This window comes from Gordonia namibiensis NBRC 108229 (assembly GCF_000298235.1).
GTDB lineage: Bacteria > Actinomycetota > Actinomycetes > Mycobacteriales > Mycobacteriaceae > Gordonia > Gordonia namibiensis.
The window spans coordinates 1-55759 of sequence record NZ_BAHE01000060.1; the positions used below are offsets into that span (position 1 = coordinate 1).

General features: G+C 67.7%; 51 protein-coding genes, 1 tRNA gene and 1 riboswitch. Of the genes, 18 read left to right on the forward strand and 34 right to left on the reverse strand.

What is annotated here, in order from left to right; genetic code table 11:
• Positions 1 to 39: 39 nt before the first annotated feature.
• From GONAM_RS21415 to GONAM_RS21425, 3 genes are read right to left on the reverse strand one after another with little or no spacing between them, the layout of a single operon-like run.
• Complete coding sequence (locus GONAM_RS21415; protein WP_006868846.1) at positions 40 to 2751, reverse strand: serine/threonine-protein kinase; 2712 nt, start codon at positions 2749 to 2751, stop codon at positions 40 to 42.
• Positions 2751 to 3767 (reverse strand): glutamate ABC transporter substrate-binding protein, encoded by a 1017-nt coding sequence (locus GONAM_RS21420; protein ID WP_006868847.1) that lies wholly within the window; start codon positions 3765 to 3767, stop codon positions 2751 to 2753. Before GONAM_RS21420 ends, GONAM_RS21415 begins: the two co-directional genes overlap by 1 nt.
• Positions 3764 to 5209, reverse strand: coding sequence for a GlnX family signal transduction membrane protein (locus GONAM_RS21425; protein ID WP_006868848.1), 1446 nt, complete (start codon positions 5207 to 5209; stop codon positions 3764 to 3766). The genes GONAM_RS21420 and GONAM_RS21425 overlap by 4 nt, the downstream gene beginning before the upstream one ends.
• Before the next feature lie 273 nt (positions 5210 to 5482).
• Here GONAM_RS21425 and GONAM_RS21430 point away from each other — a divergent pair, with 273 nt between their 5' ends.
• Complete coding sequence (locus GONAM_RS21430) at positions 5483 to 5965, forward strand: NUDIX hydrolase (protein WP_040537177.1); 483 nt, start codon at positions 5483 to 5485, stop codon at positions 5963 to 5965.
• Here the strand turns inward: GONAM_RS21430 and GONAM_RS21435 are convergent.
• Positions 5962 to 6330, reverse strand: coding sequence for a hypothetical protein (locus GONAM_RS21435; RefSeq protein ID WP_006868850.1), 369 nt, complete (start codon positions 6328 to 6330; stop codon positions 5962 to 5964). The two genes, GONAM_RS21430 and GONAM_RS21435, sit on opposite strands and share 4 nt — an antisense overlap.
• Positions 6331 to 6803: 473 nt before the next feature.
• Positions 6804 to 7490 (reverse strand): thiamine phosphate synthase, encoded by a 687-nt coding sequence (thiE, locus tag GONAM_RS21440; RefSeq protein WP_006868851.1) that lies wholly within the window; start codon positions 7488 to 7490, stop codon positions 6804 to 6806.
• Positions 7491 to 7537: 47 nt separating this feature from the next.
• A riboswitch (TPP riboswitch) is annotated at positions 7538 to 7648 on the forward strand.
• On the opposite strand from thiE, the gene thiO reads away from it, so the two are divergent.
• The 5 genes from thiO to GONAM_RS21465 all read left to right on the forward strand — a co-directional run bounded on the left by thiO (position 7642) and on the right by GONAM_RS21465 (position 11602).
• Positions 7642 to 8706 carry a glycine oxidase ThiO gene (gene thiO, locus GONAM_RS21445; protein WP_006868852.1) on the forward strand — a complete coding sequence of 355 codons (1065 nt, stop codon included), beginning with the start codon at positions 7642 to 7644 and terminating at the stop codon, positions 8704 to 8706. (Overlaps the previous riboswitch by 7 nt.)
• On the forward strand, positions 8703 to 8903 hold the full coding sequence (gene thiS / locus GONAM_RS21450) for a sulfur carrier protein ThiS (protein WP_006868853.1): 201 nt from the start codon (positions 8703 to 8705) through the stop codon (positions 8901 to 8903). Before thiO ends, thiS begins: the two co-directional genes overlap by 4 nt.
• Positions 8896 to 9717 carry a thiazole synthase gene (locus tag GONAM_RS21455; protein WP_006868854.1) on the forward strand — a complete coding sequence of 274 codons (822 nt, stop codon included), beginning with the start codon at positions 8896 to 8898 and terminating at the stop codon, positions 9715 to 9717. Before thiS ends, GONAM_RS21455 begins: the two co-directional genes overlap by 8 nt.
• Positions 9718 to 9860: 143 nt before the next feature.
• Positions 9861 to 10847, forward strand: a complete 987-nt coding sequence (locus GONAM_RS21460; protein WP_006868855.1) for an ABC transporter ATP-binding protein — start codon at positions 9861 to 9863, stop codon at positions 10845 to 10847.
• On the forward strand, positions 10844 to 11602 hold the full coding sequence (locus GONAM_RS21465) for an ABC transporter permease (protein WP_006868856.1): 759 nt from the start codon (positions 10844 to 10846) through the stop codon (positions 11600 to 11602). The genes GONAM_RS21460 and GONAM_RS21465 overlap by 4 nt, the downstream gene beginning before the upstream one ends.
• 36 nt (positions 11603 to 11638) lie before the next feature.
• Here the strand turns inward: GONAM_RS21465 and GONAM_RS21470 are convergent, their stop codons facing one another.
• The 4 genes from GONAM_RS21470 to GONAM_RS21485 all read right to left on the reverse strand — a co-directional run bounded on the left by GONAM_RS21470 (position 11639) and on the right by GONAM_RS21485 (position 14895).
• Positions 11639 to 12307 carry a phosphoribosyltransferase gene (locus tag GONAM_RS21470; protein ID WP_006868857.1) on the reverse strand — a complete coding sequence of 223 codons (669 nt, stop codon included), beginning with the start codon at positions 12305 to 12307 and terminating at the stop codon, positions 11639 to 11641.
• 10 nt (positions 12308 to 12317) lie between these two features.
• Positions 12318 to 12779 carry a nuclear transport factor 2 family protein gene (locus tag GONAM_RS21475; RefSeq protein WP_006868858.1) on the reverse strand — a complete coding sequence of 154 codons (462 nt, stop codon included), beginning with the start codon at positions 12777 to 12779 and terminating at the stop codon, positions 12318 to 12320.
• Positions 12776 to 13642, reverse strand: a complete 867-nt coding sequence (locus GONAM_RS21480; RefSeq protein ID WP_006868859.1) for an SCO6745 family protein — start codon at positions 13640 to 13642, stop codon at positions 12776 to 12778. The genes GONAM_RS21475 and GONAM_RS21480 overlap by 4 nt, the downstream gene beginning before the upstream one ends.
• Before the next feature lie 62 nt (positions 13643 to 13704).
• Entirely contained in the window at positions 13705 to 14895 is a 1191-nt protein-coding gene (locus GONAM_RS21485; protein ID WP_006868860.1) for a DMT family transporter, read from the reverse strand.
• A gap of 231 nt (positions 14896 to 15126) precedes the next feature.
• Here GONAM_RS21485 and GONAM_RS21490 point away from each other — a divergent pair, with 231 nt between their 5' ends.
• From GONAM_RS21490 to GONAM_RS21505, 4 genes are all read left to right on the forward strand, one after another.
• Positions 15127 to 16311, forward strand: coding sequence for an ATP-grasp domain-containing protein (locus GONAM_RS21490; RefSeq protein WP_040537172.1), 1185 nt, complete (start codon positions 15127 to 15129; stop codon positions 16309 to 16311).
• 155 nt (positions 16312 to 16466) lie between these two features.
• Positions 16467 to 16655: a hypothetical protein gene (locus GONAM_RS21495; protein WP_006868862.1), complete on the forward strand. Its 189-nt coding sequence runs from the start codon at positions 16467 to 16469 to the stop codon at positions 16653 to 16655.
• A gap of 111 nt (positions 16656 to 16766) precedes the next feature.
• A complete protein-coding gene (locus GONAM_RS21500; RefSeq protein ID WP_006868863.1) occupies positions 16767 to 18347 on the forward strand; it encodes an MFS transporter in 1581 nt (526 codons plus the stop codon).
• Between the two features lie 63 nt (positions 18348 to 18410).
• The gene (locus GONAM_RS21505) at positions 18411 to 19673 is read left to right on the forward strand and encodes an oxygenase MpaB family protein (protein WP_006868864.1); all 1263 of its coding nucleotides are present in this window, start codon (positions 18411 to 18413) and stop codon (positions 19671 to 19673) included.
• On the opposite strand, the gene GONAM_RS21510 is transcribed toward GONAM_RS21505, so the two are convergent.
• From GONAM_RS21510 to GONAM_RS21570, 13 genes are all read right to left on the reverse strand, one after another.
• A complete protein-coding gene (locus GONAM_RS21510) occupies positions 19625 to 20272 on the reverse strand; it encodes a hypothetical protein (protein WP_006868865.1) in 648 nt (215 codons plus the stop codon). The genes GONAM_RS21505 and GONAM_RS21510 overlap by 49 nt on opposite strands.
• Before the next feature lie 194 nt (positions 20273 to 20466).
• The gene (locus tag GONAM_RS21515) at positions 20467 to 21162 is read right to left on the reverse strand and encodes a TetR/AcrR family transcriptional regulator (RefSeq protein WP_040537173.1); all 696 of its coding nucleotides are present in this window, start codon (positions 21160 to 21162) and stop codon (positions 20467 to 20469) included.
• Positions 21163 to 21206: 44 nt separating this feature from the next.
• Complete coding sequence (locus tag GONAM_RS21520) at positions 21207 to 21953, reverse strand: ABC transporter ATP-binding protein (RefSeq protein ID WP_006868867.1); 747 nt, start codon at positions 21951 to 21953, stop codon at positions 21207 to 21209.
• Positions 21950 to 22819, reverse strand: coding sequence for an ABC transporter ATP-binding protein (locus GONAM_RS21525; protein ID WP_006868868.1), 870 nt, complete (start codon positions 22817 to 22819; stop codon positions 21950 to 21952). The genes GONAM_RS21520 and GONAM_RS21525 overlap by 4 nt, the downstream gene beginning before the upstream one ends.
• Positions 22812 to 24821, reverse strand: coding sequence for an ABC transporter permease (locus GONAM_RS21530; protein WP_006868869.1), 2010 nt, complete (start codon positions 24819 to 24821; stop codon positions 22812 to 22814). The genes GONAM_RS21525 and GONAM_RS21530 overlap by 8 nt, the downstream gene beginning before the upstream one ends.
• 112 nt (positions 24822 to 24933) lie before the next feature.
• The gene (locus GONAM_RS21535) at positions 24934 to 26202 is read right to left on the reverse strand and encodes an ABC transporter substrate-binding protein (RefSeq protein WP_006868870.1); all 1269 of its coding nucleotides are present in this window, start codon (positions 26200 to 26202) and stop codon (positions 24934 to 24936) included.
• Between the two features lie 342 nt (positions 26203 to 26544).
• Positions 26545 to 27726, reverse strand: coding sequence for a phosphatase PAP2 family protein (locus GONAM_RS21540; RefSeq protein ID WP_006868871.1), 1182 nt, complete (start codon positions 27724 to 27726; stop codon positions 26545 to 26547).
• A gap of 187 nt (positions 27727 to 27913) precedes the next feature.
• A complete protein-coding gene (locus GONAM_RS21545; RefSeq protein ID WP_006868872.1) occupies positions 27914 to 28681 on the reverse strand; it encodes an enoyl-CoA hydratase/isomerase family protein in 768 nt (255 codons plus the stop codon).
• The gene (locus GONAM_RS21550; RefSeq protein ID WP_006868873.1) at positions 28678 to 29898 is read right to left on the reverse strand and encodes an LLM class flavin-dependent oxidoreductase; all 1221 of its coding nucleotides are present in this window, start codon (positions 29896 to 29898) and stop codon (positions 28678 to 28680) included. Before GONAM_RS21550 ends, GONAM_RS21545 begins: the two co-directional genes overlap by 4 nt.
• Positions 29895 to 31271 carry an MFS transporter gene (locus GONAM_RS21555; protein WP_006868874.1) on the reverse strand — a complete coding sequence of 459 codons (1377 nt, stop codon included), beginning with the start codon at positions 31269 to 31271 and terminating at the stop codon, positions 29895 to 29897. The genes GONAM_RS21550 and GONAM_RS21555 overlap by 4 nt, the downstream gene beginning before the upstream one ends.
• Positions 31268 to 32215 carry a dihydrodipicolinate synthase family protein gene (locus tag GONAM_RS21560; RefSeq protein ID WP_006868875.1) on the reverse strand — a complete coding sequence of 316 codons (948 nt, stop codon included), beginning with the start codon at positions 32213 to 32215 and terminating at the stop codon, positions 31268 to 31270. Before GONAM_RS21560 ends, GONAM_RS21555 begins: the two co-directional genes overlap by 4 nt.
• On the reverse strand, positions 32215 to 32670 hold the full coding sequence (locus GONAM_RS21565) for a GlcG/HbpS family heme-binding protein (RefSeq protein ID WP_006868876.1): 456 nt from the start codon (positions 32668 to 32670) through the stop codon (positions 32215 to 32217). Before GONAM_RS21565 ends, GONAM_RS21560 begins: the two co-directional genes overlap by 1 nt.
• Before the next feature lie 65 nt (positions 32671 to 32735).
• Positions 32736 to 34076: an LLM class flavin-dependent oxidoreductase gene (locus GONAM_RS21570; RefSeq protein WP_006868877.1), complete on the reverse strand. Its 1341-nt coding sequence runs from the start codon at positions 34074 to 34076 to the stop codon at positions 32736 to 32738.
• A 282-nt stretch (positions 34077 to 34358) separates the two neighbouring features.
• Here GONAM_RS21570 and GONAM_RS21575 point away from each other — a divergent pair, with 282 nt between their 5' ends.
• Complete coding sequence (locus GONAM_RS21575; RefSeq protein WP_006868878.1) at positions 34359 to 35075, forward strand: GntR family transcriptional regulator; 717 nt, start codon at positions 34359 to 34361, stop codon at positions 35073 to 35075.
• Between the two features lie 24 nt (positions 35076 to 35099).
• On the opposite strand, the gene GONAM_RS21580 is transcribed toward GONAM_RS21575, so the two are convergent.
• From GONAM_RS21580 to GONAM_RS21600, 5 genes are all read right to left on the reverse strand, one after another.
• A complete protein-coding gene (locus GONAM_RS21580; RefSeq protein ID WP_006868879.1) occupies positions 35100 to 36383 on the reverse strand; it encodes a hypothetical protein in 1284 nt (427 codons plus the stop codon).
• A gap of 236 nt (positions 36384 to 36619) precedes the next feature.
• Positions 36620 to 37255, reverse strand: a complete 636-nt coding sequence (locus GONAM_RS21585) for a TetR family transcriptional regulator (protein WP_006868880.1) — start codon at positions 37253 to 37255, stop codon at positions 36620 to 36622.
• Between the two features lie 2 nt (positions 37256 to 37257).
• A complete protein-coding gene (locus tag GONAM_RS21590; RefSeq protein WP_006868881.1) occupies positions 37258 to 39474 on the reverse strand; it encodes an MMPL family transporter in 2217 nt (738 codons plus the stop codon).
• Between the two features lie 289 nt (positions 39475 to 39763).
• Positions 39764 to 41644 (reverse strand): Vgb family protein, encoded by a 1881-nt coding sequence (locus tag GONAM_RS21595; protein ID WP_006868882.1) that lies wholly within the window; start codon positions 41642 to 41644, stop codon positions 39764 to 39766.
• Between the two features lie 284 nt (positions 41645 to 41928).
• Positions 41929 to 42315 (reverse strand): DUF5997 family protein, encoded by a 387-nt coding sequence (locus GONAM_RS21600; RefSeq protein ID WP_006868883.1) that lies wholly within the window; start codon positions 42313 to 42315, stop codon positions 41929 to 41931.
• Between the two features lie 41 nt (positions 42316 to 42356).
• Here GONAM_RS21600 and GONAM_RS21605 point away from each other — a divergent pair, with 41 nt between their 5' ends.
• Complete coding sequence (locus GONAM_RS21605) at positions 42357 to 43226, forward strand: LysR family transcriptional regulator substrate-binding protein (protein WP_040537174.1); 870 nt, start codon at positions 42357 to 42359, stop codon at positions 43224 to 43226.
• 38 nt (positions 43227 to 43264) lie between these two features.
• Here the strand turns inward: GONAM_RS21605 and GONAM_RS21610 are convergent, their stop codons facing one another.
• On the reverse strand, positions 43265 to 43948 hold the full coding sequence (locus tag GONAM_RS21610; RefSeq protein WP_006868885.1) for an SGNH/GDSL hydrolase family protein: 684 nt from the start codon (positions 43946 to 43948) through the stop codon (positions 43265 to 43267).
• Positions 43949 to 44040: 92 nt separating this feature from the next.
• Between GONAM_RS21610 and GONAM_RS21615 the strand changes: the two genes are divergently transcribed.
• Positions 44041 to 44667, forward strand: coding sequence for a TetR/AcrR family transcriptional regulator (locus GONAM_RS21615; RefSeq protein WP_006868886.1), 627 nt, complete (start codon positions 44041 to 44043; stop codon positions 44665 to 44667).
• Between the two features lie 64 nt (positions 44668 to 44731).
• On the opposite strand, the gene GONAM_RS21620 is transcribed toward GONAM_RS21615, so the two are convergent.
• From GONAM_RS21620 to GONAM_RS21630, 5 genes are all read right to left on the reverse strand, one after another.
• Positions 44732 to 45490: an NADPH-dependent F420 reductase gene (locus GONAM_RS21620; RefSeq protein ID WP_280985378.1), complete on the reverse strand. Its 759-nt coding sequence runs from the start codon at positions 45488 to 45490 to the stop codon at positions 44732 to 44734.
• A 31-nt stretch (positions 45491 to 45521) separates the two neighbouring features.
• A complete protein-coding gene (locus tag GONAM_RS22720; protein WP_157159194.1) occupies positions 45522 to 45668 on the reverse strand; it encodes a hypothetical protein in 147 nt (48 codons plus the stop codon).
• Between the two features lie 90 nt (positions 45669 to 45758).
• Complete coding sequence (locus GONAM_RS21625; RefSeq protein WP_006868888.1) at positions 45759 to 47225, reverse strand: sodium:solute symporter family protein; 1467 nt, start codon at positions 47223 to 47225, stop codon at positions 45759 to 45761.
• A complete protein-coding gene (locus tag GONAM_RS23060; RefSeq protein WP_255220633.1) occupies positions 47222 to 47353 on the reverse strand; it encodes a hypothetical protein in 132 nt (43 codons plus the stop codon). The genes GONAM_RS21625 and GONAM_RS23060 overlap by 4 nt, the downstream gene beginning before the upstream one ends.
• A 429-nt stretch (positions 47354 to 47782) precedes the next feature.
• Positions 47783 to 47856 (reverse strand) — tRNA-Gly (locus tag GONAM_RS21630).
• Positions 47857 to 48012: 156 nt separating this feature from the next.
• Between GONAM_RS21630 and GONAM_RS21635 the strand changes: the two genes are divergently transcribed.
• The 4 genes from GONAM_RS21635 (at position 48013) to GONAM_RS23065 (ending at position 53494) form a co-directional block, all read left to right on the forward strand.
• Positions 48013 to 49533: an HNH endonuclease signature motif containing protein gene (locus GONAM_RS21635; protein ID WP_006868889.1), complete on the forward strand. Its 1521-nt coding sequence runs from the start codon at positions 48013 to 48015 to the stop codon at positions 49531 to 49533.
• A gap of 9 nt (positions 49534 to 49542) precedes the next feature.
• The gene (gene dcd / locus GONAM_RS21640; protein ID WP_006868890.1) at positions 49543 to 50115 is read left to right on the forward strand and encodes a dCTP deaminase; all 573 of its coding nucleotides are present in this window, start codon (positions 49543 to 49545) and stop codon (positions 50113 to 50115) included.
• A 143-nt stretch (positions 50116 to 50258) separates the two neighbouring features.
• On the forward strand, positions 50259 to 51695 hold the full coding sequence (locus tag GONAM_RS21645; RefSeq protein WP_006868891.1) for a UDP-glucose dehydrogenase family protein: 1437 nt from the start codon (positions 50259 to 50261) through the stop codon (positions 51693 to 51695).
• 80 nt (positions 51696 to 51775) lie between these two features.
• Entirely contained in the window at positions 51776 to 53494 is a 1719-nt protein-coding gene (locus GONAM_RS23065) for a hypothetical protein (protein WP_006868892.1), read from the forward strand.
• Positions 53495 to 53521: 27 nt separating this feature from the next.
• Here the strand turns inward: GONAM_RS23065 and GONAM_RS21655 are convergent, their stop codons facing one another.
• On the reverse strand, positions 53522 to 54112 hold the full coding sequence (locus GONAM_RS21655) for a TetR/AcrR family transcriptional regulator (RefSeq protein WP_006868893.1): 591 nt from the start codon (positions 54110 to 54112) through the stop codon (positions 53522 to 53524).
• 106 nt (positions 54113 to 54218) lie between these two features.
• On the opposite strand from GONAM_RS21655, the gene GONAM_RS21660 reads away from it, so the two are divergent.
• Positions 54219 to 55759 (forward strand): DHA2 family efflux MFS transporter permease subunit (locus GONAM_RS21660; RefSeq protein WP_006868894.1); only part of this gene is annotated, 1541 nt, incomplete at its 3' end.

Sequence of the window (55759 nt, forward strand, 5' to 3'; positions counted from 1 at the left end):
AGCGACGACCGAGCGCAGCGAGGACGCCGCGTATCGAGGTCAGAACAGCGTGTTCGGCCGGACGTAGTTCGCGAGATCGACCAGCATGAACCGGTGTTCGCGGTTGTTTCGGGTCTGACGGGCGAGCTGGCGCAGGGATCTCTCGGTGCCGGTGCGGATCCCGTACTCGGTGAAAGGGAAGCCCAGGAGGGTCGAGGGTTCCTTGTCCGAATCCTCTTCCTCGGGGTTGTCGTGAATCCAGCCGAGCGCGGTACCGAGCACGATCAGCAGCATGCGCGACTTACGGGGTTCGGTGTCGGGGATCTGCTCGAGTCGTCGTGCGGCCTCGACGATCTGGTTGCGGGTGACCTGCGAGGTGGGCCGGCCGTGCACCAGCGCGATGATCGCCGTCGCCCGGGCGGTGTTGAAATGCCTACTGGTGGCGGGCACTTCGTCGAGCGGGCGGATCGCGCCGTCGTAGTCGCCGGCGGCCACGGCGAGACGGGCCAGCCCGAAGGCGGCGGTCACGATGCTGTGATCGGTGAGCCACAGGTCGTGATAGTGGTGTTGTGCGACGTCGTAGAGCCGGGAGATCTTCTCGGCCGACTTCCCCGACCCGTTCTCGTCGGCGAGCCACCGCCCGATCAGTTCGGCGGTACCGGCGACCGCGAGTTTGGGAGCGACCTCGCCCGGCATCGCACCCAGCACCTCGTCGAAGCGTTCGTAAGCCAGCTCGGGTTCGTCGTTCATCAGAGCGCAGATGCCCATGTACCACTCCACCCGCCACGAATCACCGTGGTGCTCACGGACATCGCGGAGCAATGCGAGAGCGGTGTCGACGTCGTCGAGCTGCAGGTGGGCGCGCGCCTCGGCCAGGTCGATCTCCAGCGACGGGTGGGCGTTCTTCACCGGTCGGCCGCCGAACAGCGATGCGAACCCTTCGGCGCGTGCGGTGTTGATCGAGTCGAGGGTCTGCCGCGGGTCGGACAGGGCGGCCGACGTCAGCAGGCTCGCGGCCGGGTCCAACGGATTCACCAGGGGCAGTGGGAGTGCGGTGGCGATGTCGACCGGATCGTAGAAGGCGGCCTGGTCGGGGTCGAAGAAACCGTCGACCGGGGCGAGCATCAGATCGGTGCCGAACGTCGAGCGCTGCGGAGTGAAGACCGTGGACAGCGAAGGTCGGGGGACACCGGTGTGCACGGCGACCGTCTCGCGCAGCACGTTGAGCACCTGGGTGCTCATCTCCTCCGCCGAGGCGAACCGGTCGGCCGGATCGGGGGCCGTGGCACGTTGCAACAGAAGGTAGAACGACGGGTTGTCGCGGAAGACGGCGGTCTCATCGGGGGCCGGGAGACCGTCGACGTAGCGCCCGTTCCGCATCTCCATCGGCACGGTCAACACCGCGAGGGTGCGTCCGACGCTGTAGATGTCGGTGGCGACCTGCGGGCCGGTCTTGACGATCTCCGGGGCTTGGAAACCCGGTGTGCCGTAGAGGTGTCCGTAGCCGTTGATCGGAGAGACCGCCCCGAGGTCGATCAGCTTGACCTCGTCGCTGCCGACCATGATGTTCTCGGGTTTGACGTCGTTGTAGACCAGGCCCACCGAGTGGAGATAGCCGACTGCCAGCAACACCTCGAGGATGTAGGCGAGACCCTGTTCGACCGACAGCAGCGACTTCTCCGGGTCGCCCGAGGTGATCTGCTTGAGCGTCTGACCGCCGATGTACTCCATGACGATGTAGCCGAAACGCTCGCCGTCATCGCTGATGTGCTCGACGAAGTTGTAGATCTTGACGATGCCGGGATGGTTCACCGACGCCAGGAACTGCCGCTCGGCCACTGCGACGCGCTGGGCCTCCGAATCGGAGGAGTTCAGAAGACCTTTCAGAACGACGGGCCGGTCACTCACGTTGCGGTCGATGGCCAGGTAGATCCACCCGAGTCCGCCGTGGGCGATGGCGCCGGCGATCTCGTACTGGTCGGCGACCAGCGTCCCCTGGGCGAGGCCCGGCACGAACGAGTACCGCGCACCGCAGTTGGCGCAGTCGCCGGTGGGCGGGCCCTCGCCCTCACCCTCGAGTCGTCCGACGGGTTTGCCGCAGCGCCAGCAGAATCGCTTGCTCTCGGCGATCACCGGGTCGTCGATGACCGCGTCCTCCGGCTCGATGTCGGTGATCTTCGGCATCTCGACGAGGCCGCTGCCGAGGCGGCGCTCGTGGACCGGCGGGCGTCGTCGTGGGACGAGTCGCCGTCCGAGCGGGCCCGAATCCGGTTCCGGCGTGGCGCGGGTGCGGACGACCCGGTCGGTCCGGCCGTCGAAGCGGTCCGGCGGCGCGATGCCGACGGTGAACGCCGGTGCGGCCGCCTGCGTTCCGACATCGGAGTCGGCCACCGCGCGCGGCCTGGTGGTGTCGTCGTCGGCGGTGTCGTCGGCTCCGGCCATCAGGGCGTCGAGATCCGCCTTCTGCGTGCCGACCTCGACGACCTGGTCGGTGGTGCCCTCGTCGGAGGAACGGACATCGGTCGTGTGATCGTCGGTCGCGTTCTCGGCCGGGTTCTGCGAGCTCTGGGCCTCGGCGTCGGTGGTGTGGTCGTCGGCGGCATGCGCGTCGGTGGCGTGACGATCGGTGTCGGCCTCGTCGTCGCCCATCAGGTCGGCGAGAGAGACGCGCTGGGTACCGACCTCCTCCGGGGTGTCGGGGGTGGGTACGTCATGACCCTCGGGGCCGTGAGGGTCTGCGTGGGATGGTTCGCCGGCGTAATCCATGGGCATCAGTCCCGGTAGTACGGCTGCGGTGCGCCGAATCCACTGTCGAGGATGGTGAGCCAGCGATCGCGGATCTGTTGCCAGCGGCCGGTCGCGCGGATGCGTTCGAGGACCCCGTTGACGAAGCGGATCATGTCGTCCTCGCCCTTCGGGATGCCCACGCCATAGAACTCCTCACCGAGACTCGGGCCGACGACCCGGACCCACGGGTCCTGTGCGGCGAGTCCGGCGAGGATGGCGTCGTCGCTGGTGACCGCGTCGACCTGGCCCTGTTGCATGAGCACGAGGCAATCGGCCCAGGTGGTGGTGCTGACGATCCGCACCCGCGGCTGGATGGACTGCATCCGGCCGATCGAGGTGGTGCCGCGGGCGGCGCAGACCCGCTTGTCGGCGAGCTGGGAAGGCCCGACGATGTTCGAGTTGCGGAACGACAGGATACGTTGCGACGCCACGTAATACGGGGCCGAGAACGAGATGTCGCGGAGTCGGTCGCAGGTGATGCTCATCGTCTTGATGACGACGTCGACGGTCTTGTCGCGCAACGCGTCGATACGTTGCGCGGAGCTGAGCACCTGGAACTCGACGCGGTTCGGGTCGCCGAAGATCGCCGCCGCGATCTCGCGGGCGATGTCGACGTCGAAGCCCTGGATGTCGCCGGAGATGGGGTCCCGGAAGCTGAACAGGTTGGACCCGATGTCGAGTCCGACGATGAGCCGGCCGCGTTCGAAGATGCCGGCCATCGTCGAGTTCGGCGGCATGCGTCCTGGTACGGGCATCTCGGCGGGTGGGCGCAGGGTGAGGGTCGCGTTGCACGCCTCCGAACTCGGCGGCGGCTCGATCGGCACGTCGGTCTGGACGCCGGGCAACACCAGCGGTCCGGCCGTTGCGGTCGGCGGCGGTGCCTCCGGAGCGGGGAACCGGACACAGCCCGTGGCGACCAGGGCCACGAGCAGCAGGACCGCGACGATCAGCGGCCGCCGCGAGCGGGCGGGGCCGGGAAGGCGGAGCCGGGAGAAGGTCATCGGTACTCCCGTATTCGGGGGGTGAGCCCGCCGACGATCGCGACGGCGGCGACGACCGACAGCAGGAGGATGCCGGTCCCGGTGAAGCCGAGCACGCGCTGGGCGGTGTTGATGTCGTCGCGGAACGACGTCCGCGCGGTGGTGATCGCGTCGACCAGCGCGGTGTCGACGGCCGTGTACGCGCGGGCCGAGCTGTTGAGGCCGTCGCCGACCGTCAACTGGCGGGCACGGTCGAAGTCGCCGGTCTGGATGTACCGGCGGACGGCGTCGTCGGTGCGTTTCCATTCGGCCAGCGCCGTACTCACCGCATCGAGCTGCTGATCCGACACCGAACCCGTCTCGTCGGAGCCGCGGACGTCGTCGACGATGCCGGCGATCTTGGCGGTCGTTGCGGCGAAGGTGCGTTCCAGCCCGCCCTGATCGCCGCGGCGGATGAGTGACAGGGTCTCGGCCGATCTCGCCTGCTGGGTCAGGATGCGTGCGGCGGTCAGCTCGCGCAGCGGGTCGGCGCCGTCAGTGCGGGCGTTGCTGGTCGCCGCGACCGACATCAGTCCCGACGCCAGCAGCCACACCGTCCCCAGGGTCAGCGCGAAGATCGCCGCGACCATCCCGAGGTTGAAACGACGCCGGGTCTTGCGCGCGAGATACCGGGAGGTCAGCACCATGGCGGTGAGCAGCAGTAACAGCGGGATGTAGACCGTCCACGGCGGCCGGGTCAGCGAATGCTGCGGGTCGGCGATCGCCATCGACCGTCTCTCGTAGAGACGTTGGGCGGCCGGCAGGATCTTGTCTTGCATGAGCGACGACGCCTGACCCAGGAAAGCCGAACCGACCGGATTGCCCAGTCGGTTGTTGGTGCGGGCCGTCTCGATGAGGCCGCTGTAGACCGGGATCGACGTCGACAGGGTGTCGAGGTCCGCCGACAGCGCCCGCTCGGTCGCGTCCTCTGTCATCCCCGGCCCGGGTTCGCTCGAGGTCCCGGTCGCGAGGATCAGCGACGACGAGGCGGTCGCGAGGGCGTCGGAGTAGCGTTCCCGCAACTCCGGCGTCTCCAGACCGCCCGAGATGAACGCGGCGTTCGCGGATGCGTCGGCGATCGACAGCGAGCTGTAGAGGACCTGCGCGGCCTCGGCGAGCGGCTCGGTCCGGTCGATCAGACGCTGCAGTGTCTGGGTGCGGTCCTCGAGCACGATCGAGGCGTACCAGCCGGTGGTCAGACAGCCGAGCACGAGGATGACGCAGATGATGATCAGCTTGCCGGGAGTGGTGCCCGAGTAATGACGGAGAGTCTGGAACGGTGACTGCGCGCGCTCGCGTGCGGTGGCGACGAGCTCTCGACGATCGGCGAGGACCTGGCGGATCGGCGGCGACGACTGGGCGGGGCGGATCGTGCGACCGCCACGGGTGAGTGCCGTCCGCACGGAGGACGCATCGCCGGTCACCTAGCTGATCCCCTTCTCGAACGCTGGATCGTCTCCGGTGCGGCCGCTCGGTCCCCGGTCCCCGTGCCGGCTCCCGCGACCTGAAAGAAGAATGACTCATCTGGGTCATCGCTCACCGGGTCGTGCGTGTTTCAGCCTATGCCATCGAGGAGGGTTCCTCCGGGCATCGCGGTCGCCACGCCGACGGGTTCCTGATCGCCCTGGCAGGTCGCGCGAGTCTCACTTACGGTGGAGGAATCCGGCGTACGGCTCGCCGGGCTGCAAGGAGGCGTGGTGCGCGGAGACGGCGACGGCTGGGTGATCGATCCCGACGGTTCACGGTACTGGGGTGTCCACGGCGCGGCGGGTCTGCTGCTCCGGGCGCCGCTGGCCGACGGCGCGACAGGTGTTCTGCTCCAGCATCGCGCCGCGTGGTCCCACCAGGGCGGGACCTGGGCCCTGCCCGGCGGTGCGCGGGACTCCCACGAGGGCGCGATCGACACCGCGATGCGCGAAGCCGAGGAAGAAGCCGGCATCGACAGCGCGGACCTGCGGGTCGTCGCCGCCGTCGTCACCCACGAGTCACCCGGCGGCTGGACCTACACGACGGTCATCGCCGAGACCGATGAGCCGGTGCGCACGGTCGCCAACTTCGAGTCGACGGAACTGCGCTGGGTCGAAGAACAGCACGTCGATCAGCTGCCGCTGCATCCGGCGTTCGGCCGGGCCTGGCCCACGCTGCGCGAGCGCATCGCCGCACTCGACCCGCAGGGTTAGGAGCCGAGCAGCCGGTTGGCGCCGGAGATCAGTGCGGCGATGTTCGCCTCGTCCCCGGTTCGGCCCTCGCCGAAAGCCCACGCCTGCCGGCCGTTGTTCTCACACAGCAGGAACGTGGCGATCGCGTCGTCGACCTCGCGCTGGTGCAGCCGCAGGATCTGAACGGGTGCGCCGAGGTCGTACAGGATGGACGTCATCGCACCGAGCGGTCCGGCGGCGACGGCGCTGCACGACATGATGCGGTCGGCGATCGCGATGGTCGCACGGCATTCGACGAGGTCCTGCCGCGCCGGTGCGACCGACCATGAGCCGAGGCGGATGGCACCGCCGCATGCGTACTCGTCGGTGAAGTGTTGCCAGCTCATCCCGATGGCCTCCTCGCGCATACCTGCAGGCAGCGGGCGGCCGAAGTGCTCGGTGACGGGGTCCCCCGACGGTGCGGTCGCATGCCTGTGTCGTGAGAAGGATGGGTGGGGCAGATGAAGAAGATGCATCTCGAAAACCGATTTCGGTCGAAGAACGGATGACCGACTGGAGCGCGCAACCGACCCGCAGCGGGGGGTCGGTCAGAATCAGACCCCGCTGCGGCGGGTTACGAGCACGCGCTTGAGCATCATGATCCGTCCAGGCTAGACCGCGGTGTCGGGATCAGGCAAACGGATTCCGTCCCGGGCCCGATCCGAAAACCACCCCTGAAAACCACCCCTGAAAACCACCCCTGAAAACCACCCCTGAAAACCGCCCCCGTGATCCGCCCTCCAGAGGGCCGTCGACGAAGATATGTCCGAGGTCCGGCTGCAGAGGGCGGATTTCGGGGGTGCTTTTAAGCAGGTCGGCGCTACAACCGGTCGAGGAGGTCCGCAGCCGCGGCGGTGGGATCGGCGGCGGCGGTGATCGCCCGCACGACGACGATCCGGCGGGCACCCGCGGCGGTCACCTCCGGCACCCGCGGCGCGTCGATCCCGCCGATGGCGAACCACGGCTTGTCGGGGGAGGCCTCGGTTGTCGTGGTCACCAGGTCGAGGCCGGCGGCGCTGCGACCCGGCTTGGTGGGGGTGGTCCAGCACGGGCCGACGCAGAAGTAGTCGACGTCGGGGTCGGCAGCGGCAGCGGCGGCCTGCGCTGGATCGTGAGTCGACGCCCCGATGATCGTGTCGGGTCCGACTATCCGGCGTGCCACCTGCGGCGGGAGGTCGCCCTGTCCGACGTGGAGGACGTCGGCACCCGAGAGCGCGGCGATGTCCGCACGGTCGTTGACCGCGAGCAGCGCACCGTGGGCGTCGACGACGCCCCGCAGCGCGGCGAGGATCTCGAGTTCCTCCCGGGCCTCGAGCGTGCCGAACTTCTTCTCGCCCGCCGACCCCTTGTCGCGCAGCTGCACGATGCCGACGCCACCGGCGAGGGCGGCGCCGACGAACTCGAGCAGGTCGCCGCGCTCGCGCCGGGCGTCGGTGCACAGGTAGAGCCGGGCGGAGTCCAGTAGGCGGCGCGATTCGGTGGCACGTGAGCCGGGGGTGATCGTCACGGCGACCAGGCTAGCCCCGCGTGGTCCGGCCGGGCGTAGGGTGGACCGCGAGAACACACGGGAGCCCGGGCAGGCGGGCTGAGAGTGCGGACCCCTTCCGCAGACCGTCGAACCTGATCCGGGTCATTCCGGCGAAGGAAGGTGATCTGACTTGAGCGACACCCCAGCACAATTCGACCGTGCGCTCACCGTCGTCGGCGGTGGCGTCGTCGGTCTGACCTGTGCGCTCGCCGCCGCCGATGCGGGCTGGCGAGTCCAGGTCATCGACGCCGGTCACGACGAGCGGGCCTCGTGGGTGGCAGGCGGCATGCTCGGTTCGCTCGGGGAGGGTCATCCGGGTGAGGAGGCCGCGCTCGCGCTGTCGGTCGAATCGGTGCGGCGCTGGCCGACGCTGGTGAAGCGGCTCGACGACCCCGCGATCGTGACGGCCACCGACTCCCTGTTCGTCGCCGGTTCGGCGGCCGACGCCGCGTACCTGCGTCACCTCGCCGATTTCGTCTGGGCCAACCAGCCGCGGACCGACGCCACGCTCAGCACGGTGACGGGTCGTGAGATCCGTTCTCTGGAGCCGTCGTTGAGTTCGCGACTCATCGGCGGGTACCGGGCGGTCGGGGAGTGGTCCATCGACAACCGGCGGCTGCTGGCGACCCTGCGCAGCGGCGGGGCCGCGGCCGGGGTGCGGTTCACGGATGCGCGGGTGGAAAGCCTCACCGACGCGCGCGAACTCGCCGGTCCACGAGATCAGGTACTCCTCGCCGCTGGACTCGGCACCGCGACGTTGCTTCCCGACGTACCCCTCCACGCGGCGAAGGGAGAGATCCTCCGATTGCGCCGAACACGGTGGTCGGTCCCGCCGCCCGGACACGTGGTCCGTGCCCGAATCCACGGCCGGGCGGTGTACCTGGTCCCCCGCGCGGACGGGATCGTGGTGGGCGCAACACAGTACGAGGCCGGGGATGTTCATGACCGCGTCCCACAGGCGGGCGGCGTGGCCGATCTGCTCGCCGACGCGATCGAGGTCATGCCGGGGCTGCGTACCTACGAACTGACCGAGGCGGGCGCCGGACTGCGTCCGTGCACCGCCGACGGCCTGCCGATCGTGGAGCGGATCGACGACCACACGGTGGTCGCGACCGGCCACGGCCGCAACGGAATCGTCCTCGCACCGGGCACGGCGGACAAGGTGCTCGGGATTCTGGAAGGAGCATCAGCGTGACCATCACCGTGAACGGAGAGGACCTCGACGTCGGCGACGACGCGTCGGTGACGGATGTCGTGACCCGACTCGGGCTGCCGGACCGCGGCATCGCGGTGGCCGTCGACGGTGCGGTCGTACCGCGCGGACGCTGGTCGGCCCACACCATGACCTCGGGAGCGGTCGTGGAGATCGTGACGGCGGTGCAGGGTGGCTGAATCCGACATCATCGACGGCGCAGACGTTTCCGAGGCCGATCCGCTCCGGATCGCCGGCCGCGAGTTCTCCTCCAGACTCATCACCGGAACCGGCGGCGCAACGAATCTCGCGTCCCTCGAGCGTGCGCTCGTCGCGTCGGGCACGGAACTCACGACCGTCGCCGTGCGTCGCGTCGACGCCGCGTCGGGAACGGGTGTCTTCGACCTGTTGCGCAGGCTCGACATCGCGGTACTGCCCAACACTGCCGGGTGTCACACCACTGCCGAGGCGGTGCTCACCGCGCAGCTGGCTCGCGAGGCGTTCGAGACGAACTGGGTCAAACTCGAGGTGGTGGCCGACGAGCGCACCCTGATGCCGGACGCCGTCGAACTCGTCGACGCCGCAGCCGCATTGGTGGCCGACGGATTCGTGGTGCTCGCGTACACCAACGACGACCCGGTCCTCGCCGCGCGACTCGCCGACCTCGGGGTCGCCGCAGTGATGCCGCTCGGTTCACCGATCGGGACCGGACTCGGAATCCTCAACCCGCACAACATCGAGATGATCGTCGACCACTGTTCCACGGCCTTCGATGATCCGCTCCCGGTGATCCTCGATGCCGGCATCGGCACGGCCAGCGACGCCGCCCGAGCGATGGAACTCGGTTGCGACGGAGTGCTTCTCGCGACCGCCGTCACGCGTGCGGAGAATCCGGAGCGGATGGCGTCGGCGATGCGGCATGCGGTGATCGCCGGAAGGCTCGCCGCACAGGCGGGTCGTATCCCGAAACGGTTCTGGGCGCAGGCGTCGTCACCGACCCCGGATCGCGCCTGAGCCGCCCCTGTTGCCTGAGGTGCGAGGAGCGCAAGCCGCCGGGCCGAGTAGCGACGAAGGAGCGTATCGAAGTCGACGACCCTCGAAGGCCTGGTGTGTCGCAACCACCCGGCGGAGCACCGCCCGGCCGCTATGGTCGAGGCGTGTTGCGGGTAACGAATCTGACGAAGGATTTCGGGAGTCAGCGCGCGGTCGACGACCTCACCTTCGAGGTGGGGCCGGGGCGGGTCACCGGCTTCCTGGGACCCAACGGCGCCGGCAAGTCGACGACGATGCGCATGATGCTCGGACTCGACCGCCCGACGTCGGGGACCGCGACGATCAACGGCGTGCCGTACCGCGAACTCGACCACCCGCTCCGTCAGGTCGGTGCACTGCTCGATGCACACTGGGTCCACCCCAATCGCAGCGCGCGTTCGCATCTGCGTTGGCTGGCGGCGAGCAACCGGATTCCCAGGTCCCGGGTGGACGAGGTGCTCGAGATCGTCGGGCTGGCGTCGGTGGCCCGGAAGCGGGCCGGTGGGTTCTCGCTCGGTATGTCGCAGCGGCTGGGGCTCGCGGGTGCGCTGCTCGGTGATCCGCACACCCTGTTGTTCGACGAACCGGTCAACGGCCTCGATCCGGAGGGGATCGTGTGGATTCGGGGCTTCATGCGGCAGTTGGCCGCCGAAGGACGCACCGTACTCGTCTCCAGTCACCTGTTGACCGAGATGTCGCTCACCGCAGACCATCTCGTCGTCATCGGCCGCGGACGTCTGATCGCGGACTGCTCGGTCGAGGAGTTCACCGGTCGGGCGCGGCAGTCGGTGCGGGTGCGCGGGCCCGAACTCGAGAAGCTGCACACCGCATTGGAACAGGCCGGTCTCACGCCGGCGCCCGGTGCACCCGATGCCGCGGGACGGCCGGTGATGAGGGTGCCCGACACGACGACAGACCGCGTCGGGGACATCGCCGCCGCGGCAGGCGTGACGCTGCACGAGCTCGCCGCCGAATCGGCCTCGCTGGAGGAGGTGTTCATGTCGATGACCGCCCACGCCGTCGACTATCACGGGGGTGACGGCTTCCGGCCCGTCGAATCCGGACCCGGCGGTCAGGGCGGTCAGGGCGCCGCGGAAGGGAGTCGGCGATGATCGGCCAGGCACTCGCGGCGGTCGACGCCGAGCGGATCAAGTTGTCCAGCACCCGGGCCCCGTACTGGTGTCTCGCGATGGTGGTCGTGTTCGGGATCGGTGTTGCGGTACTTCTCGGTTGGCTGTTGTCCGGCGGTTACGCCGACTCGGCGTCGGTCGACACCCGAACCATCGACTACCTGGTCGGCGTCAACCAGTTCGGGGTCGCGGTCTTCGCGATCATGGCCGTTCTCGGCGTCACCACCGAGTACCGGTTCGGCACCATCCGACCCACTTTCGCCGCAGTACCCCGACGGCCGCTCGTGCTCCTGGCGAAGACCGTCGTGTTCGGCGGGCTCACCCTTGTGGTGGCCGCGGTCGTGGGCCTGCTCGGGGTTGTTCTGGGACAGGCGCTCACGGGCAACGGTATCGCGCTCGGTGGCCCGGACACGGTTCGGCAACTCTGGGGCACTCCGGTTTTCGCGACGCTGTGTGCGTTGATCGGGTTGTCGGTGGGTGCTCTGGTACGGCATTCCGCGGGAGCGGTGGCGATCGTGCTGGGGTGGATGTTCGCGTTCGAGCGCATCTTGTCCGTGCTCCCGCGTATCGGGGAGAACATCACGCCGTTCCTGCCGTTCCTCAACGGGTGGAACTTCTTGTCCGGCGGCGACGCCGCCTTTTACTGGAACGCGTACGGCTCGTTGGCGTACTTCGCGGCGGTCACCGTGATCCTCCTGACGACCGCGATATTCGTGACCAGTGCTCGGGACGCGTGACACGCGAATCCCCAGTGGCGCTCTGGTGCACCACCTTCAACGTCCGCGATCGCGCTCCAAACACTCGATCACCTCGTCGTCGTCGACCTGGCTGAAGTCGTCGTAAGAGAGTCCGACCGCCTCGAACGGCTCCGGCATGGTCAGTACGACGACCTCGTCGACGCCCCGATCGATGAGCCGGCCCACCGAATCCGAGGCAGCCGTGGGCACGGCCACGATCAACCGTGCCGCACCGGCCGCATCCATCGCGTCGACGGCCACGGCCATCGTCGAACCGGTGGCGAGACCGTCGTCGACCAGCACCACCACGCGGTCCTCGACCTCGACCGGGGGGCGTCCGCCGCGGTAGAGCTCCTCACGATCGTTCAGGATGTGACGTTCCCGGTCGGCGACCGCGTCGAACTCGGCACGCGAGACACCCAGTCGGCGGGGCACGTCGTCGTTGACCACGAGATGCCCGGCGGTCAGGGCGCCCATCGCGAACTCCTCGTGCCCCGGTGCGCCGATCTTGCGCACGACCAGGGCATCGAGGTCGCCGCCTGTCGCGTCGGCGACCTCGCGGGCCACTGGGACCCCGCCGCGCGCCAGGCCGATGACCACCGGCCTGGCGCCGCGGGTGTCCTCCCGGGCCCGCAGGATGTCCGCGACCCGGGAGCCCAGAGCACGTCCGGCCGCGACTCGGTCGGAGAAGACGCGGCCGGACATGACGGTGTCCTCAGATGTGCACGGCGGGACCGACCTCGAGCTTGAAGCTCGGCAGATCGGCGAGTCCGACGGTGGCCTCGTAGGTGCGGTCGTAACCGGTGGAGCTGATGCGCCAACCGTTTTCGGTCCGCCGGTAGGTATCCTCGTAGAAGGCCGCCCCGATCAGCATGAACGAGAATTCGGCGACGATCACGCGGTCCTGCAGATACCAACGGCCACGGGCGGTGTCGCCGGCGACCTCGATCTCGGGGTGGTTCACGCGATGCTCGGTGATGACCGCGGGGCCGACGTTGGCCTCCATGTATCCGACGAGCTCGTCGCGATTGTCGAAAGACAGGCTCGCACCGTAGTTACCGGTCACGTCCTCGGTCAGTGTCGACGCGAACGTCGTCCAGTCCTTGGTGTCGAGGGCCCGCAGGTACCGGTACTTGAGGTTCTCGATCTCGCGGAGGTCTTCGCTGTGGTTGTTCACTTGTTCCTCGTTCCGGGCAGGACGCCGGCATCGAGCACGGCTTTGACGATCGGGCGGGTTCGTTCGAGCAGCTCGGAGTTGCCCGCCCACAACGACTCTCCGGCGGCGTCTGTGGTCGCCTCGATGTCGTCGTAGACCGCGGCGCCCTGCGCCGTGAGTCGGTGGCCGTCGTCGGTTCGTTCGGCCAGGCCCGCCTCCGTCAGCCGGTCGATGCTGTCCTCCCAGTCTTGTTCGGCGTAGCCGCGCGTGAGCAGCACGACGCGCTTGCCCATCACCCGGCGCTTCACCGATGGATCGGGCAGCTGCGCCTCGTGGAAGACCGCGGCATCGAAACCGTTGAGTCCGTGGAGGACGAGGGCGGCGATGTGGTTGTCGCCCCGCCACTCCCGGAGTACGGCGATCGCCTGCCACAACCGCAGACGTGGTGTGTCCGGGGTGGGCGCCGAGGCCCACGCCGCAGCGAGGGGACGACCACTGAGCGGTAGATCTGCGGCGAGACGGGTGTACTCGGAGGCGAGTTCGTCGAGGAGGGCGTCGTCGGCCGAGTCGCCGAGGATCTCTCGCAGCGAATCGTCGAGCATCGCGTGGCGGCGTTCGTGGACGCGGTCGAGGCCGGCGTCGACCGCGGCCCGCCACGACTTGGCGACCAGGTCGGGGTTGAAGTTGTAGAACGCGGCGGAGACGACCGGGGCGGCGCAGGGGCCGAGGGGAGCGCCACGTGCGCCGACGTAGAAGGCGTGGCCGTCGAGACCGGTGTCCTCTTGTGCGGAGCGGAGTCCCGGGTTGAAGTACGCGAGTATGTGGAAGGGCTCGAGGGTCTCGTAGGCGAGGCGGGAAAGCGACTCTGTCGCTGTGGTCGTCATCACCCCACCTTCTCCACCGGCGGAACGGGTGTCAACCACTTCGCGGCGTTGGACGCCGGCGATCAGTTGTGCCGCGAGTCCCGGCTGCCGACGGATCGATCGTCCGACTCGGGGGCGTCGGGACGCGGTCCGCGCTCGTCGGCGCGAGCGCCGGGATCGTCCGGGTCGCTGCGGAACTCCGCTTCGAAGGCCTCCGCTTCGAACGCATCCGGGTCGAACGCATCCGGGTCGAACTCTTCGGGGTCGAATTGCTCGGCGTCGAGTTCCGCGGGGTCGAATTCCTCGGAACCCAGCTCTTCGGACTCGGAGTCCTCCGGTTCCTCGCGCCCGCGACGCCAGCCGCCCTTCATCGGCGGTGCTTCGCCGAGATGATCGGGGTCGACCGAGCCGTACCAGGCCACCAGCACGGCGCCGATGACGGCGCCGACGAAACCGAGGATGGCAAGCCAGCCGAGTCCCGGCTTGGCCGTGTCCTCGAGGAACACGACGCCGACCAGGCTCGGCCCGGCGGTCTCGCCGACCACCAACACGGCGGTCACGCCGTTGACGGCGCCGAGCTGCAGCGCGACGGTCTGGATGTAGAAGCCGACCGCGCCGGCCGCCGCGATGGTCCACGCCGCCGGGTCGGTCAGCAGGGCGACCGGATCGAACGGGTCGACGCCGTCGAGGATCCGGACCGCGATGGCGATGATGCCGAACAGCAGGCCTGCGGCAGCACCGCCGACGAGGGCGCCTGCGGTCGAGCCGAGGTTGTAGACGGCCACGAGCGCGAAGGCGCACAGCGCGACGGTGGCCAGGAACAGACCCCAGTGGAAACCGACCTCTTCACCACCGCCGGTGTGATGCGACGACGAGACACCGAGCAGACACAGCGACATCACGACGAGCCAGATCGCGACCCATTCGCGGGTGTGCAGGGCGATGTTGAGGATGATCGTGCCGAGTAGCGCGGTGACGACGAGGTTCGCGGACACGATCGTCTGCGACAGGAAGAGGGGGAGGAAACGCGCGGCGAGTGCGCCGCCGGCGAAACCGAAGACGACCATCGTGGTGCCGAGGATGAAGGCGGGATCGACGAAGGTCGACATCGTCGAGGAGATGGTGGGTGCACCGGTCTCGGTGGTGATGCCCTTGCCCTCTTCGGCGGCGGTCGCGGCGACACGACGCGCGCCGAGCGCACGGAGTACCGTCGACATCCCGTAGGCGACTGCGGCAAGGCATGCCGCGATGACGCCGACCACGAACAGTTGCATGCCTCCTCCAACTCGGTCCGTCGACCCCGGTTCTCGAGGTCATCCGGGCCGTCGCCCGATCCGACTGCCTGCCACCACAGGCTCGACCGGCACCGAGTGCGGTCGTGCGGAAACTAACAGGACGAACCGACAGGCCGGTACCGAATATTCCCGCAGTGTCCGATTCCATTCAACAGGCGTAGGAGCCGACGCGGCGCGGCAGGGTCCGGGGTACCCCCTAGACTCTGACGGGTGGACAGCGCCGGACGAGCTCATGTACTGATCACCTTCGGTCGGTCGTTCCTCTCACTGGAACTCGCACGACTCATGGCCGCGGGTGGTCATCGTGTGACGACCGTCGACTCGATACCCGTCGCCATCAGCAGATTCTCCAACTCGGTGGGCGAATTCCATCGTGTTCCGCCGCCGAAGTTCGAGCCGCTCGAATACTGCCGAGCCCTCGCGCGGATCGTCGAGGAGAACGACGTCGACATGGTGATCCCGGTGCACGAGGAAACCGACATCATCGCGATGCTGGCCGAATTGTTCCCGCCGACGTGTCGGCTCTTCCTCTCCGATTTCGACATCGAGAACCGGCTGCACCACAAGTACGAATTCCAGGAACTGCTCGTCGAACTCGGAATCCCCACCCGCAAGTTCGCGCGGGTCGCCGGACCCGAAGACGCGGGTTCGCTCGACTTCGACAAGCCCTTCGCGCTCAAGCGGTGTTACTCGCGCGGTTCGCAGAAGGTGCACAAGGTGCAGCCGGGGGATCCGCTCACCTGGTTGGAGCACGACGAGCAGAACCCGTGGGTCGCGCAGGAGTGGGTCTCGGGCGACAAGTACTGCACCTACTCGGTGTGCCACGAGGGCCGGATCTACGCGCACGCCACCTATCCGGTCGACTACGCGATCGACGGCAGCTCATGCCTGAACTTCCGGTCCGTCGACCATCCTCGTATCCAGGCGTGGGTCGCCGATATCGTCAAGCGCGTCAACTTCACCGGGCAGATCGGCTTCGATTTCATCGAGGACGGACCGGACAAGGATCTGTTCTGCATCGAGTGCAATCCACGTGCGACGAGCGGCATCATGATGTTCTCCCCGGAGGACGGCGTGGATCGAGCCTTCCTCGGTACCTCGGACCCCGATGCCGAGATCATCACTCCCGCACCCGGTGTCGACAAGATGATCGGGCTCGGCATGATGCTCTACGGGTGGCGCGCGCCCTCCCGCAACGGCCGGTCGTTCCGCCAGTTCGCGCGTGACTTCCGCGGCGCGTCGGACGTGATCACCCGGTCCGGCGACCAGAAGCCGGCGGTCCTGCTCCCGCTCGCCTACGCGGGAATCCTCCGCAGCTGTGTGAAGTACCGGGTCGGGCTCGCCGAGGGCTTCATGCACGACCACGAATGGGACGGCCTGCGGATCAGCCTCTGAGCCCGGTCATCGACGGCGGTTCCGCTCGATGTCCTCCAGATGTGCGACACGATCTCTTGACCTGGCGGCGTAGACTCGAAACCCAGCACCACCTGCGGCGATGGGTCACGTGAGCGGGGTTCGGTGTGGGGGAAACGTGCTCGAGGGGGCTCGCTATGTACACATCCAAGATCACTCGTCGTCTGACCGTCGGGATCACCACTGTCGCCGCGGCAGGCGCACTCGCATTCGCCGGTGCGCCCATGGCCGCAGCGGCGCCGGTGGAGGCGCAACCCGTCATGGGTTCCGTGGCGCTCTGCTTCGGTGTCCCGTTGGGTTCACTGTCCTTCAACATCTGCATCTGACGGCACGACGATCGCGTCCCGGGGGTCGAGGCTCCCCGGGGCGTGGCAATTCCGTGCCGCTGACGTGCGGAAGTCCTGCTCTGGCAGTGATTCCGCACGTACGATTCACCGATGACGTCGACGACGCCCGAGGTTGACACCGGTACGGCACCGGCACGCGCGCGTGCCATCCTCGTCGCCCTGATCCTCGTTGCGGGCGTGGCCAACATCAATCTCGCGGTGGCCAACGTCGCGCTGCCGGACATCGGCAAGGATCTCGACGCCAGTTCGACGCAACTCAACCTCATCGCGGTCGGGTACTCGCTGGGTCTCGCCGCGTCGGTCTTGTACTTCGGTGCGCTCGGAGATCGCCACGGCCGCAAGCGAATGCTCGTGGTCGGCATGGCGCTGTCGATTCCGGCGTCGCTGGTGGCCGGCTTCGCGCCGAACGTCGAGGTGCTGTTCGGTGCCCGACTGCTCGGCGGTATCGCGGCCGGTCTGGCCTTCCCGACGACGCTCGCGGTGATCACCGCGCTGTGGTCGGGGCCGAAGCGCACCCGGGCGATCGCCGCCTGGTCGGCGTTCGGCGGCGCGATCTCCGCGCTCGGCCCGGTGATGTCGGGTGGTCTGCTCGAGGTGTTCGACTGGCATTCGGTGTTCCTGGTGACCCTGCCGCTGGCGGTCCTCGCGCTGGCGGCGGCCTGGTGGCTGGTGCCCGACGACACCGGTGACGAGGCGGCCGTCGTCGACAACCTCGGCGGCATCGTCTCGATCGTGATGGTCGGGGCGCTGGTCCTCGCGATCAACTTCGCGCCCAACAGCGATCAGCGACTGCAGGTCTACATCCTCGCCGCGATCGCGATCGTCGCCGGCGCCGGCTTCGTGTGGCGGCAACTCCGCGTGCGTGTTCCGCTCTTCGATCTCCGCATCGCGTGCCGTCGGACCTTCTGGGTCGCGGCGCTCGGCGGACTCATCGTCTTCGGCACGCTCATGGGTGCGATGTTCATCGGCCAGCAGTACATGCAGAACGTGCTCGGTTACTCGACCCTTGCCGCGGGTGCGACGATCCTGCCCGCCGCCGGAGCGATGGTCATCGTCGCGCCGCGGTCGGCCACATTGGTGCACAGCATGGGATCTCGGTTCACCCTGCTGTCTGGGTACGCCTTCATCGTGCTCGGGCTGGTGTTCGCGATGCTCACCTGGGACGAGCACGCGCACTTCTGGCACGTCGGGCTCGTGTACGTCCTCGTCGGCATCGGCGTGGGCCTGGCCGGCACCCCGGCGTCGCAGTCGCTCACCGGGTCGGTGCCCGTCCAGCGCGCGGGCATGGCGTCGAGCATGTCGGACCTGCAACGAGACCTCGGCGGAGCCATCCTGCAGTCGACGCTCGGCGCGATCCTGACGGCCGGCTACGCCCACCAGTTGCGGGAGACGATCGCGAACTCCCCGCAGGCGAATCAGGTCACCGAACAGACCGAGGCAGCGCTGACCAAGTCCTTCTCCAGCGCAGAGATACTCGCCGAGCGTTATCCCCAGTACGCCGACCAGATCATCGGAGCCGCCCGGGACGCCTTCGTGCACGGGGACAACCGCGCCTACGGCGCCGCCGCGGCGATCGTGCTGGTAGGCGCCGCCATCGTCTTCTTCTTCTACCCGGATCACGACGGTGAGCGCGCGGCGATGGCGGAGTACGCGAAACAGCGCAGTCTCTGAGGCGCTCCCGGCGGGAGCGGGAAACGGTAGGGAAAGTGAGCACGCCCGTGTTCTCATTGAGTCATGGAGCGGATACCGACTGATCTGGTGAATCCCGATCTGGCCGTGCAGCGATACGGGAAGGCCGGACGGGTCTGGCTCGACCAGATGTGGCTCGCCGATCCGCTCGCCGACGCGGTGGCGGCCGACTCACATCCGGGCGGCTCGACGACCTCCGTGCTCCGGCAGGCGCTCGCCGCCGGGATCTCCTCACTCGACGAGTCCACCGAGTCGATGCGGGCCCTGTTCGCCTTTCTCGACGACGAACCGGACTGGGTCGACCACGATCGGATGGCCCGGGCCGCGGATGCGCTCATCGTGAACACCGCACCGCTCGGCATCGTACTGGGCGCGGCCTCACTGGTGCGCGGTGCGGGAAACACGATCGCCGCCAAACCCCTTGCGATCACCGGACGCTATGTGTCGCAGCCGGCGATGCGGTCGGTGGAGGTCGGGGAGTGGCTGAGTCAGGTGATCACCCCGGGCGGGATGCGGCGCGACGGAGACGGTTTCGCCTACACCGTGCGGGTCCGCATGATCCATGCGCACGTACGGCGCATGCTGTGGGAGCGCGGAGATTGGGACGAAAATGCTTGGGGTGTGCCGATTCCGCAGCCGTACATGGCCTTCACGGTCGCCGAGTTCGGACACATCGCGATCGACGCGATGCACACCCTCGGAGTCCGGTTCACCGACCGCGAACTCGACGACATCTACCACCTCTGGCGTTACGTCGGCCATGTCGTGGGCATGAGTCCCGAACTCAATCCGCGGTGCGAGGCCGACCACGTCCGTATCGAGGAGCTGTACCGCCTGACGTCACCGGGGCCGGGGCACGATGATCACGACTTCGTGGTCGCGCTCACCGAGGACTACCTCGCCCCCGAGCTCGCCAACGTACTGCCCGGTCCGCGTATCCTGCGAGATCGATTGGCCACCAACCTCATGTACGGATTGCAGCGGGTATTCGTCGGCGACCATGACGCCGACGCCCTGGGCATCCCGGACGGGAGGGTCAAACACGTCCTCGGCCGGATCGGCCCGGTTCTCGCGCTCGCCGGATCGGCGCAGCGTGTCGGCGGCGCACGGCGCGCTCGTCGTCGGGTCGAGAAGGCCTACCGCGTGCGCGATGCCGAGATGGCCCGGATGCGCGACGACTACCGGGTCACCCACGGATTGGTCGACGCGGCCGCCGCCTCCGCATCGTCGGGCCGGCCCCCGGTCGACGGGCCGCCCGCTCAACCGCCGAATGCGCCTGCAGCGGTGACGTCCTCGGTCAGGCAGTAACCGATCGAGGCGGGCTGCGCGAAGGTCCACTTCGTCTGATCATCCGGGCAGCTGATCGACCCGTCACCGCGGCTGACCGTCTTGGCGATGACCGTGTTCTCGACCGGGGAGGCGCCACATTCGACCTCGCGGTAGTCCGCGAGCTTCCCGCCGTTGATCGGGATCTGATAGCAGGTGTCGGTCGCGAAATTCGGTGTCATGCAGAGCTTCTGGTCGCCACCGGCGAAGGTGAGGGTCGAGGTGTAGTCGGCGGTGCATTCCGAGTCGGACGCCACCTTGTCGGCGGCGAAGAAGGTGAGGCCCTCGGTGCCCTCGCAGTCCTCCTTGGTGGCCTTCACCTTGCCCTCGCCGGCCTCCTCGCCGATCTGCAGGCATTCGCCGACGTCGATGTCGGAGGCTTCCTCGACGGTCTGAGAGCCGATGCTGAAGCTGCAGGCCGCGAGGGCGCTGAAGCCCAGACAGGCGACGATGACGGTGGCACGTCGGCCGATCTGCCACAGCGGCCGGCGGGGGCCGGGAACGGGACCGATCTGCGCGTGGTGCATCTGCGCGATCTCGAGGCGATCGGTGTCGGGCTGGGTGTTCTGCTGGCGGGACATGCGGTTTCCTCTCCTGGGCGGTCGTCGTCCGGGGGTGCCGGGGCGGTCGACCGTGGGGGTTCGTGTGACAGGAGAAAGAATCGCCCGGTCCGCTTGTGGGGAACTTGGGGTCGACTTGTCCGGGTCTTGGACCGTCTTGGATCGTCTTGGACCATCTCGGACGGAGCCTCTGGTCAGAGGTCCTGGTCAGGGTGTCAGCGCTGTCCGAGCGACGCGTCGAGTGCCTGGAGCTGTTCCGGCCGGACGTCGCGGAGCACGGCCATGGTGGCGGTGATGGCGAGGTCGCAGGCTGCGTCGATGCCGGCGCCGTCGACGATGAGGGCACGATGCGCGACGTCGAGGCTCATGCCGAGCAGCAACGATGCGAGGGCGTCCGCGCCGGCGGCGATCCGGGTGCCGCGCTCGGCGTAGTTCTTCCGCAGCCGTGCGGAGATCCTCGGTTCGAGAGCGGCGTACAGGCGCCGGTTGCCGTGGCCCTCACGGTGTCCCATGAGGACCCGCAGACCCGCGGGATGATTTCGGGCGTAGTCGAACAGGCATCGCACCGAGTAGCGCGCTCGCGCCCCGTACGGCATCTCCTCGCTCTCGTCGTAGACGCGGAACATGAACGAGGTGAAGGTGTCGAGCTCGCGGCTGATCACGCGGGCGACGAGATCATCGCGGGACCCGAAGTGTGCGTAGAGCGTCACCCGGGTGGTGGCACCGCGCTCGGCGATCGCGGTCATCGTCGCGCGGTCGGCGCCCACCTCGGCGATCACCTCGCACGCCGCATCGAGAAGTTGCTCGTCGGTCGGGCGATTCCGGGTGCTGCGCGCCGGGCGTTCGTGCTCGGCGCGTCTCCCGGAGGACCGTTCGGTCCCCTCTGCAGATCGATCGTCGGCGGTGACCACGGCGTCCCCGGATTCGTCGGTGGTGGCGTTCGTCGTGTCCTGCCTCAGGAGGCCTGTTCCTCTATGGTCCGACCGAAGTAAGCGGCCTCCACTTTGTCCCGTCGGCTGCGAAGTTCGGCGGCACTCGCCGACAGGGCCACCCGGCCGTGATGGAGGACGATCGCCGAGTCCGCGATCCCGAGGGCGAGGTCGATGTGCTGTTCGACGAGGACCACCGCCATCTGGTGTTCGTCCGCGAACGAGCGTAGCCGCGGTAGCAGATCCTGCACGGCGACCGGAGACAGACCGAGACTCATCTCGTCGATGAGCAGAACCCGCGGACGCGCGAGCAGCGCTTTGGCCAGGGCGAGCATCTGCTGCTCACCGCCGGAGAGATTGCCGCAATGACGAGAGCGCATGGTCTTGAGCTTCGGGAAGTACCCGAAGACCGTGTCGAGGTCGGTTCCGTTCTTGCGCTTGGCCAGTCGCAGGTTGTCCGAGACCGACAGCTTGTGGAAGAGGCCGCGGGTGTCGGGGACCAGGGTCACGCCGCGGCGGGCGTTGCGTTCGATGTGATGGTCGATCGGCTCCCCGAGCGCGGTCACGGAGCCCGACATCAGCGGAAGGGCGCCGACGGTGGCGAGCAGGGTGGTCGTCTTGCCTGCGCCGTTCGGTCCGAGCAGGGCCAGGATCTCCCCGGCGCGGACCGAGGCACTCAGGCCGCGCACGGCCGGCACCCCGCCGTAACCGACGGTGATGTCGTCGAGTTCGAGGACGGGGGTGGCCGAGGAGGCGTCGGACGGCGTGCTCATCGGTTCTCCTCGGACGAGGTCGGTTCGGTTTCGGTTGCCAGATCTGTTGATTCGATGAATGTCCCGGACGCGTCGAGTTCGGCGACCGCATCCGGGTCCACCTGCGGGCTGCCCAGGTACGCGGAGATCACCGCCGGATCGTCCTGGATGGCCGCGGGTGTGCCACTGGCGATGACCTTCCCGAAGTCGAGCACATAGAGGCGGTCGCAGACGTCGAGGACCAGCGACATGTCATGGTCGATGAGGAGGATGCCGATGCCGGTGGCAGCGATGCGACGCAGTTCGGCACCGAAGTCGCGGCTCTCGTGGGTGTCGAGGCCGGCGGCGGGCTCGTCGAGGAGGACGAGTCGGGTCCCGCCGACCAGGGCCCGGGCCACGCCCACCAGTTTCTGTTGTCCCAGGGTGAGTTCGCCGGGAAGCTGATCGGCGGCGTCGCGCAGGCCGACGAGGTCGAGTGCGTGGTCGATGGTCTCGGCAGGCGGCCGTGAACCGTTGATCACGTCCGACAACATCGCGCGCAGGCCGACGGGTTGCACGGCGACGGCCAGGTTCTGGGAGACGGTGAGGTCGGTGAACAACTCGCCGGCCTGCCAGGTGCGCGCCATCCCCGCCCGCCGCCGACGGTGCGGTGAGGCCTTTTCGAGGCGTTCACCGGCCAGCGACACGGCGCCCGTGGCCTTGGTGAACCCGGTGACTGCGTCGACGAAGGTGGTCTTGCCCGCACCGTTGGGACCGATCAGGCCGACGATCTCTCCGGCGCCGACCGTGATGTCGACGTCGGAGTTGGCGCTGACTCCGCCGTAGCGGACGGAGAGTCCATCGGTTCGGAGCAGGGTGGTCCGTTCCAGGACGGTCGACTCAGACATGGGCACCTGCCTCTGCGCTCTGCGCCGCGCCGGGCGCCCCGGGTTGGGGCTCCGGTTCTCGGCGGTGCCGGAGGGTCCGGATGCGGTCACCGAATTCCGACGCCGCGCCGGCCACGCCGACGGGGTTCATCACCGCCATCAGCAGGAGGCTGCCCGCAGCGATGAGTTCGTAGTACTCGCCGAAACTCAGTGTCTGGGTGAGGAACACATAACCGACGCCGAGGGGGCCGATGATGCCCGCGATGACGGCACCGGCGAACGAGGTGATGCCGCCGACGTAGGTCATCGCCAGCAGGGTCAGGCCGATCATGACGGTGAACGAGCCGGCCGAGAGCTGGCCGCGGCTGTAACCGATGAGGCAACCGCCGATGCCGGCGAGGAAGGCCGACAGGGCGAAACCGAGGAGTTTGGTTGCGGCGACGTTGATCCCGACCGATGCGGCGGCGCGCTCGTTGGACCGGACCGCGAGGAACGCGCGGCCGGTCGAGCCGCCCATGAACCGCAGGACCACGAGGGTGGCGATCGCGACGACGACGAGAACCATCAGCGCGAACCGCAGGGTGACGAGGTTGGTGCCGTCGCGCACACCGAGGTCGATGCCGAAGAGGGTCGGGTCGGCGATCATGTTGCCCTCGAAGGCGGTGATGGCCGGGTTGTTGAACACGAAGCTCTGGATCGCCAGTGCCGCGGCCAGGGTCACCACTGCGAGCTGCGCGCCACGGATACGGAGCGCCGGGACGCCGACCAGCACGCCGAGGCCCGTTGCGATGAGCGCGGCGAACAGCATGCTGAACGGGAACGGCACGTTCCAGTTGGTGGTCAGCTTCGACAGCGCGAAACCGGCCGCCCCGGCAAATGCCATGGACGCCAACGATATCTGTCCGAGATAACCGGTCAACAGGACCAGCGAGAGCGCGATGAGCGTGAGGATCACCGAGGTGACCACGCCGAACCGCCAGGTGCCGAAGGTGAGCAGGATGGCGATGACGACGGCCGCGATGATCGCCACCGTCGGGACGACCCGGATACGGGGTATGCGCACCGCCGGCATGCGGACCTCGCCGAGCGAGCCACGCGACGGAATACGTCCGCCGAGAAGGAACAGCGCGACCACCACGATGACGAACGGTACGGCGTCGCCGAGGCCGGCCTGCGCCCATTCCGGCCACCAGGTCTTGGTGGCGAGCCACGAGATGACCGACTGGAAGGCGCCGAGTACAAGACCTGCCGCGCAGGCGATCCCGAAGGAGGTGAGCCGGCCGACGAGGGCGACCGCAAGCGCCGGGATGACGAAGAAGGTGTAGCTGGTGACGGTCAGACCGATGGTGAACGAGGCCAGCACGACGATGAGGCCGGTGGCCGCGCCGCTGATGACCCACACGATGGCGGCGAGGCGGTCGGGGGAGTAACCGGACAGGCGGGCGGCCAGTTCGTCCTCGGAACCGGCGCGCGTCGCGACACCCAGTGTGGTGAGACGGAAGTAGGCCCACAGCAGCAGGGACACCGCGATGGCGACGCCGGCGAGGATCAGGTCGGAGACGTTGACGACGGCACCGGCGATCTCCACGGTGTTCTCGGGCAGGATCGACTGCGCGAAAAGGTTTTCCGTGTCGAAGCGCAGCTGGACGAGAGCCTGCAGGAACAGCATGAGTCCGACGGATGCGACAACCTGTGCCAGCACGGGCGCGTGTCGTAGGGGGCGGAAGACGAGGACGTGGGCGAGCAGCGCCCAGACCACCGCACTGACCACGCCGAGGACCAGCGCGAGTTCCATCGACGTGGGGTCGTCCTCACTGCCGAGACTCAGTGTGCCGATGGGCAGGACGAGGCTGCCGTCGGTGCGCAGCGCGGCGACGAGGTAGACCGAGTAGAGGCCGATGGCGCCCTGGGCGAAGTTGATGATGCCGGTGGCGGCGTAGATGCCGACCAGGGACGAGGCGAGTACCGAGTAGATGGCACCCGCGGCTAGCCCGAGGAAGGCGAACTGGAGGAATTGGCCCATGTGGCAACTCATTCGTTCGGCGCGTGCGCATTACACGCGGACGGATCGCGCGGACGGGTGGGTGGTGGGATGGGCCCCGGGGTGGGGCCCATCCCTACCGTGTCGTGCTCGCTTACGCGGCGCCCGGGATGAGCGCGAGCGCTGCCGGGAGCGGGGTGATGAATCCGCCCGTGGCGGGTTCGGTCTTCTTGTCGGCGACGACGTTGAACAGCAGCATCTCGGTGGTGCAGTTCGGACTCGTCGGCTTACCGCAGTTGAGCTTCGGGCCGATGAAGGACTGGTAGTCCTTGACCGCCTTCAGTGCGCCGAGGATGCTCGGGCCGGTGTACTCGGTGAGCTCGGCATTGCCCACGGTGGTGGCGAAGTCGGCGAGGATCGAGAAGGTGCCGTAGGCGTAGAAGCCGGCGGTGCCGCTCTGGTCGTCGATGAACTTCTGCGCGGTCTCCAGGTTGCCCTTGACCTCGGCCGGCGTGGAGTCGAGCGCGGGTGTCTGCCAGAACGGTGAGTACGTCTGAGCGCCGACGGCCTGCTGGCCGAGGGTGTCGATGAAGTCGGTGCAGGCGGCCAAGAAGATGGTGCCCTCGAACTTCACCGAGCGCAGCGACTGGGCGAGCTTGGTGCAGACGTTGTCGTTGGGTGCGGTCATGAGACCGGCCGCGTCGGGATTGCCCTCGGCGAGCTGGCTGGCCAGCTGCGTGAAGTTGGGCCCGGCGGGCGGGTAGTACACCGACTTGACCTCGATGCCGAGCTGCGCGCCGAGCGGCTTCATGAGGCCGTCGAAGACCTGATGTGCCTGCGGCAGATCGGCGTTCGCGAGAGTCAGTGAGCTCTTGCCGTCGGCCTTCAGCTGCTGCATGAAGCCGACGAGGAACGCGGCCGGCGGCGGTCCGAAGTACACGCGGTTGTCCGCCGAGGCGCCGGTGATGGTGCTGAACGGGATCTGGCCGACCAGCGGGATCTTTGCGGCGGTCAGGATCGGCACGGCGGCAGCCGATTCGGCGTTGAAACCGTCGATCGCGGCGACCACGCCGGCCTCGACGAACTGGTTGGCACACGACACCGTCGACTCGGGTGCGGTCTGGTCGATGCCGCAGTCGATGATCTCGATGGGGCGGCCGTTGATGCCGCCGATCTGATTGTTGATGTAGTCCACGGCCGCCTGTTTGCCGGTGGTGACACCGGGCTGGGTGGCCGGGCCCTTGGAGGGATTGAACAATCCGACCTTGATGGCTTCGCCGGAGGCCTTGGTGCCGCTGGAGTCCGCGGCGGAGCCGTCCGATCCGCCGTCGTCGCTGCTACACGACACGACGGAGAATATGCACGCGGCGGCCACGGCGACCGCCGCGAGCCGTCCGGCTCTTCGAGAGTTCGACAAACGCATGTTTCGACTGCCTTTCGGCGATGGTCTCCGGGCACGACGAAGCAGCCCGGGAAGCAGGCATGACGACATCGCCCCGGCGGGGCTTGAAGGTGAGTGAGTTCGTTAACCCAGTCGTCGGACTGGGCCCGAGATTCGGCACCGTCCGCCCAGTTCACGGCCGGTGAGTCCACCTCCGGTGTGATGTGGACCACCCGAAAATTAGCGACATTCTTACGCGGGTGTCAAGCTGTTCGGGCAAACTGGACACACTCTGATCCAGATCGGTACGACGAGGTGTACGCGAGGTGAGTTCGCAACGCGCAGTGGGACAAACGATTCACTAAAGGAAAGAGGGAAGCGTCGTCAGTCAACGGTGAGGTGGCCGTCGGCGTCGACGGCCACCCGGGCCGTGTAAGCCCGGACGAGGTCGAGTCGCTGCCAGGAGGCGCGGCCCGGGCGCTGATCGTCGAGCGGGTAGCCGGCGGGATGTGCTGTCGCGACGAGGATCTGGCGACGCTGCGCGTCGGACAGCGACGGGAAGGCGGGGGCGATCAGGTCGACGGCCTGCTGCGGGACCACCATCCGATGCGTCGGTGAGGAGACCCGGTCGAAGCCGTAGGTGAGGCGCTCGGTGTAGATGCGCTTCGCCTCGTCGTCGGTGAGATACGGGGTGTCCTGCTCGATGCAGGCGGACAACGGGGCGCCGCAACGCCATTCGAGCTCACGACGGATCTCGGCGGCGGAAGCGCGGAGCAACCGGTTGAACTCCGGGTCGTTCCACCGGTCGGCGGCCGCCGCCTGACCGACCATCGCTCCGCCGATCACGTCGAGCGGGTAGTGCACGCCGAGCACCACGCGGTGATAACCGCCTTCGGAAGCGCGCGTGAGGAACTGCGGGGCGAACTCGGGGAGCATCAGGGCGAGAAGGGTTCCGCGCCAGAAGAACATGCCCGCGTGCCCGGACGGGAACGACGGGTTCATTCCGAGTGCGTCGTACTCGTTCGCGCCGGCGCGGGTGTACTTCCGGATTCGCTTGGGGGCGACGACGAACGGGCGGTCGTTGTCGAAGACGTACTTCTCGACCAGCGTCGTGTTGGCGATGCCGCCACCGCGGGCCAGGTAGTCGCTGAAGATCGACGTTGTCTTGGGCAGTCGGCCGGCGGCCAGAGCGTCGCGGAAGTGGCGGCCGAGTTTCTGTCCGAACGCGTCGGACATCGTCACGAGCGGATCGTCGTGGGCGTCGGTGAGTGCGCGTCGCTGCAGGGCGGGGTCATCGGCCGCGGCCTGGTTGATGGCCACGACCTTGTCGAGGTTCTGCGCCATGATCTCGGGGTGGTCCCGGCGTAGTGCACTGAACGTCTCGATGGGCTGCAGGTAGATGCCGCCGGGGAACGAGGAGATGTCCGACGGGTAGAGCCGCGCGAGGTCGCCGATCGGGAACGGCGCCGGAGCGGGCTTCGCGGGGGCGGCCTGCGTCGGGGCCACCAGTGCGGCGGTTGCTGCGACGGCGGCAGCGGTCGCGATGACGGGCGCGAACAGCCGCACGAGGGTCCGCCGGCGCGGGCGGGGTGCGGAGGTTGTGCGGGGTCTGGCGACGCTGTCCGAGGTCACCTCACGATCGTAGATGTTGTTTCGCCGGACGAACGGCCGGGACGCGGCGGCGCCCCTCCCCGACTCTGATGAGCGGCGAGGGGCGCCCGGTCCGACTATCGGGCTCGACTATCGGGTTCCACTATCGGGCGGCGGGATTCTCCGGGACGTCCGGGAACTCGGGGCGCCCGGCCGACAGCCAGGCGTCGAGCTCGGCGACGGCCGCGGCCTGCGGATCGGCGATGCCCCCGGCCCGCAGGCGGGCTGAGTAACTCTTCATCAGCCGGAGTGCGCCGGGTTCACCGGCCACCAGGGAGTCACAGAGACCACGGGCCTCGGCCTCCAGGTCGGCCTCGGGCACGACGCGGCTGACGAGACCGATTGCGAGTGCCTCCGAGGCCGAGACGTCCCGCCCCGTGTAGATGAGGTCCGCGGTGGCGCGAGGTCCGATGAGCGGCGGCAGGTATTCGGCGACGACCAAGGGGGCGAGGCCGTGGCGCACCTCGTCGAACCCGAGGGTGGCCGTGTCGGCGGCGATGGACAGATCGGACTGCACCGAGATCCCGCTGCCGAACCCGAGGGCGCGGCCACGGATCACGGAGACGCTGATGCCGGGGAACCCGCGCAACAACGCGTTGGCCTCGAGGATCAGTCCCAGCGACTGCGCTTTGGTGACACCGGGGACCTTCTCCTTCTGATCGCGTCCGACGGTGAAGTCGTCACCCTCGGCCCGGATGATCAGCAGCAGCGACCGATTGCTGTGAGCGGCCCGCAACCCTTCGATGAACTGCTGCATCGCACCATAGGTGAGAGCGTTGGCACGTTCCGGGTTGGAGAGTGTGACTGTCGTGATCGGGCCATCGTGTTCGGCCCGGACCAGCACCGGTTCGGTGGACGAGACGGCGGTCATCGCGCGGCCACCGCCTCTCGGGGGTTGCTGACGATCGGGTCGGGGATACGCAGGCCGCGGGCCTCGAGGATCGGAAGTACGGCTTCGGCGAAGAAGTCGAGTTCCGGACCGTAGTCGTAGAAGCCCAGCTGCGCACCGTCGATGCCGGCTTCGTGCAATCCCTCGAGCTGGTCCGCCACATCGGTGGGACTGCCGATGATCTGGACGTGTCCGCCCAGAACACGGTCGGATGGCACGTGTTCGGGCCATCCCTGTGCGTCGCCCGCGCGATGCCGCGCGTCGTAGTTGACGATCGACGCGGTGTCGGCGCGGGCCGTGATCGCATCGCGGTAGGCGTAGGCCTCTTCGCGGGTCTCCTTGCAGATGACCATCGGGAAGATGATCGTCTTGTGCTGCCTACCGGTCCGGTCGTAGGCCTCGTCGATCTCCTTGGTGATCGTCGGGATCGACCGCATCGCATCGGCGTACGGCGCCCCCGACCGGCTCGAGGTGAAGACGATGTCGGAATGGTCGGCGGCGTAGGCGAAACCTGCCGCCGATGCGCTGGCCGACACCATGATCGGGCGCCCGTGGACCGGACGCGGCGACACGTAGGCGCTCTCGAGGTCGTACCACCGGCCGTGGAAGGTCAGGTCCTCTTCACCGGCCCACAGGTCTTCCATGATCGAGGCGAATTCGTCTGCGCGGGCGTATCGTTCGTCGTGCTCGATGCGCTGCATGCCGAACATGAGCGGTTCGCGGGCGTCGTAACCGGTCACGATGTTGAGGCCGAACCGTCCCTGTGCGATGTGATCGGCGGTGGCGGCGAAACGGGCCAGGTACAGCGGATGCAGGGACCCGTACAGCACGTGGACCGTCGAGATCGTGACCAGCCGCGTCGTCAGCGGTGCGAGTGCGATGGTCGAGATGAAGGGGTCCAGGAAGTTCTCCCGATAGTTCGTCTCACCGCCGAATCCGCCCTTCTTCACCCACTGTTGAAGGCCGAAGGCGAAGTCGAGACCGTGCGCTTCCGCTTTCAGCGTGAGTTCGCGGTTGTACTCGAAGTCCCAGCGGGTGTCGCGTGGGTAGGTCGACTGGGAGAAGGCCCCGGTCTGCGTGGGGAGAAACAACCCCAGCATCATCGGCTGCCGAGCGATCCGCGACAGCGGACTCGACGGGTCCTCCAGTGGTGAAGGCGGCTGATGCAGCGCCGCAGTGGTGTCCGATGAGTCCGTCATCGCTGGGCTCCTTCCTCGGTGCTGGTGATCTCGGCGATGTCCACTGGTGCCGGCAGGTTGGTTCCGCGGGTCTCCGGCCCGAGGAACAGGGCGACGATCACGCCGAGACCGTAACCTGCGCAACCGATCACGATGGCAGCATCGGAGATCGAACCGAACGTGGTGATCAGCGAGGCGCTGATGAGCGCGCCGATGGCGGCCGGGAAGCGCGCCAGGTTGAACACCAGGGTCATACCCGTGGCGCGCACGTTGGTGGGGAACAGTTCACTCGGGTACAGCGCCAGCCAGGTCATCTGGCCGAGGGTGAAGAAGCCGTTCACCGCCGCCCAGAAGATCAGCGAGCCCTTGCTGTCGGGGATCAGGAACATGCAGGGGGTCAACGCGACTGATGCGACGAAGAAGGTGAAGATCACCGGCTTGCGACCGACCAGGTCGGCCAGCCATCCGTTGACCAGGTAACCGACGACGCCGGCCGCGTTGTAGGCGAGCACGACCAGGGTGACCGCACTGGGGACGTCGTCGGTGGTACCGACGAGGATGCTGCGGGCGTAGGCGGGGATCCACGTGGAGACGGCCCACCAGCCGATCATCGAGGCAAGCGCGCCGAGGGTGAGCATCAGGACCCGGCGGCGGTAGACGGGGTGGGAGAACACCTGGCTGATGGACGGCTTGAGGAACTCAGCGGCCTTCGCGCTGCTGACGCTGCCAGAAGACACGGCCTCGGTCAGCGCCCGACGCTGCTGGTCGACCTTGACCCACAGCGGGGAGTCGGAGGCGAGTCGGCGGATGTACAGGACCAGGAGCGCGGGTACGACGCCGAGCGCGTACATCCAGCGCCAGTCACCCGGGTTGCCCTGGTTGACGAGCTGCCAGACACCGGTCGCGATGAGGAAGCCGATGCCGAAGCCGCTCTGCAGGAACGCGAGTCGAAGGCCGCGGCGACGGGGAGGTGCGGTCTCGGCGACCAGTGAGCTGCCGCCGCCCCACTCGGCGCCCATGCCGAGGCCGGTGAGGAAGCGGAGCACCAGGAGGACGCCGTAGCTGGGTGCCAGTGCGGTTAGTCCCGCGCAGATCGCGTACCAGAGGATCGAGACGATCATGACCTTCCGCCGACCGAAACGGTCGGCGAGCACGCCGGATGCGAGACCGCCGATCGCCCACGACAGCAGGGTGATCGCGAGGATGGCACCGACGTAGTACGGCGAGGCATCCTTGCCCACGAGGTCGTTGACGACGAACGACGCCACGAGCACGGTCGCGAATGTCTCGTAGCCGTCGAACATCCAGCCGAGGTACGCACCGGCGAAAGCGTGCCGCCTGCCGTTGCGCTGCTCTGGGGTTTCGGTGTTCGGGGGTGTGAGCGTATGAGTCACGAGGACAGGCCTTTCGCGAGGGCGCCGTCGGTCGCCGGCGCCACAAGTGGGGATGGGAGGTCGAACGAATCGAGTTGTCGTGCGAGGAGTTCGATGTCCGCTTCGGGCATCGGTCCGAAAGGTGCTGCGGGACCGCCCAGGTCGTGACCGAGGGCGCCCATCGCGGCTTTCATGGTGGTGGTCAGTCCGTACTTGGCCCACCGGCTGGGGAACAGTCGGAAGTGGCGCTGCCACTGAGCAGCCCGCTCGTGATCGCCGTCGCGGAGCGCACCGACGACCTGTGCGCCGATCAGGGTGCCGGGCGGCGGCATCATCGCGCCTGAACCGCCCAGCAGCAGAGTCGTGAGCAGCGGCTGCATCGTGGTGAAGTAGCGGGCGTGGCCGGCCGAGTCGATCTCGGCGCACAGCCGCCCGATCTTGGTCAGGTCGCGCGAGCTCTCCTTGAACCCGACCACGCCGTCGATCAGCGAGAGTTCGACCATGGTCGCGGCATCGGTGTCGGTCCCCTGAGATGGATTGTGGTAGGCCACGATCGGAAGCGGCGACGACGCCGCGATCCGTTCGAAGAACGCGACCAGATCGCCCACCCGCGCCGGGTTGCCACCCGGGTGCCGGGGCATGAGGACCTGGATGAAGTCGGCGCCGGCGTCCGCCGCGGACGCGGCGAGCCGAAGGACCTCGGCGACATCGGGTGAGGAGGCGCCGGCCAGAACCGGAACACGTCCGTCGACGGTGTCGATGGCGGCCCGAAGTGTCGCGACCCGGTCGGCCTCGCCGAGGATCTGGTACTCGGAGACCTCGGCACCCAGGAGCGACACCGCGTCACAGTGGTCGACCATGAAGTCCAGCAACGGATCGAGGCGTGCACGATCGACGCGGTTGTCTTCGGTGAAAGGGGTCAGCGCGGCGCCGATGATGCCGGCCGGAAGAGACTTCGACGCCATCAGTGTGCCCCGGCCGACACCGGTAGCTCGACCGGCTCGCCGACGCCGGCGCGGTTCACCGCATGGGCCGCGACGTCGTCGTCCTGGGCGGAGTTGCCGCCACTGATCCCGATACCGCCGATCACATTGCCGTCCACGATGATCGGAATTCCGCCGGCGATGACGTTGAAGTGGCCGTCGTTGGTCTGGTTGATGCCCCACGCCGGTCCGTCCGGCTGGGACACCTTGCCGTAGAACGACGTGTGGTTGCGGGCGCCGGCCGCGGTGAAGGCCTTGTCGATCGCGATGGAGACGCTGGTGATCTTCGCGGTGTCCATGCGGTCGAACGCGACGAGGTATCCGCTTTCGTCGACGACCGCGATGCACATCGGCACGCCGATCTCTTGCGAGCGTTCGGTGGCCGCGGCGATGAGCGACCTCGCCTCGGCGAGATCGATACGGGAAATCTGCAGCATGAGTTCTCCTTCGGGGTCGGGGATCGGGGGTCGGGGGTGGGGTGTTCGGGATGAGGGGCGCCGTGTCAGGACACGGTCTGGAGGACCGGGGAGAGTCCGAGGTCGTCGCGGAACGTGGTGCCCTGGTACGAGGTTCGGAAGACACCGTGATCCTGGAGGCGGGGGACCACGAGATCGACGAAGTCGTCGAGGCCGTCGGGCAGGACGTCGATCATGAGGTTGAAACCGTCGACGGCCCCGTTGCGGTACCAGTCGATGATCAGGTCGGCGACGTCGTCAGGTGTCCCGACGACCTGGGCGTGCCCACCGCCGTTGCGGTACAGCACCTCTCGGACGGTGAGGTTCTCCTCGACGGCCAGCCGGACGACGGCGTCGCGGAATCCGTGCGAGGCGTTGAACGAGGGGTTCGCGCGGATGAGGTCAACCGGGAGTGGTTTGTCGAGGTCCAGTGCGTCGACGGGCACTCCGACCCGGAGAGCGAGCTTGCGGAGCTCGGCGTCGGCGCTCAACTCGTCGAGGGCGAGTTTGCGGGCGCGCGCCTCCTCCCGGGTTCGTCCGATGACGGGAACGAGACCCGGCAGCACCTTCACCGAATCCGGATGGCGGCCGAAACCCTCTGCGCGACGACGGAGGTCGGCGCGGAACTCCGATGCCGCCGATCGGGTGTTCTGGACGGTGAACACGGCGTCGGCGGTGCGCGCGGCCAGTTGCCGTCCGGTTTCGGACGCCCCGGCCTGGAACACCACCGGCCGGCCTTGACGGGTCCGGGGGAGGGTGAGCGGTCCGCGGACCGAGAAGTGCTGTCCGGCATGGTTGATGGGCCGAACCTGCTCGCGATCGGCGAACACCCCGGAGGTCTTGTCGCCGATCAGTGCATCCTGACCCCAGCTGTGCCAGAGGGCGGTGATGACGTCCATCGCCTCCTCGGCCCGGGCGTACCTGTTGTCGTGCTGGGGCAGGTCGCTCGCGCCGAAGTTCGCGGCGACGTCGGGCACGAAGGTCGTGACGACGTTGAAACCGGCCCGGCCACCGCTGAGGTGGTCGAGCGCGGAGAACCTGCGGGCAAGATTGAACGGCTCGTTGAACGTCGTCGACGACGTCGCCACCAGTCCGAGGCGGTCGGTGACCGATGCCAGTGCGGAGAGGACCACGATGGGGTCGAGGGCGCCGAGGTTGGGCCGTTCGAGATTCTCCTCCGACAACGCGAGCGTGTCGGCGAGGAACAGTCCGTGCAGGACGCCGCGCTCCGCCGATCGGGCGATGTGTTTGTAGAACTCGAGGTCGAGATAGTCCGAGGCCTCGCCCGTCCGGTACCGCCAGGCACCGAGGTGCATCCCGACGCCCATCGCGGTGGTGATGAGAATCAGGGAGTTCTCGGGTGTGCGATGCTCACGCGGCGTGTTCACGTGGCTGTCTCCTCTGACCTTGGGCGGTTCGGCGCGGGCGGGGTGGGAAGTGGCTGGTAAGCGCCCGTCAACATATGTCTACGGATGTCGACAGACGTATTCATACGGCGTTACCATCGCCTGCGACAAGACTTCCGCGCAGCGTGAGCTTTTGTCGGCCGGGAACTTCGTGAAGCCGAGGTGCATCCGGTAGAAGCAGTGAACGACGAGGTCGACAGACCGCCCCGGCGGTGAGATGTCGCAGATGACACCATTGCCACGACCATCGCCATAGGAGGGCATGTGCCACGAGAAGTTCTCGAGCCGGCGCCGGGTTCGGCCGCCGGCGAATCGAACGCCGATGCGGCGGGTGGGCGTGGTGCTCTGTATCAGGTGATCCGGCAGGAGATCCTCGCCGGCAACCCGCCCCCGGGTGGCGCACTGCAAGAAGTCGCGCTCAGCAACCGGCACGGTGTCTCCCGCGCGCCGGTGCGTGACGCCCTGTTGCGGCTCGAGGCGGAAGGTCTCGTCGAACGCGGCCCGCGCGGCGCGGTGGTCAGGGTTCGTACGCCCGAGGAGATCTACGACATCTACCAGGTGCGTATCGCTCTCGAGGCCGAGGCCGTGGAATCGGCGATCCGGCACGCGACCGAGCTCGACTTCGCGAGGCTGACGCTCGTTCACGAGAATGCCGTCGCCGAAGCCGACCACGACCGTGCACGGCAGCTGCACCGGCGTTGGCATCGCGTCCTCGCTGCCGCCTCACGCAATGACACCATCTGTGAGGTGTTGGAGCGCTTGACCTCTCAGCTCGCAACCTACGAGACCCAGTCGCTGGCCGAGACCGGAAACCTGTCCCACAGCCACGACGAGCATCTCCAGATCATCGACGCGATGCGGGCACGCGATGTCGCCGCGGCGCGCGACCTGATCACACGTCACCTGCAGCGGACGCGAGATGTTCGCGTCAAGGCCTTGCTGCACGTCGAGGACGAGTCCGAGGCCGCTTCGGCTGACTAGTGCGACTCGCCGGGGCCGCCGGGATCAGCAGGACGGGCTACCCGGGAACGCCGGCACGCCGAGACCGCAACCGACCGCGGTCACCGCGCGGATTCGGGCCTCGGGATTGCGCCGCTCGAGCGCGGGAATCAGGCCGTTGGTGACCACCGTGGTCTTCGCTGCCGGGCTCGTGGCTGCCGGGTCCAGCACCCCGCGCTCACGGGCGAAGTTCACCAGCTCGTCGTAGACCATCGAGAGGGCTGCCTCGGTGGTGCGGTCCTCCGCAGCGAGATCGTGGAAGTCCACGCCGGTCTCGTATTCGTGGCGCACCGCGTGCGGTCCCTGATTGCAGGCGCGATCGACCAGGTCGATGTCGAAGGCGCGGTGTCGCGGCGTCGGTGGCGTCATCGTGGCCCGGTCGGTGCACGTATGGTGCGAGATCCGGTCGCCGAGTGCGTGGATGTAGATGCCGATACGCGCGTTGGCCGACTGCTCACCGACGTAGGAGTCGAATCGCTCCGAGGTCACCCCGTCGGTGATGACCTGGCGGCCGGTCACGTTCTGGAAGGGGAGGGTGACCGGATAGGCGACGCTGTACTGGCCGGTGATCTGGGCCGGGTTGCGACCGCCGTAACACGTTGTTCCGGTGGAAAAGTCGCCGCGTGCGGTCCGGTCGGTGAAACCGCCGGTGCACAGGGGTGCGTCGCTGCCGGGGCCTTCCATGGCCCAGCGCCGGATGTGGGTGAGCATCACTTCGTGCCGCGGATCGTTCACGTTGGGTCGCAACCCGTTCGGTACCGGCGATCGAGGATCACGCATCGTCGGCAGCACGTGGAAGAGGAACCCGCCGGTGTTGAAGTGAGTGCGCACGAGGCCGCTGATGTCCCTGGTGGTCAACGCGGCTGCGTGCGGGACCTTGTTGCTGCGCATGTCACGGGGCGCGAAGGTACCGAGGTCGGTGGCCTCGCTGTAGGCGGCGATCCAATAGGCGTCCTGCAGCGAGAAGCCCACCTTGCGCGCCATGATGTACGTCGAATCCGTGTGCACCAGACTGCGTCCGCCGAGCGGTTGCTGCAGCGTGTAGCCGTAACGGATGGCGCCGCGGATACCGCACAACGGATCGTCGCCGTTGTTCGGCGGGCAGGCGAACGGCAACGGTGCGCAGTTGTGGGGTGGTGCCCCTGGCGTGTAACAGATGTCCTCGGCGAAACCCCGGGCCGTCGGCGGTGAGGCCGCGATCAACGACGTCGCGACAAGGACGAACGTCAGCGCGGAGACCGCGAGAGCGCGTGGCCAGAGCCGGATCTGGAAGCGACGGGTGAGGCGCATGCTGATCCCTCCTGCACGGATCAGCTCATCGTAGGTTGGGTTATGCCCGTGCACTGCAGCTTTCGGAAACTGGATCGAAAGGCGTCACGAAAATGCGCCCCTCGGAACCGCCCCCGAAATACGCCCTCCATGGCCGGACCGACAACACCATGTCGCCCGCGCCGCTCTGGAGGGTGCTTACCGGGGGTGCATTCCAGGGGCGCATTTCAGGGGCGCATTCCGGTTGCAGCCGGGGGTCAGTCGAGCGGAAGACCCTGCTCGAGAAGGTCGATCGCACGCAGGGTTGTCTCGATCTGCAGGTCCACTGGGTTGTCGTCACCTTCGGTCGCGAGCCGAAAGGTCACCCCGGCCACCGCGTCGAGGAACACGCCGAGGGCGAAGTCGTCGGCGTCGCGGCCGAGGTAGTCGGCTATGAGCTGCCGCATCCCGGTCATCATCCGCTCGGACTCGGCCTGAAAGGTCTTCTGCAGCAGGGGTTCCGACCGGATCAGTTGCATCCGAAGCGGATTGCCGACCCACGGGTCGTCGACGGTGAGTCGGTGGAGTTCGGTGAACAGCCGCCGGATGAGGTCGAAGTGACCGAGTCCGGGTGGCATCGATTCGACGATGGCGCGCGCCTCGGACTCGAAATGTTCTCCGCCGACCACCACCTGTTCCTTGGTGGGGAAGTAGCGGAAGAAGGTCGTGTGGGAGACGCCGGCGGTCTCGGCGATCTGCTCGACGGTCGTCTTCGCGTAACCCTGTTCGGCGATGAGATGCAGGGCTGCCTCGCGGATGGCGTTGCGGGTGCGCATCTTCTGTTGCTCGCGCAACCCGGGCCGACGCCCCGGGCGGTTGCCCGGGGCGTCGGTGGTGGGTGGTGCGGTGGACACGGTCAGCTCGCCGGTACCGGCGTCTTCTCGTCGTCCGGGTCCGGGAGTCCGCGGTGGCGGACTGCTTCGCCCTCGATGTCGAAGTTGATGACGAGCTTGTCGAGCCAGCGCGGCAGGGTCCAGGCGCGGTCGCCGAGAAGGGCGATGACGGCCGGGACGACCAGCATGCGGATCACGAAGGCGTCGAACAGGACTGCCGAGGCGAGGGCGAAGCCCATCATCTTGGCCGTCGTCTCCGGCGACAGCATGAACGCGGCAAAGACGCTGATCATGATGATCGCCGCGGAGGTCACCACGCGGGCGCCGTGCCGGTAACCCGCGACGATGGCCTCCTTGGCGGTCATGCCGTGGATGTACTCCTCGCGCATTCGGGTCACCAGGAACACCTGGTAGTCCATTGCGAGGCCGAAGACAACGCCGATCAGGAAGATCGGCAGGAACGAGATGATCGGCTGGGTGTTCGTGATGATCCCGAGCCAGCCCTCCTGGAAGATCGCGACGGTGATGCCGAAGGTCGCGAGCACCGAGAAGATGAAGCCGACCGTGCCGACCAGCGGCACCCAGAGCGAGCGGAAGACGCCGATCATGATCAGGAACGCGAGGCCGACGACCACGATCAGGTAGGGGATCAGAGCGTCGTCGAGCTTCTGCGAGAGGTCCGACATGATCGCGGTCTGTCCGCCGACGTGCAGCTCGGCGCCTTCCTTGTCGACGGTCGGCGAGTACGCGCGGATGTTGTCCATCAGCGTGTGCGTCGCCGCGGACGAAGGTGCGCTCTTCGGTGTCACGGTGATGAGCGCGGTGTTGCCGTTCTGTCCGCCCTCGTTGCCGATCCAGGTGAGGGTTTCGGGGTTGACGACGTCCTTCAGGCCGGCGATGTGCTTGACGGCCTCGTTGGCGACGGGTGCGATCGGGGCGTCGTCGTCGTGCAGGACGACGAGCAGCGGGCCGTTGATGCCCTCACCGAATCCCTTGCTCAGCAACGCCTGTGCCGGTGCCTCGTCCTCGGTCGACAGCGACAGGCCCAGCTCCATCTTGGTGGCCGGGATGGCCGCCGCGGCGAGAGCGAGCAGGCCGATGACGATGAACGGGATCGGGGCCTTGACAACGGTGCGGCCCAGGCGGACTCCCAGGGTGTCGCCGGACTCGGCTTGCTCGGCGTGCTTGATCCACGGGATCTTCGGGCGGAAGGCGAAACGACCGAACGCGCCGAGGAGGGCAGGGATGAGCGTGAGTGCGGCGGAGACGGCGATGAAGATCGCGACGGCGGCGCCGGCACCCATCTGGGTGATGATCGGGATGCCGATGACAACGAGGGCGACGACCGCGATGATGACCGTGAGACCGGCGAACACGACCGCGGATCCCGCCGTGCCGACCGCGCGGCCGGCGGCATCGGCCGCATCACCACCTCGGTTCAGTTCGGCTCGGTACCGGGACACGATGAAGAGCGCGTAGTCGATGGACACCGCGATGCCGAGCATCGTGACGATGGCGGTGGCGGACTGGTTGATCGAGAGCAGCTCTGCCGAGAGCGTGAGCAGCATGATGGTGATCGCGACGCCGACGATGGCGGTGACCAGCGGGATGAATGCGGCGATCAGAGCGCCGAAGGCGACGATCATGACCACGAAGGCGATGGCGAAGCCGATCAGCTCGGCGGCGCCGCCCTGATCCATGACCTGCATCAGCGCGCCGGTGGCCTCGACCTGTAGGCCGTTGCCGCGATTCTCGTCGAGGATCTTGACGAGCTCTTCTTTGTTCTCGGCCGTCAGGTCCATGACCGTGATGTTCTGACGGACCTGGATGAGACCGACGCGACCGTTGTCACCGAGGACCGACGGGGCGATCGCCGGGTCGACGGCGGCGGCCACGACCGGGTTCACCACGGTCTCCGGCGCGATGACATCGGGCAGTGTGCGCAGATCCTCGGCCAGCTTGTTGATCTGGTCGGTGTGGTTCTGCAGGCCGTCGTCCGCGGCGACGAGGATGCTCGTGGAGGCGCGCTCCTGCTCCTTCATGACCTGCGGGAAGTACTCCTGGACCTGCTCGGTGGCTGTGCCGGAGTCGGTTCCGGGAAGGCTGAAGTCCTGGGCGAATTTCGGCTGGAGAACGCCGACGAGTGAGACGACCGCGATCATCGCGGCCAGCCAGGCCGCGATGACGGCCCATTTGTGCCGGAAGGAGAAACTCCCCAGCCTGAACAGAAGCGACGCCATGGCGTGTGAACCCTTTCGGTTTTCGAGCGCAGGGCCGGCGCCGGCGCCGACCGTTGATGCGACATGCGACGGTCGCGCCACATGTGTTAGTGACTAACACTAGTTACTGAGTACCACTTTCGCACTGGTCCCCGATTCCGGCGCGATGACAAGCGTGACCTGCACGCTTCCGTTAGTCACGCGAATTAGAGTGAAATCTGTGACAAAGTTCCGCAAATCGGACACACGGACGCGGTGGCGATCACCGGCGCGGTGTCTGTGTGGTGGTGGGTCGACGGTTGCGGACCGGTCAGCGCACCGGGACCGGGGCCGCGGCACCGACCAGGGCGACGATGTGGAGTCCGCCGGGGTTGGTCTGGAGCGGGACCTCTTTCCAGTTGTTCGTCGTCCAGACATTGCCCGCGGGGTCGACGATGATGCCGGTGCTGCGCGCCAGCCCGTCGAAGAAGTAGCCGGTCACGTCCGGGGAGATGGCGTCGCCGGTGCGCTTGCCGGGCGGGCAGGTGGCGGCGTTCGCGCCGCAGAACTTCGAGACGCGCTTACCGGCGAAGTTGCCGACCCAGACGTTGCCGTCGCCGTCGGTTGTGATGCCCCACGGGATCGTGATGCCGCCACCGCGCAGCGGCCCGACGAGGGTTTTGCCCGTCGGGCCGAGAGCGGACACGGAACCGAATGATCCCGTGCCGGTGGGACGGTCGGGGCACGGCAGGGTGATCACCCCGGAGTTCGCGATCCACACGTTGCCGCGGGCATCGGTGGCCAGGCCCAGCGGATTGTCGACGTGGGGTCCGGTGATCGGGGTGCGCAACGGTCGCCCGGATCGATCGAGCATCGCGATCGAACTGCTCTGCAGGCCACTGACGAAGAGAGCTCGGCCGTTGTCGACGAGATGGAAGGGTTGCTTGACGTCGACCTTGATGTTGCGGGCCCGGCTCGGGTCGCCGTCGGGGAAGACGGTCAGCGAGTTGGTGGCGCAGTTGGTGGTCCACACCGATCCGGTGCGGTCGGTGGTCATGCCCTGCGGCCAGCTGATCGACCCCTGTGTGAATCCGGCGGGCGGAGAGAGGGCTTCACCCTGTGCGCTGAACTTCGACATCGAGTTGTGCGGCGGCTGGCGGTCGGCGGGGCAGCCCGGTTCCGGTGCGGCGAAGCCGTAGTTGCTGACCCAGATGTCGCCGGAGTGGTCCCGGGTGATGCCGTAACCGGCGCCGCTGAGGCCGCCGCCGGTGATGGGGCGTCCGCCGACGAGTGTGCCGTCGGGCCCGAAGCGGAAGAGATACTTGCTGCCGCACACCGGGGTTCGCGGATCGGCGTTGTACTCGTAGTTCGCGTTGACCCAGATGTCGCCGCCCTCGCCGATGACGAAGTTGCCCGGGCCGGCGAGTAGCCCACCGCCGCCGTCGAATCGGAGCGCCAGTGTCCAGGCGGCGGGAGGGAGCGGAAGCGCGCCGGGTCGAGCGGGTCTGCGCAGCGCGACGCCGAACAGCCCGGCAGGGTTGTGCTCCGGGCTCTTCGCCATGTTGGCCATCGCCTCGACCATGTTCGACGGTCGGCCGCTCAGCGGGGTCGTCGTCGCGGATCGGAGGGCGGCGCATCCCTCGGCCGACGACGTGCAGGCGGCAAGCGCATTGGACAGCGAGAGGAAGGCGGCCTGGGTCGACGTCTGTGCGCCGTTCGGTGCGGAGGCGAGGGTGGAACCGATCCGGCCACTGGTCGGGTCGGCGAGGTTGCCGGCCATCGACGCCGCATTGCGCACTCCCGGTGCCCGTCCGCTGATGCGAGTGTCGTCGACGAACTGTGCCATGGCGTAACCCGTTGCGACGGTGGTCAGCTCGTTCACGGTCAGGCGGGAGGGCAGGGTCGGTGAGATGGTGGCGAGGGTCGTGAACGAATTCGGTTGTCCCGCCGGGGTGGCCGTCACGTAGAAGGCCTCGTCCGCGCTGGGCTGTGCGGTGGGTCGGAGAGTGAAGCGACCGGATCGGTCCGACCGCGCGACCCCCGCACTGCGTGCCGTCGACGAGTCGGTCCCGGTGATCCAGGCGCGCACATCCCATGCCCGTGCGGGACCGTCGGCGGCCACCGCGCCGGAGACCGACGGGGTCGGGGCCGCGGGTGTGGGACCGGCTCCGGAGAAGCACAGGGGTCCGACGAGGCCGATTGCAGCAGCCACTGCGATCACCGTCCGACGGTGGTGGTTTCGACGCGGCACCTCTGGTCTCCTCACGCGGGATTCACCCTGGGTGGGTTCGCTGGGAGGATAACGAAGATGGATCGGTGAAGTTCGCGAAACGGTCACACCAGAGGTCTACGTCCACTGCGTCGGTGAATCCCCGGGCGCCTGTGGGCATTGCGAGGGCCGAGACGGTCTGTGACGGCGGAACGCGGGATGGCAACGGCGTGCTGTCGGTTCCCTGAGCGGGGCTGGGGCGGGGCTGGGCTTCTCTGGCCGACAGGTCAGGCCTCGGGGTTCTCGGCTTCCTCGCGGTCCCGGCGACGATCCTCGTGGAGGGACTTGACGCGTCGTTCCTCGCGGCGGACCTCCACCTGCGTGGCGCGCTCGGCGGCGAGCCACTCGGGCATCTCGGCGAGTAGGTCGTTGATCTGCGCAGTGGTCAGCGCCTCGGTGATCCCGTTGCGGACCAGCGCCGAGTTGGAGACACCGAGCTTGGCCGCGACCAGGTTCTTCGGGTGCGGTCCCTCGGCGCGGAGGGTCTTCAGCCACTCCGGCGGATCGGCCTGAAGGGCGGCGAGCTCGGCGCGCGTGATGGAACCCTCGCGGAACTCCGCGGGGGTCGCCGGCAGGTACACGTCCAGCTTCTTGGCGGCGGTGGCCGGTTTCATCGACTGCGAACTCATTGCCCCAGGGTATCGGGCGGTAGCCTTTGGTCGTGACCACACCCGACCGGGCAGGCGATTCCGGGGCTTCGACGTTCCGATTGGGATACGTCCCCGGCGTGACCCCCGGCAAATGGGTGCGCATCTGGTCGGAGCGGCAGCCCGGCGTCCCGCTGGAACTGGTCGCCCTCGAGGTCGCCGAGTGCGCGGGCGCCGTCGCTCAGGGAAATGTGCAGATGGCGATCACGCGTCTGCCCGACGCCCTGCGGCACGGCGAGGCCGGTCCGCACCACACGATCGAACTGTACGAGGAGACCACCGTCGTCGTGGTCCCCAAGGATCACGTGCTCACTGCGGGGGACGAGCTGACCCTCGCAGATCTCGCCGACGAGCAGTTCCTGTGGCCGCTCGATGAGCCGGTCGCCGGCATCGGTCCTGCCGGCCGAGTAGCGCCGACCGAGCGTAGCGAGGACGCGGGTATTGCTGCTGGCCGAGTAGCGCCGACCGAGCGTAGCGAGGACGCCGCGTATCGAGGTCCCGGCACCGCCGTCGAGCACCGTCCGGAAACCACCGGCGACGCAATCGAACTCGTCGCCGCGGGCATAGGGGTCCTTCTGGTGCCCCAGTCGCTGGCGCGGTTGCACCACCGCAAGGATCTCGTCTACCGCCCGGTCACCGACGCGCCGACCGGCACCGTCGGCCTGCTGTGGCCGGCCCCGACGACCGAACTCGCCGACGAGTTCATCGGGATCGTGCGCGGCCGCAAGGCGACATCGTCGAGGGGACAGTCCGAACCTGCGCCGAAACGGTCGGCCAAGGAGAAGGCCGCCGCGAAGCGTGCCGCGCGCGAGGCCGCGGGCAAGATCCCGGGGAAGAGCGGACGTAAGAAGCCCGGGGTGCGCCCGAAGCGTCGATGATGTTGCGTCACAGCGTTTTCGACAACGCGCGCGCCATTTCATGCACCGTGGATCGCTCGGCCCAGCGACCGGGTGACCTCGGTCGCGACCACTGCGTGGCCGGCTTTCGTGAGGTGGATACGGTCGGCGCTCAGCCAGTTCGCGCGTAGGCGCGCGGGGTGGTCCCAGAACTCGGTGAGGATCGCATCATGGTTGGCGGCGACGCGTCGGACGATGTCGGCGTAAGCAGCGAAGCTCGGCTGAAAGCGGCGTAGCCGGTCGGTGAACGCGTTGGCGAGCGTGAACAGGGACAGTTGCGCACCACTGGCAGCGAGGACGGCGCACAGGGAGTCGAGATCCCGTTCGATGTCTGTCAGATCCGAACCGTAGAACAGGTCGTTCCCGCCGCAGGAGACGTGGACGAGGTCGGGTTGGAAGTCGAGGATCGTCGAGAGTTGTTCGCGGCGAACCTGATCGATCGTCGCGCTGTAGACGCCGGTGTTGAGGTAGACGAGGTCGGGACGCACGGCAGTCATCGTTGCCGCGAGCCGGTCCGCCCATGGAACGTCGGCGTAACCGGGCCACGGATCGCCGGTGCCGGCGGCGACCGAGTCGCCGAGGACGGCGAACCGCTGCCACGGTGCACCTCTGAGCAGTTCGCGAGCTGCGGCCTCGCTGAGCAGCATCGGGTCGTTCGCCTCGGTCAGTGTCCCCGCCTCGGACGGCATCTGTTCGACGGTCATCGCTACCTCCAAAAAGAACGTACGGTCGTGCGTATTGATTAACGTACGACCGTTCGTTCGACATAGCAAGGCCTGGGTGCCAAGATGAGGGGGTGGTTGATGCGACGCAGATTTCCGACCAGCGGCTGATCAAGGGTGCCCGGGCGCGCGCGACGATCGCTCGTCACGCGGCCGACGTGGCGTCGGCGGAAGGCTTGACGGGGCTGAGTCTCGGCAAACTGGCCACCGATCTCGGGGTCAGCAAGAGCGGCGTGGCGACGCTCTTCGGGAGCAAGGAGAACCTGCAGCTGGCCGCGGTACAGGCAGCGCGCGAGGTGTTCATCGAGCATGTCGTGACGCCGGCGCGTTCGGAGCCGGCGGGGATGCCTCGGTTGCGGGCGCTCGTCGACCGCTGGTTCGACTACATCGGCGAACCGGTGATGCCCGGCGGGTGTTTCCGGGTGGCCACGACGGTGGAGTTCGACAGCCGCACCGGCCCTGTTCGCGACGCCATAGACGCCGACCGTCGGGACTGGTTCACCTTGCTGGAGAGGGAGATTCGCCGCGCTCAGGAGGACGGGCACCTGGCCGGGCGCGATGCGCACAGTCTCGCGTTCCAGCTGGACGCCGTGGTTGCGGCCGCCAACACCGGCGCGCGTATCGGGGACGAGACGGCGCTGGCCACCGCGCGCGCCATCGTCGACGATCTTCTCGCTGAAACGCCGACGAGTTCCGTGTGATCGTGCGTCCGGAAAACGGACACGAGATCACACGGAACTCTGGATGTCAGGCCGGGGGCAGCGGTCAGGCCGCGCGCCACTCCGGGGTGCGTTCCGGCGACGCCTCCTCGAGTGCGGCGAGCGTGTCGTCGACGCCGAAATCCTTGCCGTAGACGGGTGTTCCCGGCTGCTGACGCCACGACTCGGCGAGCGGCCCGGCGTCGACCGGGTCGAAACCGAGCTCGTCGACGATGGCGAACACGATCGTCTTGCCGTCCGGGTCGTCGCCGGCGATCGGCAGTGCGATCCGGCCCTCGGCGCCGTCCGGGAGACCCTTCTTGAGCAGGTGCTTCCAGTAGATCCCGTTGAACACCTTGTATACGGGCACCCCGAGCTGCTCGGACACCCACACGCTCTCGGGGGTGCCGTTCTCGATGGCCTCGATCTTCCCGTCGCGTTGCTGCGGGTAGTAGTTGTTGGTCTCGATGACCGGAGCGCCCGGTTTGCGGGAGTCGAGGATGCCCGGGGCCAGGTCAGGGGTGTTCTTCTGCGGGATGGACACGATGACGAGATCGGCGTCCTCGGCTGCGTCCTTTGCCCACACGGCTGTAGCGCCGGTTTCCTCCGCAAGCTCCGAAAGCGTCTCGGGCGCACGCGAATTCGACACGCGGACCTCATGTCCCAGTTCGGTCAGCCGGCGAGTCAGCGTTCCGCCGATGAATCCTGCTCCGATGATCCCGATCTTCATGCTGTACCTCTTCCGACGATGTCGTTGACTCTTCGCGCAACGGTGGTCGCGGTGGGCGCATTCCCCGGGCCGGGATTTGTGTGACCCGGGGATCAACAGGGGTGACGCAGCGTGTTCGCCGAACGGGTCAGCGTCGGGGGACGTCGACCAGCCTGCGCCACCATTGCAGGTAATGCGTGGGGCGATCGGTCATCGCGCAGTCGGCGACGGCCTCCTCCCGGATCGTCGAACCGTCCCGGGAGGAGTTGCCGTGTGAGGATGTTCCGCTCGGCATCTCACGATTGTGGACGGCGGGGTGGGCACATGACACAGCCGGGCTGCCGTGTCGCATTCTCTGCGAGACGACAGCCCGGCCGCGGGTCGATCACACCGTCGGAACGGCGACCGGTTGTTCCACCTCATCGGACTGCGGTGTCGTCGACACGGCCCGGCGGCCGTCCCACCACGATCCGACGATCATCGCGATGATCGCGCACACCAACGTGGGAACGATGCCGTGAAGCTCGATGACGCCCTGTTTGCGCAGGACCTCGAACACGATCAGCACGATGACGCCGACAACCATTGACGCCACGGCACCGGTCTTCGACGCCCCCGGCCAGAGCAGGCCGATGAAGAGCGGGACGAACAGTCCGGCGGCGAGGAGCGAAACGGCGTAGGACGCGAACGTGAGGATCAGCGGCAGCGGACTGAACGACATGTAGGTGGCCGTGGCGACGGCCAGCGCGCCGATCGCACCGGTGGAGATCCGGGCGAGCTTCAATGCTGTTGCGTCATCATCGATCTTCCGCAGAGTGCAGAGGATGTCGCGTCCGAAGTACACGCCCATGACGTGGAGTAGCGAGTCGGTCGTCGACATCACCGCGGAGATCAGGCCGGTCAGGGCGAGAGCCGCGATGATCGTGCCGCCGTGCGTGAGCAGGAACGACGGTAGTGCCGAGTCGCCGGTCATGGTCGGGTCGATGATCGCGATACCGATGCCGATGACCAGGATGGGCGCGTTCACCAGCCAGAAGGAGATGGCCGAGCCCCAGCCGAGAACCAGTCGCGTGGTCCGGACGTCCGGGCAGGACAGGATGCGCTGCAGGTAATTCGGCATGCAGGCGACGCCGAGCCCCCACGAGAGGCCCCAGCCGAAGGCGAGCATCGCGCTCGGTACCGGACCGCCGAGGAACTGCGACAGGCCGGGGCCGTCGCTCCAGCTCAAACCGTCGCTGCCGACCTTGGTGACGACCAGGACGAGCGTGAGCAGCACCGCCGCGACCAGCACCACGAGCTGGTAGGCATCGGTTCGGGCGACGGCCTGCATACCGCCGGTGAGGGTGTAGAGCACGAAGATGGTGCCGACCACCAGGATCACGGCCCAGACCTTGAAACCGATCGTCGTGGAGAGCAGGATGCCGACCGCGAAGAGCTGGGCGATCAGGTACACGAAGTAGGCGATGACGATGGTTCCGGCCGACGTGACGCGAACAGTCTTGTCCCCGTAGCGCTTTCCCAGCAACTCCGGGACGCTCTCTGACGTGCGGCCGGCCCGGTGGACCCGACTGGACAAGAGTACGAGGAACAACAATCCGCAGCCGAGGCCGACGAACGTGTACGGGACCAACGCGAGTCCCATGCCATTCGCCGAGCCGACCAAACCGATCACGGTGAGGGCGGAAACGTAAGTGGCGGTGAAAGTCATCGTGCCCAGGACCGGACCCATGTTTCGGCCGGCGACGCTGTAGTCCGACGACGTGCTGATCTTCTTGTTGCTACGTAGTCCGACTACGAGGATCAGGACGAAGTAGACCGCGATCAGAATGGTGAAGACTGTCTGCAAACTCACTGGTCGGCGCCTTTCGACTTGACCCGGTCGCGCCAGTTGAGGATGAGCGCTGCCGCCAGGGGCGCACCGCCGCCGAGCACCATGACGGCGATCGAGGCGGCAACGGCAGGAACGGACACTGAATCCATCCGGTGGCCTTCTTCCTAGATATTGAGATGATTGTGTACACCGAGGGCTGGTTGTACGACGGTCTCCTGCGCTCGACGTTGAGCGGGGTGGACGCTAAGTCCCTGATGGAGAACCTGATTACGAGTCCGTGAGGGTGTTTCGTCATGTTACGGCCGTGTGACACGCAACACTCTCACGTCGAACACGCTAGCCGGTTGTATACATCTCCGCAACGGGTAGAGATCGATTCGCAGGGTCGTCCAGGGTCTACCAGGGGAATCGTCGCCGGCGGACCGGCTTTGGTCCGCCGGGGCTGCCGAGTCGGACGGAGAAGAGTCGAGTCTGCATGCAGGATGACGTCGGACACCGAAGGAGGCCTGAAATGCCATGCGCGCCAATTTGGTCGCTCGCGATACGCGCGGCGCCGTCTGAAGGCGCACCGGTACGTGTGGAGCCGATGACGGGAATCGAACCCGCGTATTCAGCTTGGGAAGCTGATGTTCTGCCATTGAACTACATCGGCGCGCGAGCGCTGGGCTCGCGACCGAAAGCCTAGCAAACCGGGGTCGGGGTCTCCGCGAGCGGCGCGAAAATTCTTCGCAGAACGGTTGCGCACCTGCGGGGACACACGTAGACTCGAACATAGTTTCGAGTTAGCCATGATGACGGGGGTTTGATCATGGCTTTCGGCGAGCCATCTGCACCACAACCACTTCTTCTCGACCAGTACGAGCGTCTGCACGCACTGCTGGACGAGATCAGCGAGACGGCGTCCACAGCCTGCTCCGATACCGACCTGCTCGAGGTCGCGATTGAGCATGAGCGTGCCGAGCGTCGCATGCTGTCACTCTTCGCCGACCACATGGTTGCCATCGACGAGCGCTCCGCATACCGCAAGGTCGGCTGCCAGACGGTGACCAACTTCGTCACCAGCGTGCTCAACCGCAGGGGTGAGGCCAACCGGCTCCTCAACCGTGTGTGGGCGATCGGCAAGTTCCCCGACATGCAGGGCGAAGCCCTCGAACCGAGGTTCGCGGAAACCGCGAAAGGCGTTGCCGACGGCGGTATCTCGGGTAGAAATGTCGACGTCATCGTCGAGGTGATGCGGAAGATCCCGGCCGGCGTCGACGCTGCAGACCGCGAAGCCGCGGAGGCGACGCTCGCCCATTACGCCCGCGAGTACGACCCGGCCTCGCTCCGCGAACTCGGCGCACGCATCCTCGCCCACCTCGACCCCGACGGAACTCTCACCGACGACCGCGACCGTGCACGCATGAGGGGCATGCGGCTCGGGCCGCAGGACGCCCAGTTGATGTCCACACTGACGGCGACGCTCGACCCCAAGACGCGGGCGATGCTCGACGTCGTGCTGGCGGTGTGGGCAGCGCCGGGCATGAACAACCCAGACGATCCGTCGTCACCCATCGGAGACCCGGCGAAGGCCGACCCCGAAGCCCTCGCGGCAGCCGCCGAGCGTGACGACCGCTCGACCGAGAAACGCAACCACGACGCATTCAGCGCACTGCTGCGCTGTGTCCTCGACGGCGGTGCCCTCGGTGGTTCTCACCACGGACTGCCACCGCACGTCATCGTCACGATCACCGAGTCAGCGCTCCGAGAGCGTGCCGGAGCTCCCGCGCGCACCGCGACAGGCGCACTGCTCCCGATCAAAGATGCCGTCGAACTCGCCGCCGAAGCGCAGCAGCACCTGGAGGTCTTTCGAGACAACACCGCCGAGGTCCTCTACCTCGGGCGCTCGAAGCGCCTGGCATCCCGAGCGCAGCGGATCGCCGCAGTGGGCCGCGACGGCGGCTGCACGTGCCCACGCTGCACTCGTTCGTCCTTCGACTCCGAACTCCACCACGTCATCGAGTGGGCCGCCGAGAACGGCCCCACCGACATCGACAACCTGACCACCACATGCGGCGCGCACAACCGGGCGGTCGGCGCACGCGAGGACCAGTGGGCGACCACCATCGTGGCAGACGGGGTCGACGCAGGTCGCGTCGTCTGGCACCCGCCGCGATCACACCCGGATCAGACGCCACGGGTGAACCGCGCCCACCGCACCGGCGAGGTACTCAGCCGGATGCGGGCCGACGCCTGCCGACGCCTGCCGACGCCGGTTCGGCACGCGGGTCGAGGCAGAGAAGGCGGGGCCGTCGGATACCGCCGCAGATCCACCCTGACCATTCGATAACCTCGACACGTGCTGCTTTCCGACCGCGACATCCGCTCCGAGATCGCTGACGGGCGCCTCGCCATCGATCCATTCGACCCTGCGCTCGTCCAGCCCTCCAGCGTCGACGTCCGGCTCGACAGTCTGTTCCGCGTGTTCAACAACACCCGGTACACCCACATCGACCCGGCCCAACGTCAAGACGAACTCACCACCCTCGTCGAACCGACAGAGGGTGAGCCGTTCGTGCTGCACCCGGGTGAGTTCGTGCTGGGCTCCACCCTCGAGGTCTGCACCCTGCCCCACGACCTCGCCGGACGCCTCGAAGGAAAGTCGTCGCTCGGTCGCCTCGGCCTTCTCACCCACTCGACCGCCGGCTTCATCGACCCCGGCTTCTCCGGCCACATCACCCTGGAACTCTCCAACGTCGCCAACCTCCCGATCACACTGTGGCCAGGCATGAAGATCGGCCAGCTGTGCCTCATCCGACTCAGCAGCCCGGCCGAGCACCCCTACGGCAGCGAAAAGGTCGGCTCGAAATACCAGGGACAACGCGGCCCCACCCCGTCCAAGGCGTACCTGAACTTCATCAAGAACGACTGACTGCGCGACAGGTTTCGATACGGCTCGTCGCAGGTTCCTCGCCTACTCAACCGGCGGCGGTCGACTGACGTTCACCTACCCGATCACCACCCGCCACGCCACGGTTGGTTGGCGGCAGGCCCACCTGGGTAATCGTTGCAACCATGAAGCTCACGGTGATCGGTTGCGGCTATCTCGGCGCGACGCACGCGGCCTGCATGGCCGAACTCGGACACGACGTCGTCGGTATCGACATCGACCCACAGAAGGTCGAACGTCTGCAGGCCGGCGACGTCCCGTTCTTCGAACCCGGGCTCGCCGACATCCTCCGCCGTAACCTCGACGCCGGTCGGTTGCGCTTCACCACCGACCATTCCGTCGCCGCCGACCACGCCTCGGTCCATTTCATCGGCGTCGGCACCCCGCAAGAGGTGCGTGGTCACCGCGCCGACCTGTCCCACGTCCACGCGGCCGTCGATGCGCTCGTGCCCACGCTCCGGGGTACGCACGTTCTGATCGGCAAGTCGACCGTCCCGGTCGGCACGTGCGAGGAACTGTCACAAAGGATCTCGCAACTCTGCGCGCCGGGAGCTCACGTCGAGCTGTCGTGGAGCCCGGAGTTCCTCCGCGAGGGCTTCGCCGTCGAGGACACCCTCTCGCCCGACCGGATGGTCCTCGGCGTCGGGCGACTCGTCGACGACCCGGAGGCCCCGCAGGCGGAATCCCTGGCCGGTCAGGTGGTCCGGGACATCTACCGCGAGGTCCTCGAAACCGGAATCCCGTTCATCGAGACCGACTGGGCCACAGCTGAACTCGTCAAGGTATCGTCCAACGCGTTTCTCGCCACGAAGATCTCGTTCATCAATGCGATGAGCGAACTGTGCGAGATCGCCGGCGCCGACGTCGGCACGCTCGCCGACGCGATGGGGCACGACGCCCGGATCGGGCGGCGTTTCCTCAACGCAGGGTTGGGTTTCGGCGGAGGTTGCCTGCCCAAGGACATCCGGGCACTGACAGCACGAGCCGATGAGATGGGTGCCCCTCGCGCGGTGGGGTTCCTGCGCGAGGTCGACGCCATCAACATGCGTCGACGCAGCGCCGCCGCGGAATTGGTGGCCGAAGCGCTCGGGGGAGAGGTGCTGGGCCGTAACGTCGCCGTACTCGGAACGGCTTTCAAGCCGGAGAGCGACGACGTCCGGGACTCTCCTGCGCTCGCCGTCGCCGGCCGTCTGGCGCTCGACGGTGCATCGGTCACCGTGTTCGACCCTCAGGCGATGGACAACTCGCGCCGAGTGCAACCGATGCTGAGCTATGCCGCCTCGGCACGCGCGGCCTGCGATCGTGCGGATGTCGTCGTCGTCGCAACCGAATGGGCGGAGTTCGTGCACATGTCGCCGGACGAGCTGGCGCCGGTGATGCGCCACAAGCGAATCGTCGACGCCCGACGCTGCCTCGACTCCCAGGCCTGGCGGTCGGCCGGATGGGATTACCGCGCGCTCGGCGGACCGGTGCCAGCCCGAAAAACTGAGACAACCAGTTCGTTCACGCAGGTGAACGGCTCGTCGTCGAAAGCGGTTCCCTCCGTACACGTGTTAGGTTGAACCCCGCGATTTGATCAGGGGGCACCTTCTCGCCGTGGGGGCGTGCTGGGCGAGGTGCACACAAGTGCAGGATTTATCAGATGACCGACACGGTGTTCGATGCGGCTGTGGGACCGGCCTCTGCGGCAGCAGAGCGCCCAGTGGAGCCCGCGGTGCTCGACGACGTGCGGTCCAAGCTCCGTCTGCGCGGTCTGGACGGCGACCCTCAAGTGGTCCTCATGGGGCTCGACGGGAACGGGTGCGTGTCGGTCGGACGATTCGACACCTCCCGCGGCACGGTCGCCGACACGTATGCCGACGCCGCGCTCTCGCTCGGAGCGCTCGATCGTGCCATCGCCGACCACCTGACCCGGATCGGACGGGTCGAATCGCCGACGACGCCCGAGTGGCAGGACGAGCTCTTCGAGCTCATCTCGCGCGGACGTGAACGACTGCAGGATTCCGATGGCACCTTTCTGATGGGACGCCGTCACATTCGGTTGTTCCGGATGGCGCGGCGAGATGTCGAGGAGGCCGGTGGTGCGCTCATCGCGCGTGGTGAAGAGTTGGCTCGCGCAGCGGTGGCCGGAGCGCAGGCCCATGCCGTCGTCATCACCGACGGCCTCGGCGTGTGGCCCGGCCTCCGCGACGGGATCGCGAAAGCCGTACCGGTACCGATCGTCGACGCCGCTCCCGGTCCGTTGACCGCCGCAGAACCAACCGGGCCGCTCGACGGCGCCCGGCGGGAGTCCGAGCCAGAAGTGACTGCTGACGACCCCAGCGACGCGGCCGCCGATGACCCGTCGACGCCCGTCGGGGGACCGGCGGCCGACGCCCCGGCCGAAGCCGCCACTGCGCAGCCCGACGCCTCCGAACCCGACGCCTCCGAACCCGACGCCTCCGAACCCGACGCCTCCGAACCCGACGCCTCCGAACCCGACGCCTCCGAACCCGACGTCAGCGACACAGATGCCGATGATGCCGGTGCCGACGTTGCCGAATGCGGTGAGCGCGTCTCCCTCACCGGCGATGACGCGAACCATGCCGCCGCGGACGACAGCGGCAGCACTCACTCCGTCGAGGCCGCCGCGACGACCGACGGTCCGTACCCGGCCGAGCCGGTACCCGGGGACGACGATCGAGTCGTGACCCGGATCGCACCTGATGACGCCCCCACCGAGAAGCTCTCGCTGCCCTTCGGCGCGCGGGCCGGAAGCCCCGGCCGCTCAGGCGATTTCCCGATCGTCGGTGTTGACCAGAATTACCGGTCGCCGTTCACGCAACCGGCGGACCCGGTTCCCGCAACGGCTTTCGGTGCCCTGGTGGCGCATTCCGGGCCCACTCCGGTTCGGGAACCCGAGCCTGCCGACGAGCACGTGTTGGGCCCGGTCATGCCGCCGCACGCGAACATCCCTGCACCGGAGCCATATCCGACCGTCCATCAGACCGAACCGATGCCGTCTGGTCCTCGGCGCAAGATCCCGGCGACGCGGTTGTTGGCGGGCGTGGCACTGGTCTGCGCACTCGCCGTCATCGGAGTCGCGGTCGCCGTGGCCGCGGGGAGCAACGAGTCCTCGCCGGCACCGGTTTCCGGTCCGACCACGCCGACGACGACGGCCCCGACCACCCAGGAGTACGCCGACCCCGCGATCTTCGCGGAGGCGCGTCAACCGGCGCAGCGTTACACGCCGCCGCCACCACCCGTGACGACCAACGAGCCGGCACCCTCACCACGGCCCAGGTCCCGCGCACCGCGGCCGCAGCGCGGCGTGACGATCCCGAACCCGATCCCCGGACTACCGCCGATCGTCTTGCCGTAGTCGGTAGGGGATCGGTCGGACAGGGGATCACTCGTCGGGCTGTGCCCGCAGGCCCCGCGCGATGAAGTCCAGGACGTTCTCGTAGTTCGTGTCGGCTTCGACGTCCGGTGGCAGTGCGCCCATGAGTTCCAGGCTGACCGCCCCGTGCACCGCCGACCACGTCTGCATCGCGAGCGTCGTCGGGTCGCCCGCCGCGACCACCCCCGCGACCTGACCGTAGCGGATGACGTCGACCAGTACCTCGAAGGCGTGAGCCGCGACCTCGAGCTCTGGTGTGTACCGGGCCGAGAACATCAGCCCGTAGACCACCGGACTCGACGTGGCGAAGCGACGGTAGCCGCGCCCCGAGCTCCGCAGACGCGTGGATGGATCGTCGTCGGTGGCGGCCACCGCACGGCCCAGCTCGGCGTAACCGTCGGTGACCAGGGCATCCAGTAGCCCGTCGCGGCCGTCGAAGTGGTTGTAGACGCCCATCGGCGCGACCTTCGCCTCGGCCGCCACCGCCCGGACGGTCAGCCCCGCCTCGCCGTCCCGCTCGAGGATCGTGCGGCCGGCTCGGATCAGTGATGAACGGATCTCGGCGGCTGAGGTTCGGGTGCGCGGCTTTGCGGGGGACATATTGACAATCTACTAGAACGGTGTTCTTCTTGAATAGAACGTTGTTCTACAACAGTGGTACGGCGTTCCATATCCGAACCTTCGCTCACGGAACAGGAGAATGCCGATGCGTACTGGACGTATGGGCTCACGCTGGTGGGCGCTCGGCGCCCTCAGCTTTGTCGAACTGCTGGTCATGATCGACAACACGATCGTCAACGTCGCCCTGCCGACGCTGGCCCGCGACCTCGACGCCGGGATCTCCGGCCTGCAATGGATCGTCGACGCTTACACGCTCGTGTTCGCCGGCCTCCTCCTGACCGGCGGCTATCTGGGCGACCGGTTCGGTCACCGGCGGATGCTCCTCACCGGTGTCATCGGCTTCATGGGGGTGTCGGTCCTGGCGGCGTCGTCGCAGAACCTCGGACAGCTCATCGCTTCCCGAGGTGGTCTGGGACTCTTTGCGGCACTGGTGTTCCCGGCGACGCTGGCCATCATCACGACGATCTTCGTCGACACCAGGGAACGCGCGACGGCGGTCGGTATCTGGGCGGCGGTCTCCGGTATCGCCGTCGCCATCGGTCCCGTGCTGGGTGGCTGGTTGCTCGAACACTTCTCGTGGACGTCGGTGTTCTGGGTCAACGTCCCGTTCGGACTGGTCGCGCTCGCCGTCATCCTCACGGTGGTGCCCGGTACCCGACCGCTGGCGGTGCCCCGGTTCGACGCCGCCGGGGTGGCTCTCTCGGTCGCGGGTCTGGGGTTGCTCACGTACACCTTGATCGAAGCACCGCACGTCGGTTGGGGTGAGCCCCGCACGATCCTAGGAATCGTTGCTGCTCTGGCGATCCTGACCGTGTTCGTGGTGACCCAGCTGCGGATCGCCCATCCCATCCTCGACGTGCGGTTGTTCGCCAACCGGCACTTCGCCACTGCCGCCGGGATGATCAGTGTGGCGTTCTTCGCCCTGTTCGGGTTCATCTTCCTGATCACCCAGTTCTTCCAGGCGGTCAAGGGATACGGCCCGCTCGCCGCCGGTGTGCGGACCCTGCCGTTCGCCATCGTGATGGCGGTGCTGTCGCCGGTGGCGATGGTCCTGTCGCACCGGTTCGGGGCGCGCTACGTCGCGGTGACGGGTGCCTTCCTGATGTCCGGCGGGTTCGCCCTCGTCGAGTTGTCTTCGCGGACATCGGGATACTGGGAACTGATCATCTGGGCCATGTCGTTGATGGCCGCCGGTCTGGCGTTCATCTCGGGCCCCTGCACGCAGCTCATCATGGATGCGCTGCGTCCCGAACAGGCAGGTGCCGGGAGCGCGGTCAACGACACCACCCGCGAGATCGGCGGCACCCTCGGCGTCGCGGTGCTCGGTTCGATCCTGACCTCGGCCTATGTCGCCGGCATCGGGGATCGGCTGTCGGGCAGTGGGTTACCCCGAGAGGTGGTTGCGACCGCGGAGCAATCGGTGATGGCCGGGGTCGAGGTCGCCGGCCGGGTGCCCACCGCGATGAGCGACACGGTCCGTGCCGCAGTCCAGGAGGTGTTCATGGACGGCCTGCACAACGCGGTGTGGGCGGCGGTGGTCATCACCGCGGCAGCCGGTGTGGCGGCGGTGTTCCTGCTGCGCGGCACGGTAGGCGGGCGGCAGCTGCCCTTCGAGACGCATCCTTC

Bases quoted from the DNA above. Each gene is read 5' to 3' on its own strand.
- GONAM_RS21530 (WP_006868869.1), bottom strand. From the start codon at position 24,821: ATGGGCCAATTCCTCCAGTTCGCCTTCCTCGGGCTAGCCGCGGGTGCC.
- GONAM_RS21580 (WP_006868879.1), bottom strand. From the start codon at position 36,383: ATGCGCCTCACCCGTCGCTTCCAGATCCGGCTCTGGCCACGCGCTCTC.
- GONAM_RS21435 (WP_006868850.1), bottom strand. From the start codon at position 6,330: ATGAGCTGGCAACACTTCACCGACGAGTACGCATGCGGCGGTGCCATC.
- GONAM_RS23060 (WP_255220633.1), bottom strand. From the start codon at position 47,353: ATGGATTCAGTGTCCGTTCCTGCCGTTGCCGCCTCGATCGCCGTCATG.
- GONAM_RS21645 (WP_006868891.1), top strand. From the start codon at position 50,259: ATGAAGCTCACGGTGATCGGTTGCGGCTATCTCGGCGCGACGCACGCG.
- GONAM_RS21500 (WP_006868863.1), top strand. From the start codon at position 16,767: ATGACGTCGACGACGCCCGAGGTTGACACCGGTACGGCACCGGCACGC.
- GONAM_RS22720 (WP_157159194.1), bottom strand. From the start codon at position 45,668: ATGCCGAGCGGAACATCCTCACACGGCAACTCCTCCCGGGACGGTTCG.
- GONAM_RS21655 (WP_006868893.1), bottom strand. From the start codon at position 54,112: ATGTCCCCCGCAAAGCCGCGCACCCGAACCTCAGCCGCCGAGATCCGT.
- GONAM_RS21485 (WP_006868860.1), bottom strand. From the start codon at position 14,895: ATGCAACTGTTCGTGGTCGGCGTCATCGCGGCATGCCTTGCCGCAGTC.
- GONAM_RS21510 (WP_006868865.1), bottom strand. From the start codon at position 20,272: ATGTCCCGCCAGCAGAACACCCAGCCCGACACCGATCGCCTCGAGATC.
- GONAM_RS21610 (WP_006868885.1), bottom strand. From the start codon at position 43,948: ATGACCGTCGAACAGATGCCGTCCGAGGCGGGGACACTGACCGAGGCG.
- GONAM_RS21560 (WP_006868875.1), bottom strand. From the start codon at position 32,215: ATGGCGTCGAAGTCTCTTCCGGCCGGCATCATCGGCGCCGCGCTGACC.
- GONAM_RS21545 (WP_006868872.1), bottom strand. From the start codon at position 28,681: ATGACCGCCGTCTCGTCCACCGAACCGGTGCTGGTCCGGGCCGAACAC.
- GONAM_RS21525 (WP_006868868.1), bottom strand. From the start codon at position 22,819: ATGTCTGAGTCGACCGTCCTGGAACGGACCACCCTGCTCCGAACCGAT.
- GONAM_RS21465 (WP_006868856.1), top strand. From the start codon at position 10,844: ATGATCGGCCAGGCACTCGCGGCGGTCGACGCCGAGCGGATCAAGTTG.
- GONAM_RS21565 (WP_006868876.1), bottom strand. From the start codon at position 32,670: ATGCTGCAGATTTCCCGTATCGATCTCGCCGAGGCGAGGTCGCTCATC.
- GONAM_RS21505 (WP_006868864.1), top strand. From the start codon at position 18,411: ATGGAGCGGATACCGACTGATCTGGTGAATCCCGATCTGGCCGTGCAG.
- GONAM_RS21420 (WP_006868847.1), bottom strand. From the start codon at position 3,767: ATGACCTTCTCCCGGCTCCGCCTTCCCGGCCCCGCCCGCTCGCGGCGG.
- GONAM_RS21495 (WP_006868862.1), top strand. From the start codon at position 16,467: ATGTACACATCCAAGATCACTCGTCGTCTGACCGTCGGGATCACCACT.
- GONAM_RS21520 (WP_006868867.1), bottom strand. From the start codon at position 21,953: ATGAGCACGCCGTCCGACGCCTCCTCGGCCACCCCCGTCCTCGAACTC.
- GONAM_RS23065 (WP_006868892.1), top strand. From the start codon at position 51,776: ATGACCGACACGGTGTTCGATGCGGCTGTGGGACCGGCCTCTGCGGCA.
- GONAM_RS21470 (WP_006868857.1), bottom strand. From the start codon at position 12,307: ATGTCCGGCCGCGTCTTCTCCGACCGAGTCGCGGCCGGACGTGCTCTG.
- GONAM_RS21480 (WP_006868859.1), bottom strand. From the start codon at position 13,642: ATGACGACCACAGCGACAGAGTCGCTTTCCCGCCTCGCCTACGAGACC.
- GONAM_RS21590 (WP_006868881.1), bottom strand. From the start codon at position 39,474: ATGGCGTCGCTTCTGTTCAGGCTGGGGAGTTTCTCCTTCCGGCACAAA.
- GONAM_RS21415 (WP_006868846.1), bottom strand. From the start codon at position 2,751: ATGCCCATGGATTACGCCGGCGAACCATCCCACGCAGACCCTCACGGC.
- GONAM_RS21600 (WP_006868883.1), bottom strand. From the start codon at position 42,315: ATGAAACCGGCCACCGCCGCCAAGAAGCTGGACGTGTACCTGCCGGCG.
- GONAM_RS21535 (WP_006868870.1), bottom strand. From the start codon at position 26,202: ATGCGTTTGTCGAACTCTCGAAGAGCCGGACGGCTCGCGGCGGTCGCC.
- GONAM_RS21550 (WP_006868873.1), bottom strand. From the start codon at position 29,898: ATGACGGACTCATCGGACACCACTGCGGCGCTGCATCAGCCGCCTTCA.
- GONAM_RS21635 (WP_006868889.1), top strand. From the start codon at position 48,013: ATGGCTTTCGGCGAGCCATCTGCACCACAACCACTTCTTCTCGACCAG.